We start from the raw sequence: 55,913 nt of genomic DNA, 5'->3' as shown, positions 1-55,913 counted from the left end.
TGATGTCGGCACCGGCCTTGGCAAAGGCGGCAGCCAGTGCATCTACCGGCTTGACCATCAGGTGCACATCGATCGGTGCGCTGCTGTGCTTGCGAATCGCTTCACAGAACATCGGGCCCATGGTCAGGTTGGGCACGTAGTGGTTGTCCATCACGTCAAAGTGGATGATGTCGGCACCGGCGGTAATCACATCGCGCACTTCCTCGCCCAGACGGGCAAAGTCGGCAGACAGAATGGACGGAGCAATACGGAACTGGGTCATGGCGGGCAATCCGGCTGGCGAAAAATGGCCGCATTGTACTGCTAATGTGTTGTTGCCGACACGGTGAAAGGCACAAAAGCTACAATGTCTGCATGAGGCAATGTGCCTGACATAAGAGTTGAGCAATGAGCGGCAAATACCAGATTGAAGTCAGTGTCGAGAGTTTCTTCCAGGAACAGCATTCCGACCCCGAAAGACAGCAGTATGTCTACGCCTATCGCATCACCATCAGCAATGCCGGCAGCGAGCCGGCCAAACTGCTGAGCCGGCACTGGTATATCACCGATGCCAATAACGAGGTGCAGGAAGTGCGCGGTGCCGGCGTGGTCGGCGAGAACCCGCATCTGGCCCCGGGCGAATCCTTCACCTATACCAGTGGTGCCCAGCTGACCACGCCTTACGGCAGCATGCGCGGCACTTACCAGATGCAGGCCGACGACGGCACCTTGTTTGATGCCGAGATTGCCGAGTTTCACCTGCTGGCCCCACGCACCCTGCACTGAGCCAGTCTTGCGGCCAAACTTGCCTTGTGACATTCGATGCACGCGTTTGTCGGCACAAGCTTGGCCGCACCCGTCCTGAACCCGACAAGGAGAAGTCTTGCGACCTTCTGCCCATATGCAAGGGCCGGCGCCGGCCGGCCGTGACGATATCAAGACCCTGAAAACTCTGCTGCCTTATCTGTGGCGCTTCAAATGGCGCGTGATTTTTGCGCTGTCCTGTCTGGTGCTGGCCAAGGTGGCTGGCGTGATTACCCCGCTGTTCCTCAAGGACATCGTTGACCAGCTGTCGATTCCGGCCACCTTGCTGGCTGTGCCGGTGCTGGCGCTGGTCGGTTACGGCTTTGCACGCTTGTTATCGAGCGTACTCGGCGAGTTGCGCGATGCGATTTTTGCACGGGTGATCCAGGGCGCGGTGCGCACGGTGGCACGCAGCGTGTTCTCGCATCTGTTCCGGCTGTCGCTGCGTTTCCATCTGGAACGCCAGACTGGCGGCATGAATCGTGATATCGAACGCGGCACCAAGGGCATCGGCTTTTTGTTGAACTTCACCGTCTTCAACATCCTGCCGACGCTGGTCGAAATCACGCTGGTGCTGGGCATCCTGATCTATCGCTACGATATCTGGTTTGCCGTGGTGACTTTTGCCACCATCGCCGTGTATATCGCTTTCACGCTGATTGTCACCGAATGGCGTACAGTTTTTCGCCGCACCATGAACGATCTGGATTCCAAGGCCAATGGCAAGGCGGTGGATGCGCTGATCAATTACGAGACGGTGAAATACTTCGGCAACGAGCAATACGAAACCGCGCGTTACGACCAGAACCTCGCCTCGTGGGAACAGTCGGCGATCAAGAACCAGGTGTCGCTGTCCGGTCTGAATGCCGGCCAGGGCTTCATCATCGCTATCGGCGTCACCATCATCATGTGGCTGGCGGCGCGCGGTGTGGTCAACAAGACCATGACGGTCGGCGATGTGGTGCTGGTGGCGACCTTCATTACCCAGCTGTGGGCACCGCTGCATTTCCTCGGTTTTGTCTATCGCGAGATCAAGCACTCGCTGGCCGATATGGAACGCATGTTTACCTTGCTGGGCGTATCGCAAGAGGTGGCTGATCGCACCGAGGCGCAAAGGTTGGCCGCAGACAGCATTGCCGTGCGCTTTGACACGGTCGGTTTTGCCTACGATGCCAAGCGCCAGATCCTGCATGATCTGAGCTTTGAGATTCCGGCCGGCCACACTGTGGCGGTAGTGGGCAGCAGCGGTGCCGGCAAGTCGACGCTGGCACGGCTGTTGTTCCGCTTTTACGATGTCAGCGCCGGCAGCATCCGTTTTAACGGCGTGGACATCCGTGACTGGCAGCAAGACAGCCTGCGCCGTCATATCGGCATCGTGCCGCAGGACACGGTGCTGTTTAACGACAGTATCTATTACAACATCGCCTACGGCCGGCCCGAGGCGACGCGCGAAGAGGTAATCGAGGCGGCGAAGTCGGCGCATATCCACGACTTCGTGATGGGTCTGCCTGATGGCTACGACACCACGGTGGGCGAGCGTGGCCTGAAGCTGTCCGGCGGCGAGAAACAGCGGGTAGCGATTGCGCGCACCATCCTGAAAAATCCGCCGGTGCTGGTGTTTGACGAGGCGACCAGCGCGCTGGATTCGCGCACCGAAAAGGCCATCCAGAAAGAGCTGTTTGAGATTGCGGCCAACCGTACCACGCTGATCATCGCGCACCGTTTGTCGACGATTGCCGATGCCGACCAGATTCTGGTGATGGATGGTGGGCGTATCATCGAGCGCGGCGCGCACCGCGAGCTGCTGGCACAGGATGGCCGCTATGCCGAGATGTGGCGCTTGCAGCAGGAAGGCGAGGGCGATGTCAGCAGCAAGGCCCTGAGCGATGCCTGAGCCCTTATGTCAGTACGGATGGAAATGAGTGATGAAAATGGCCCGCGATGCGGGCCATTTTCATGAGTGGAAAGCTCAGGCTCTCTGTACTTTTTCCAGCTGTTTGCTGCGCCAACTCAGCAGATGCATGGCCGAGAAGTAGAACCACAGGATCAACGCACCGATGCCGCTCCAGAACGACATCGGGATGGCGAACAGCAGTACGGAGATACCGTTCGAGAACAATGCCAGCGCGGCGATGATATTGAGGGCGACAAAGCGTTGTCGCATCGATTGATCGGCTGGCAGCGGCTTGCCGCGGAAGGTGCGGATCAGATCATTGCGGCCCTTGCGGCCAACCAGAAAGGCCAGGCGCAGAAAATGGCCGGCCATGAAAAAGATCAGCAGGTATAGCACCCAGTTCAGAATCAGGAAAAACCACTCCATTGAATGTCTCCTTGCAGCTTGTTCTTTTAAAAGGTGGTGCGCTGGCGATGGCGGGCACTGTCAAACAGCGCCATCGGTGAGTCCAGCCCGCGCTCCGCGCCGCGTTGCAGTGCAATCTGCAAAAGCTGGGCGGTTGCCAGACAATCTGAGACCGCGTTGTGGCGCAGATAGTTGCGTATGCCGAACAAATCCAGCCATTTATCGAGATTGACCGCGCCGGCATAGTGCTGCGAGTACAGTGCCGGCATCAGCCAGGCCAGGTCCAGCCAGCGTGGCGCGTAGTCTATGCCCAGGTATTGCTTCATCGCGGCGGCAATCATCGCCTGGTCGAAGAAGGCGTGGTAGGCGACCAGCGGGGTATTGCCGCTGTACTCGAGAAACTGCAGCAGCGCCTCGGCCGGGTCTATGCCTTCGCGCTGTTGCGAGCCGCTGATGCCGTGAATCAGGATGTTCTCGCTGGTGGAGATGGTGTCCTGACGCAGGACGACTTCAAAGGCATCGACCGGGTCGATCACGCCATGATCAAGCGCAACCGCGCCGATGGAGATCAGCCTGTCCTTGCGGATGTCCAGGCCGCTGGCCTCGACATCGACAATCAGGTAGCGGCACTGGCGGCTGTCTTGCGTCCACGGATTGGCCGCCAGTGATTGCCAGCGATCCAGCCTGGCGAGTTGTTCGCTGCTCAGTTCGACACCCCGGGTGGGCTGCAGCTTGTCGAAAATGCGGCTGAACCAGTTCATAGCTGATAGGCCACCTTGAGCTTTTGTTGCAGATTACGCGCCTGGCGGAAGGACTCCTTCAGGATGCGGCGGTCAAGCTGGTTGAGTTTGTCCGGCTGAATCAGATTATCCCCGGCGCGGCCGTGTTCGTTTTCGAGATGCTGGTGGCGCAGACGCAGCATCTGGATAAAGTTGAAGGCATCAATGATGGCGTCGATTTCCTCGCCGGACTTGTCCATCAGGCGGGCGGCGCGCTCCAGCCGCTTGATGGTATTGCTGGCGGCAATGCCGCGGCTCAGGGCCCAGACGCGGGCGACATCGACAAACAGCCGTGCGCCGGCTTTCTTGAGGTCGATACAGGCCTTGCCCTCATGATCTTCGGTGACAAAGTCGCGCAGCATGCCCAGCGGCGGTGATACCGACAGCGCGTTGGCCGCCAGCATGCGCTGGAAGATGCTGTTGTTTTGCGTCTGGCGGAACAGGAATTTGTGCAGCTGGCCAACCAGATGCTGCTTGCCATACAGGCAGCGGAAGTCAAAGAAAATACTCGCGTTGAGCAGGGCGACCGGGTCCGGGTTGCGCACCCAGCGCGAGAAACGTTCCTGCCATTCTTCCAGTGTCAGACACCATTCCGGGTTACCGGCCATGATATTGCCCTTGCACAGCGGGAAACCGCAGCGGTCGAGATCCTCGTTCACGTCACGGGCAAAGTCCAGCAGGCGCAGATTGAGCTGGTCCTTGTCGACCGCTTCGGGGCACAGATAGATGATGCCGTTATCCTGATCGGTACTGAAGGTCTGCTCTTCGCGGCCCTCGGAGCCGAAGGACAGCCAGGCCCAGTCTATGCCGTACAGGTCGTGTGCCTTGAGGTTCAGCTCGATGATGCGGCGGGTGATGCCGTCGTTCAGTGCCGAGATGAACTGGGTCAGCTGTTCCGAGCCGACGCCTTGCCCCAGCATATTCATGGTGAACTGGCGCAGGTCGCGGCCAACCTGTTGCAGGGTGCTGATGTCGGGGGCTTTTTCTACGGCGTAGCGCAGCTGGCGCAGGCCGACGCGCTGCATGGCAAACAGGTCGCGCTCCGAAATCACGCCCTGTACGCGGTTGTCTTCGTCTACCGCCAGCACGTGGCGGATGCCATGCATGGCCATCGCCAGGGCGGCATCGTAGGCGGTGGCTTCCAGCGACAAGGTGTGCGGCTTGCGCGACATCACTTCGCCGATGCCGACATCCAGCGACTGTTTGGGCAGTACCACACGCTTGAGTACGTCGGACTGGGTGAAGATGCCCAGCGGGTGCTGTTCTTCGTCAACGATGACGATGGAGCCGACGCCGGTGCTGCCCATCAGTTGCAGCACATCTTCGAGCTTGTCGCTCTCGCGGGCGGTAATCGGCGTGCGCTTGCACAACTCGTGCAGCTGGGTGGCCATCGACTGCTGTTCCAGCGCCCTTTGTGAAAACTGCACCTGGATCTGCTTGCGTGATTGCGACAGCAGGGTGGAGATATAGCTGGCACAGAAGCGGTTGAAGATCGGGCTGATTTCCAGCAGATGCTGAAAGTCCTGGCTGGCGAGCTGATAGCAGAATACGTCCTCCAGCGCCTCGTAGATATTGATGGTGGCACGTTGGCCGCTGGATGCGCCGATCGGGAAACACTCGCCACTACCGAGCGTCAGCGGACTGTTGCTGGCATCCCCCTGTTCGCGGGCAATGACCTTGCCGCGTTGCACGATGAAAAAATACGGTGGCGGGCCCATGTCGGGCGTCAGCAGATCGCTGTCTTTCGGGTAGTAGGCCAGCTTGGCATGGCTGCCGAGAAAGCGCATGGCTTCGTCTTCCATGCGGTCAAACGGGCTGTGCTTGCGCAAAAATTCGATGGTGGCATCGACAAGGGTGTTGTTGGCCTGACTACTCATGTGTCCCCCATTGATTGAAAAAGAACGCCCCGAACGGTGCCGGGGCGTTCTTGAGCCCTGCCTGGGCAGGGCACGGCTTTACGACTTAGTGAGCCTGGGCCGCACCCGCGCCACGTGGGGTGCGGATATCTTCTACCAGGTGCTGGATGTGATCCGGGCAAGGTGCGGTGAACTTGGAAACAATCACGGCAACCGCGATGTTTACGAGTGCACCAACCGAACCGATACCTTCCGGCGAAATACCGAACAACCAGTTGGCAGGAATGTTTTCAGCCATCGGCGTGATGAAAATCCCCTTGAAGTACAGGATGTAGCCGAAGGTGAAAGCCAGACCGGACAACATGCCGGCAATCGCGCCTTCCTTGTTCATCGTCTTGGAGAAAATGCCCAGAAGGATGGTCGGGAACAGCGAAGAGCAAGCCAGGCCGAAGGCAAAGGCCACGACTTCAGCGACAAAGCCCGGCGGGTTGTAGCCCAGATAACCGGCCACCAGCACGGCAACAGCAGAAGCGGCGCGACCGGCAGCCAGCTCGGATTTCTCCGACAGGTCAGGCATGAAGACGCTCTTGAGCAAGTCATGCGAAACCGCGGCAGAGATCACCAGCAACAGACCGGCAGCGGTAGACAGTGCCGCGGCAATGCCGCCGGCTGCCACCAGGGCAATTACCCAGTTAGGCAGATTGGCGACTTCCGGGTTGGCCAAGACCATGATGTCACGGTCAACATGCAGCTCGTTGCCTTTCCAGCCGGCAGCTTCCGCCTTGGCGAGGAATTCCGGATCCTTGGACTTGTCGTTGTAGTACTGGATGCGGCCATCACCGTTCTTGTCCTCATACTTCAGCAGGCCGGTTTTTTCCCAGCGCTGCATCCATTCCGGACGCTCGTCATGCTTGATGGCGGCTTCCGGTGCCATCAGATCGCCACCACTGGTAACCGCGGTGTTGACGGTAGCGTGGACGTTGTAACGGGCCATGGCACCAACAGCCGGTGCAGTGGTGTACAGAATGGCGATGAACACCAGCGCCCAGCCAGCGGAGGAGCGGGCATCACGTACTTTTGGAACGGTGAAGAAGCGGACAATCACGTGCGGCAGACCGGCAGTACCTGCCATCAGGGCAAAGGTAATCGCGGTGATGTCGATCATGGATTTGCTGCCGGTGGTGTACTGCGCGAAGCCCAGTTGCTGTACCACAGAATCCAGCTTGTGCAGGAACGGCTCGCCACTTTCAACGTTGCCACCCAGGCCGATTTGCGGCAGAGGATTGCCGGCAATCTGCAGAGAAATGAATACGGCAGGGATGGTGTAGGCGAAGATCAGTACAACATACTGGGCCACCTGGGTGTAAGTCACGCCCTTCATGCCACCCAGCACCGCGTAGAAGAACACCAAGCCCATGCCTGCGATCAGTCCGGTGGTGATTTCAACTTCGAGGAAGCGGGAGAACACGATACCTACGCCGCGCATCTGGCCGGCCACATAGGTGAAGGAGATGAAGATCAGGCAGATCACCGCCACAATGCGGGCAGTCTGGGAGTAATAGCGGTCACCGATAAACTGCGGCACGGTAAATTTGCCGAATTTGCGCAGGTACGGAGCCAGCAATACAGCCAGCAGGACATAACCACCTGTCCAGCCCATCAGATACACGGAGCCGTCATATCCGAGGAAGGCAATCAGGCCCGCCATGGAGATGAAGGACGCAGCAGACATCCAGTCAGCCGCGGTTGCCATGCCGTTCACCACAGGGTGAACGCCACCGCCGGCAACATAAAAGTCCTTGGTACTACCAGCACGTGCCCAGATCGCGACGCCGATATAGAGCGCAAATGACAGGCCTACAACGATATAAGTCAGAAGTTTCAGATCCATGGTCTTGTCTCCTGGCTCAATCTTCGTGAACGTCATGTTCCTGGTCGAGGCGGTTCATGCGAGCCGCGTACCAGAAAATGAGTGCCACAAATACGTAAATCGACCCCTGCTGGGCAAAGAAGAATCCCAGCTTGAAGCCGCCAATGGTGATGTTGTTGAGTGCGCCGGCAAAGAATATGCCTGCGAAGTAGGAAACGCCTGCCCAGATGGCCAGGACAGTCCAGAGTAGTTTTAGCGTATCAGACCAGTAGGCCTTCGCTTTTTCTTGCTGACTTGATGACATCCTCAAAGCTCCTCTCATTTATATGTGTATGGTTGCTTTTACTTCGAGAACTGATTCGGTCTTGCATGATTTTTTTATGGGTAAAGCCTCAGATGGGTCGGGGTGCTCCTTTCGGGTTTGATTGATTGGCTAATGCCATAAAAACAAACCACACTCCTGACAGAGTGTGGTTTGTCGTTGTTGGCGGATTACTGGGCTTCTTGCAGCTGACCCAGAATCTGCGGGTTTTCCAGGGTGGACACGTCCTGTGTGATTTCCTCGCCCTTGGCAATCGAGCGCAGCAGGCGGCGCATGATCTTACCGGAGCGGGTCTTCGGCAGGTTTTCACCGAAGCGGATATCGTCAGGCTGGGCAATCTTGCCGATCTCGTGCGCAACCCAGGCTTTCAGCTCGGCGGCCACTTTCTTGGCATCTTCACCTACCGGACGGGCACCTTTCAGTACCACGAAGGCCACGACGGCTTCACCCTTCACTTCATGCGGCTTGCCGACTACGGCAGCTTCGGCAACCAGCGGGTTGGCCACCAGTGCGGATTCGATTTCCATGGTGCCCAGACGGTGGCCGGATACGTTCAGTACATCGTCCACACGACCCATGATCCAGAAGTAGCCATCCTGATCACGGTTGGCGGAGTCGCCGGCCAGGTAGTACTCGCCCTTGAACTCTTCCGGGAAGTAGGTCTTCTTGAAGCGATCTGCATCGTTCCAGATGGTACGAACCAGCGACGGGAACGGCTTCTTGATCACCAAGAAACCACCTTTGCCGGCATCAACCGGACCACCGGCTTCGTCAACGATGTCGGCGATGATGCCTGGCAGTGGCAGGGTGCAAGAACCCGGCTTGGTTGCAACCGCACCCGGCATCGGGGCGATCATGTGGCTGCCGGTTTCGGTCTGCCACCAGGTGTCAACGATAGGGCAACGTGCGCCGCCGACGACTTCGTGATACCAGATCCATGCTTCAGGGTTGATCGGCTCACCAACGGTGCCCAGAAGACGCAGGCTGGACAGGTCGAACTGCTTCGGCAGGTCGGCACCCAGTTTGATAAGCGAACGGATGGCGGTTGGTGCCGTGTAGAAAATGCTGACCTTGTGGGATTCGATCATGCGCCAGAAGCGGGAGGCATCCGGGTAGGTCGGTACGCCTTCGAAAATCACCTGGGTCGCGCCAAAAGCCAGCGGGCCGTAGGCAACATAGCTGTGGCCGGTAATCCAGCCCACATCAGCGGTGCACCAGAAAACATCGTCTTCCTTGGCATCAAAGGTCCAGCGGTAGCTGTTCAGTGCGCCCAGAAGATAGCCGGCGCTGCTGTGCTGGATGCCTTTCGGTTTGCCGGTAGAGCCGGAAGTGTAGAGGATGAACAGCGGGTCTTCGGCGTTCATGACGGTTGGTTCGCAGTCTGCGCTCTGACCTTCGGTCAGTTCATGCCACCAGATGTCACGGGCGTGCCAGGTAACCTGGGTAGTCGTGCGTTGCAGGACCACAACTTTTTCAACGGATTCGCAGCCGCCCAGTGCCAAGGCTTCGTCAACCGTTGCTTTCAGCGGTACCTGTTTGCCGCCGCGCACGCTTTCGTTGGCGGTAATCACCAGCTTGGCACCGGCATCCTGGATACGGTCACGTACCGCACCGGCGGAGAAACCACCGAATACGACAGAGTGAATCGCGCCGATACGGGCGCAAGCCTGCATGGCAACGACAGCATCGGCCACCATAGGCAGGTAGATCACCACGCGATCGCCTTTGGTCACGCCCAGCGACTTCAGGCCGTTGGCAAAGCGGCAAACACGCTCGTACAGTTGGCGATAGCTGATCTGGTCAACCTTGCCATCGTCGGATTCGAAGATGATGGCAGTCTTGTCGCCGCGAGTGGCGAGGTGACGGTCGATGCAGTTGTAGGAAACATTCAGTTCGCCATCGGCAAACCATTTGAAGAACGGGGCATTGCTGCCATCGAAAGTCTGGGTGAACGGCTTGTGCCAGCTCAGCAGCTCCTTGGCCAGATCGCCCCAGAAGCCCACGTAGTCGGCATCAGCCTTGTCGGCTTGAGCCTGATAGGCAGCGATGCCGGACAAGGTAGCCTTGGCCTGGAATTCTTGAGACGGAGCAAAGCTGCGGTTTTCCTTGAGTACGGATTCGATAGCAGACATCTTGGACTTCCTTTGGCAAAGAGTAAGTTCGAGCGGGTAAGGTCCGGACTTTCCGGAAAGACCCTGCATTAAATGCGGGCTTGTTATCTGATGCTGACTCTACGGAATTCCCGCTTGTCCATACCAATCGCAAATTTTGATTGTCGGAATCAGTAGGGGCGATGTTGCACTGCAAAAAACAAGTAAAAACAGTGAATTGCATGCATATACCGCCTGAATTTTTGCTTGAAAATTGCATGTTTTTCTTGCATTGCGGCTAGTGCAGAAAAACAAAAACGCCACACATGTGTGGCGTTTTTTGCAGACCTTGCGGCTATCGTGCCGTGGCGACGGGAGTGCTCAGTCCTGATTGGCGTCTGATTCGGCCGCCAGCATTTCGGCGCGCAGACCGGCAAAGAACTGGTAGATGCGGCCAACGTTGGGGCCTATTTCGGCCAGCAGGCTGTCGCGCTCGTCCTGCGTGATATCGGCAAGGTAGGCGTGCATCTCGCTGTCCGGCTCATGTTCGAAAGCCAGTGCCATGATGGGTGTCAGCGCATCAGCGTTGGCCTCGTCATCGAACAGCAGATTCCAGTCGTCGTGGAAGATTTCCATGCCTTCGCGAAAACCAATCGCCCAGTCATTGCCACTCACCACGCCTTGCTCGTCGGCTTCCAGCCAGGGGTGGAATTCTTCGCCGGCAGACAGGGTGTGGCCGATATCGCGCCAGTGGCCGGTAATCAGCTGCATGAAACGGTCGAGCTGTTTCGGGGTGAAGGCTTCGTCATCATCGAAGGCTGCGCCAAGAATGGTCGGCAGGCAGTCGCTCGGGCCCAGGGCTTCGGGGCCGGCGTGCAGCGCGGCCAGAAAGCCGTCCAGCTGCTCCAGCGACATCGCGCCTTGCGGCATCAGCTTGGCCAGCAGGCTGCCCAGCTTTTCGTAATCCTGCTCGGTCATGGTAGTCGGTTTCATCAGTGTTCTCGGCTTAAGGTGGCAGCGGACGGCCGGGTTTGGTCGACAGATTGTAGTGGGTCATCAGTACCTGATGACAGCTGGCGGCCAGTGACTGCAGCGCTTCGGTGCGCGGGTGGCCGGCAAACTGCAGGCTGTCATCGATGGCGCGCAGCGCGCGGCGCGCGGCGGTGCACAGGTCAACGGCGATCTGGTAATCCTCGTGGCTGATCACCTTGCCATTTCGGATCTTGCGGTAGTGGATATTGCACATGCGCACATATTGTTCGGCCAGCGGCGTGGCGGCCAGGGCGTCGTCAACCAGCAGCTTGCCCAGCAGCTGCATGGTGGCGCCGACAGCCTGTTCGGCCTCGGCAAAACGGCGCAGCAAACGGGCCTTGTCATCCTTGTTGGCTGGCGCTGTCGTGGTGGATTTGGCCATGCGGCAATATTCCGTAACGGGGTAAAACGCTATTTTAGCCGCTTGCAGCGTTTACAATACTGCCATGTCACAAAAACTTTCCCCGCTGGCGGCCCGTAACGGGGTGGCAGCCAGCTTTCTGCAGCTGGGCAACGAAGCCTGGCCTGATCTGCTGAGTTTTCTGGATGCGCGCTTTCCGCACGTTGGCCGCCATATCTGGCAGCAGCGCCTGCAACGTGGTGAGGTCTACGACCACCTGGGCCAGCCGCTGGCGCTGGATAGCCCGTTTCCGGCCAATCGCCGCATCTGGTACTACCGTGAGGTCGAACAGGAGGTGCCGGTGCCGTTTGCGGCCAAGGTGCTCTACCGTGACGAGCGCCTGCTGGTGGTCGACAAGCCGCATTTTCTTGCCTGCGTACCGGGTGGCCGCCATGTGCGCGAAACTTTGCTGACGCGGCTGCGCGAGGAGCTGGCTTTGCCTGATCTGACGCCGGCACACCGGCTGGACCGCGAGACGGCCGGCGTGATGCTGTACTGCCTTGACCCGTCCTGCCGCGCCGCCTATCAGGGCCTGTTCCAGCAGCGCGACGTGCTGAAAGTCTACGAGGCCGTCGCGCCGTGGCGCGAGGATCTGGCTTTGCCTCTGTGTTATCGCAGCCGGCTGGAAGAGCGGCCGGACAGCTTCCAGATGCATGAGGTGGCCGGCGAACCGAACAGCGAGACGCAGATCGAGCTGATCCGCCGTTTTGGCGAGCTGGCCCATTACCGGCTGCAGCCAAGCTCGGGGCGCAAGCATCAGCTGCGCGCGCATCTGGCGGCGCTGGGTATCCCTATCGTCAATGATCCGTGGTATCCGCAGCTGTTGCCGGACAAGCCGGCCGATGACTTCAGCCAGCCCTTGCAACTGCTGGCACGCCATATTTCCTTTACCGACCCGGTAACAGGCGAGGCGAGGGCGTTCAGCAGTGAGCGGGTATTGCAGTGTCTGCCCGAGTCAGTGCCTGACTAAACGGCAAAATGAAGCCCGGCTTGCGACCAGGGTTGGCCGCAAGCCGGGCTTGTCTGTTTACCGTATCAGCAACAGTGTCAGCTCTTGTTTTCCTGATACTCGAGGCTGTGCCAGGCACCTTTGTCGGTGGCCAGTACTTCGGTCAGCCACGGCAGGGTGTCTTTCAGCGTGGCTTCAAGTGTCCATGGCGGGTTGACGATGAACATGCCGCTGCCGTGCATGCCGAAGCCGTCTTTCGATGGCGTGCGCACGGTGATGCTGGCATCCAGCCAGCTGTGGCAAGGCAGCTTGCGCAGGCTGGCCAGCATTTCTTTCACTTCCTGGCGTTGCAATAGCGGATACCAGATCGCGTAAGTGCCGGTGGCAAAGCGTTTCAGCGATTCTTTCATCGCCGTTACCACGCGCGCGTAATCGGCTTTCTCTTCATATGGCGGGTCGATCAGCACCAGCGCGCGGCGCGGCGGTGGCGGCAGGATGGACTTCAGCGCTTCGAATCCATTGGTCTTTTCGACTTTCACGCGGCGGCCGGCGTCGGCAAAGCATTCGGCCAGCAGCTGGTGATCGCTAGGATGCAGCTCGAACAGACGCAGCTTTTCCTGCGGATTCATCACCTCGGCTGCAAACCATGGCGAGCCCGGATAGTGGCGGAGCTGGCCATCGGCATTCATGCTGCGCACCACCTCGAGATAGCGGCTGACCGCCTCGGGCGCATCGTCGCGCTGCCACAGGCGCGCCACGCCATCGACGTATTCGGCCGTCTTGGTGGCATAGCCTTCTTCCAGACTGTAGGCGCCGGCACCGGAGTGGGTGTCGATATACCAGAAGGCTTTGTCCTTCTGGCCAAGGTAATCGAGGATCTGTACCTCGATCAGGTGTTTGAGCACATCGGCGTGGTTGCCGGCATGAAAGGCGTGGCGATAACTAAGCATGATGTTGGCCGCAATTGTCAGCCGGCGATTTTACCGCATGCACGTTGTTGGCGGCTAATCGGATGTGGAAAGTGAAAACAGCCTGCCATTGGCTTGATAGCGACGGCTTACGTTTTGTTCGGCGGCAAAAATGCCGGTGTAGTCGATGCGGATAGTCAGCCAGTCCGGTTGGCCTGCCAGGCGCAGATACTGGCGTTGTTCTATATCGCTAAGTCCTATCTCCAGGATGGGCCCCAGCCGCTTTTCAGCAGTGCGAATCAGCATGCCCACGTGCAGGCCACTCGCCGTATAGTCTTGCGGGCGGAAGGTTTCAATATACTCAATGCGCGCTTGCCAGTTAATAGGCTTGTCGCGGTCGTCTTCATCGGCAAACAGGGTAATGGCCTGGTAAGGTTTGCCCATGCAAACCAGCAAGAGGCCATCGCCATCCTCGCAGCGTTTGAAGCGAACTTTGGGGAAGACCTTTTTCAGCTCGGCCAATGTCATGCCAAGCCGGATTGGCCCGAGTCCTTCGCGAGTCAGCAGCATGCCCTTGCCTTCGGTGGCTATTGCACCGTTGCTGGCACCCAGCAGTAACAGCACCACCAGAATCGGCCGTATCCCTGTCAATACGCACTTCATTCGTCGGACTCCCTTATCACGCCTCACAACCGTTCGTCGCAGCCGGCGGCCACTCATCGCATGTGGGCGCAAGCTGTTATGGATGATTTTAATCTAGTCCTGATATCCAATAGCAGGAGAATGATATGAGCATGCTCATCGAGGCGGTAGCCGTCGACAAACATTACCGGCTGGGCGAGGTCAGCGTGCCGGCGCTGCACGACATCCATCTTGGCCTGCCGGCAGGGCGTTTTATAGTGCTGTCCGGGCCGTCCGGCAGCGGCAAGACCACCTTGCTGAATCTGCTGGGCGCGCTGGATGTGCCTGATTGCGGCGAAATCCGCATCGCCGGCCAGTCGCTGACGGCGCTGGATGATGATGCACGAAGCGATTTTCGCGCGCGGCAGATCGGCTTTGTCTTCCAGAATTTCAATCTGCTGCCGGTATTGAGCGCGGCCGAGAATATCGAGTATCCGCTGGTGCTGGCCGGTGTCGACAAGCCGGCGCGCAAGGCGCGGGTGGCCGAGCTGTTGGCCGCTGTCGGCCTGTCGGCACGTGCGGCCAACCTGCCGGGCCAGCTGTCGGGTGGGCAACGCCAGCGGGTGGCCATCGCCCGGGCGCTGGCCTTGTCACCGCCGCTGGTATTGGCGGACGAGCCGACGGCGAACCTGGACAGCCAGACCGGCGCGGAAATCATCGCGCTGATGCGCGATTTGCAGCGCGAGAGCCAGGTGAGTTTCGTGTTTTCCTCGCACGACCCGCAATTGCTGGCCGAGGCCGAAATGGTGGTGAAGCTGCGCGATGGCCGGCTGGTGGACGGTGACGTCCTTGCCGGCGCGGCGCAGCCGCAGGTGGCCAGGCTTGCGCAGGAGGTGACAGCATGAATATCTGGCAATTGGCCTGGCGCAATCTGGCGCGCAATCGCCGTCGTTCGCTGGCGACACTGGCCGCGATGGTACTGGGCATCGTCACGGTGCTGCTGTTTGGCGGTTATGTGAATGTGATCCGGCTGGGGCTGGAGACCGGCTTTGTGCAGGCGGGCGGACACCTGCAGGTGCAGCATCGCGATTACTTCCTGTACGGCAATGGCAATCCGGCGGCTTATGGCATTCGCGATTACCAGCGTGTGGCCGGCAAGCTGCACGAGGATGCCGAGCTGGGGCCGCTCTTGGCCGAGATCGCTCCGCGGCTTGATATGGGCGGCATTGCCGGCAATTTTGCCGCCGGCGTGTCGCGGACCGTCATCGGTGTCGGTCTCGACAGCAAGGCGCAGGCGCGTATGCAGCACTGGAACGGCTACGGCATGGATCGCATGGAAGGCAAACCGCCGGCGCTGGATGGCACCGCCGCCGATGCAGCGGTGATCGGCACCGGTGTGGCGCGGGTATTGCAACTGTGTGCGCCCTTGCAGGTGGCCGATTGCCCGCAGCCACTGGCCGATGGCCAAAGCCAGGGCGCGGCAATGCCGGCGGATCTGGCCGGACTCGATGCGGCCAACCAGCGCCGCAAGCCGCAGGCAGACAGTCATATCGAACTGTTGGCCGCCACGGCCAGTGGTGCGCCGAATATTGCCAGCCTTAACGTGGTGAAGGCCGAGAATTTTGGCGTGAAGGCGCTGGACGACATGATGATCCAGCTGCATTTGCCCAAGGCACAGCAGCTGTTGTTTGGCAGTGGCGCACCACAGGTCAGCAGCCTGATTCTGCAGCTGAAAGACAGCCGTGATCTGGAGCGGGCGCGCAGCCGTGTGCAGCAGCTGCTGATGACAGAATCCCAGCCGCTGAGCGTGCTGGACTTTGCCAAGCTGAACCCGCAATACGGCCAGATCACCGGCATGTTTGCCGCCATTCTCGGCTTTGTCGGCGTGCTGATCGGCACCATCGTGCTGTTTACCGTCGGCAATACCATGGCGATGGTGGTGGTCGAGCGCACCAGCGAAATCGGCACCTTGCGCGCGCTGGGGCTGCGCCAGCAGGGCATTCGCCGGCTGTTTGTCTGCGAGGGTCTGCTGCTGGGCTTGCTGGCGGCCATCGCCGGTACGGCACTGGCGCTGCTGCTGGCCAGCCTGATCAATCACGCCGGTCTCAGCTGGCTGCCGCCCGGCAATAGCGAGCCGGTGCCGCTGGCGGTGCTGCTGTGGGGGCAGAGCGGCCTGCTGCTGGGCATGGCCTTGCTGCTGACCTTGCTGGCGGTGCTGTCGGCGTGGTGGCCGGCGCGTCGCGCTTCAAAACTCAATATCGTGGAGGCTCTGCGTCATGCCTGATCAACGTTCCTGCCCCGTACTGCTGGCCATGCTGTTGGCCTTGCTGCCGCTGACAACGTTGGCCGCACCTGACGCACAACAGTTGCTGGCCGCCAGCGACGAGATTCGCAACCCCGGCAAATCCTTTGCGTTGAATAACACGCTGATCGAGTACCGCAACGGCCGCGAGCAGGGCCAGTCGCAGTTGCAGATTTATGCACGCGCCGACAGTGCCAGTGGCCAGTTTCGCAATCTGATCCGCTTTGTTGCGCCGGCGCGTGACAGCGGCAAGCTGATGCTGAAAAACGGCAACGAGCTGTGGTTCTTTGACCCGGCGAGCAAGGCCAGCGTGCGCATCTCGCCGCAGCAGCGCCTGCTGGGGCAGGCCTCGAACGGCGATGTAATGACAGTGAATCTGGCGCGCGATTACCAGGCCAGCCTTGCCGGCAGCGAGGCGGTGCAGGATGGCGAGCGCAAGAGCCGTGACAGTTACAAGCTGCAATTGCAGGCCAAACACGAGGACGTCGCCTATCCGAAAATCACCCTGTGGCTGGATAGCGCCGACAGTCGGCCGATCAAGGGCGAGTTTTTCAGCGACAGCGGCCGCCTGCTGAAAACCGCCTACTACCGGCATTATCAGCTGCAGCTGGGCAAGCAGCGGCCGAGCGAGACGGTCATCATTGATGGCCTCGACAAGAGCTGGGTGACGGTGATGCGCACCAGCGATCTGGCCTATCGCGAGGTGCCGGAGGCGTGGCTACAGCGCGACTTCCTGCCGCGTTTCCGGGCGGAGTAGGCGATGAAAAGCGGCAAGAGCATCCTCGCTGTCTTCTCGCTGTTGCCACTGTTGGCCAGTGCCGATGATCTTGATGCGCTGGCACTGGCGGATCAGGCACCGCCCAGCGTCAGCAGCAGCAAGCCCTGGCAGCTGGCGTGGGAGCTGGCTCAGGGCGAAGACGGTTTGCGGCAGAGCCAGCTGCAGCTGCGCGGGCAATGGCAGCTGGCACCCGGCCTGCAGTGGCAGCTGGCCAACCGGCTGGAAGGCGAATGGCAGCATGGCCGCGAGCGCTGGTTCAATAGCCTGCAAGAGGCGTGGCTGGGCTGGCAGCCGGGGCCGGACTGGGTGCTGGATATTGGCCGCATCAATCAGCGCAATGGTGTGGCATTGGGTTTTAATCCGCTCGATGTCTTTCGCGATAGCGGCATTCGCGGCGCGCTGGATGGCCGGCCGGGCAGTGCGCGCGACAGCCGGCTGGGCGTGGTGATGTTGCGCGGCCAACGTTTCTGGCCGGGGCAAAGCCTGACTGCGCTGTACGCGCCCAAATTGTCCGGCCAGCCGGCAAGCGCCAGCGCGGCGCTGGATTGGGGGCGCAGCAATGGCCGTGAGCGCTGGCAGCTCTTGTGGTCGCAACAGGGCAGTGACGGCCTGAGCCTGCAGTGGCTGCTGGCTGGTGCGGCCGGCGAGCCGGCGCAGTATGGCGTGTCGCTGAGCAGCCAGCTCGGGCAGGCCGCCACCGTGTATGGCGAGCTCAATAGTGGTCGTCGTGCCTTGCAGGATGGCAGCGGCGAGCGGCGCTGGCGCAATCAGACCGTGTTGGGTGGCAGTTACAGCACGCCGTGGCGGCAGACCGTGCATCTGGAGTATCACTACAACGGGTTGGCGTTGGCTGATGCCGACTGGCAGACGCTGCAAGGTGCGGCTTATGGCCGCTATCGCCAGCAGTCGGGAAGCTTGCAGCTGTCGCCGACGCGGCGCGAATGGTTTGTGCATGCCGCGCAGGATGATTTTTTCTGGCCGGGGCTGGAGCTGTCTGTGAGCTTGCGGCATGATGCCGTCGATGACAGTGGCTTGCACCGGCTGGCGCTGCGCTACCGGCAGGATGCCAGTCTGTGGGAGCTGTCGCACGAGCAAGGTCGCGGACGGACGGGCAGTCATTATGGCGCGGCTGGTAGTGGCTGGCGTTTCAGCTGGCAGCAGTTTTTCTGAAATATAAAGGGACGTTTATGGCTGAGGCAGCAAAGCGACATCTGCAAGGTTGGCCGCGGGAAATGCTGTTCGTGCTGGGCATCAATTTTTGCATTGCCCTGCTGATTACGGCCATTTCCGGCGTCGAGCATTTTGGCCTGAATCTGCTGGTGTCCAATTGCATCGGGTTTCTGATGACTATTGGCTGCCATGTGCTGTTGAAACTATTGGGCGACCCGCCCTTGCAAGCCTGGCATTTGCTGTTGCTGATGCCTTTCGGTATTGCCGGCGGCATGCAGCTGGCGCGTGGCTTGCTGTTGCTGTCGCCGTGGCAGGATCTGGTGATGACGCCGGATTTTCAGGTTGATCTGCGCAGCCTGCTGGTGGTGGTGCTGGTGACCGTGGCCGCCTGCGTGCTGTTTTATTACCGCTATCAGGCGCTGGCCAGTCGCGCCAGTTTCGAAGCGGAACAACGCCGTGCCGCCGAGTTGCAGCAAGCCGAAACCGGCGCGCGGCTGGCGATGCTGCAGGCGCAGATCGAGCCGCATTTTCTGTTCAACACCCTGGCGACGCTGCGCAGCCTGATCCGGCATGATGCGCCACTGGCCGAGCATGTGCTTGATCAGCTGAATGATTATCTGCGCGCCAGCCTTGGCCGCACGCGCCGCAGCGAGGTCACCCTGGCAGACGAGCTGGCTCTGGTGCGGCCCTTGCTGGAAATCGCCCGCATCCGCATGGGGGCGCGGTTGCAATACCGCATCGAGGTGCCGGACGATTTGCTCGACCTGCCTTTGCCGCCCTTGCTGCTGCAGCCCTTGATTGAAAACGCGCTGCAGCATGGCCTTGAGCCATCGCTGGCCGGCGGCGAATTGCTGGTAACGGCACAGCGACAGGATGGGCAGCTGGCGCTGTGTGTCGAGGATGGTGGCGTCGGTTTGCAGGCGGGCACGAGCAGTAGCGGGGTGGGGCTTGCCAATATCCGCCAGCGGCTGGTGATGCTGTATGGCGAGGCTGGCCGGCTGGCGATTTATCCGCGCGCGCCCAGTGGCGTGCGTGCCGAGTTGCACATCCCGCTAACGCCACGCGCTGAATCTTGAGGAGTCAATATGCCGACGGTGATGATTGCCGATGATGAAGTCTTGCTGGCGGAGTCGCTGTGCCAGCGCCTGCAGGCGGCCTGGCCCGGCCTGACACTGCTGCCGCTGGTGCATAACGGTATCGACGCGGTGACCATGCTGGCGCGTGAACAGCCCGACATCGCCTTTCTGGATATCCGCATGCCGGGGCTGAGCGGCATGCAGGTGGCGGCGGCGGCCAGGCAAACGCGGGTGGTGTTCGTGACGGCTTACGACGAATACGCGCTGGCGGCTTTTGATGCCAATGCCGTCGATTATCTGCTCAAGCCGGTCAGCGACGAGCGGCTGGCACGTTGTGTGCAACGTCTGCAACAGCAGACGGCCGCGCCGGCAATCGCCATTGATGGCTTGCTGCAGCAACTGGCGCAGGCGCGACAGCCGGCTGCGGCCAACGTATATCTGCACTGGCTGCATGCCGGGCTGGGTGATACCACGCGGCTGATTGCAGTGGACGAAGTGCATTATTTCCAGGCCAGCGACAAATACACCGAGATTGTTACCGCACACGAGCGCCATCTGATTCGCCTGTCACTGAAAGAGCTGCTGGCCCAGCTCGACCCGCAGCGCTTCAGCCAGATTCACCGAGGCTACATCGTCAGCCTGCCGCAGGTTGGCCGCATCGAGCGCGATATGCTCGGCCGCCAGCAGGTAGTCCTCAAGGACGGTCGCAGCTTGCCGCTGTCGCGCAGCCACGCCGGGCAGTTTCGCCAGATGTAAGCTGCTTGCCAAAGCCCTGTTGCCAGCGGCGTTTTTATTTTGCGGTGGCGGGCGCATAGTGAGGGGCAGGAGGGCGCATCATGCAGATTCTGGAACTCACCGTCATCGAAAGTCGCAGCACCTCGCCGCGCATGCATATCCTCAAACTCGAAAAACCGGAAGGCTTCAGCTACCAGTGCGGGCACTACGCGCGGCTGTCGCTGCCGGACTTGCCCGATGTCTGGCGTGCCTATTCGCTGGTGTCGGCCCCGCACGAGCCCTGGCTTGAGCTGGTGTTGACGCGAGTGCAGGGCGGGCAGCTGAGTCCCGGGCTGTGTGCATTACAGGCTGGCGATCGGCTGCTGATGAAGGCGCAGGCTTTCGGTTTCTTTTTGCCGGATCAACTGTCGGCCGGTCAGCGCCTGTGGCTGACCGCCACCGGCAGCGGCGTCGGGCCGTTTATTGCCATGTTGCGTGCCCCGGCTTGCCTGGCGGCATTCGGCGAATGGCATTTGTTGTGGAGCGTGCGCGAGGCGGCGGATCTGGCTTATCTGGATGAATGCCGCGCGCTTGCGGCCAACTTGCCGGCCCTGCATTTCTGGCCGGTGGTGACGCGCGAGACGGGTTTTGCCGGCCTGCACGAGCGCATTCCGGCCTTGCTGGCGGATGAGGTTTTGCCGGTGAGGCTTGGCCAGCCGCCACTGGATGCCGCCAAGGATCGCGTGATGGTGTGCGGTAATCCGGATTTCACCGCCGAGATGCGCCAGCTCTTGAGTGGCAAGGGTTTTGCCAGCGGCCGGCGCGGCGCACAAGGCAGCATGGTGTTCGAGAATTACTGGCTGCCACCACGTGGCACAGCGGACTCAGGCCCACAGCCGGCGTAGCGCAACCTCCATCTGGCGGCAGTCTTCAAAATCGACCCGGCCCTGAATGGTGTAATCGGGCAGGGCGGTGTTGCGGATTTCGGGGGGTGTCATCGGCATGCCGTGGCGGTTGTACAGGCAGTAGCACAGCGGAGTGTTCTTGGTTGTGCGCTGCTTGACCACTGCTATCTCGCCGTTCTTGAGCTTGACCAGCGTGCCCGGCGGAATCAGCCCCATCGCCTTGATCAGTTTCTGGATCAGCTGATTGTCCAGCTGGCGGCTCTGGCCGACATAAAGATCGCGCATCGCGGCCATCGGAAAGTAGGCCTTGGGCCGATAGGGCCGTGGCCGCGTCATCGCGCAATAGACATCGGCCACCGCCAGCAGCTTGCCGGCGAGGCTGATCTGGCTGGCTTGCAGCGCATGCGGATAGCCCGAGCCATCCAGCCTTTCATGATGCTGCAGCACGGCCTGCAGCCACAATTTGTCGCTGATGCCGATTTTTTGCAGGGCCATTGCGCTGCTCAGCGGGTGCTGATTGACCAGTTTTTTCTTGTCGGCTGGCAGCTCGGCCTCGTTATTGGCAAGGCCAAGAATGCCGATATCGTGAGTGATCGCGGCGCAGACCAGCGACAGGATTTCGGCCTTGTTCAGGGTGCCATCGGCCTCGGCCAGCAAGGCGCTGACCACGCCGACCGAAAGATGATGGCGAATCGAGTATTCGCCTTCGTGAAACAGGTGAATCGCGGCAATCGCCGCCTCGGCATCCTGGCTGGCGGCCTGCAATAGCCGGCTGGCGATAGACTGGATGCGTGCGGGGAATTGTTCCTGATGCAGATTGCTCTGGAAGTCGCGCAGGGTCAGCGCCAGCGTGGTCGCCGCATGCTGTACCACGGCAAATACCCCATCCTTGCCGGCGGCGGCCTGGGACTGGCCGCGCTTTTGTGCCTGCATGGCCAGCAGAACTTCCTTGTGACCTTGCTCCAGCAGTTTTTCTTTCAGCTGCTTGTCATCCAGCACCGCGCCCTTATTGAGCAGGAGTTGGCCGCTGGCATTGTAAATGGCTTGCTCCAGCGGTTTGCCAATCAGCACATCGGTTGAGGAAATCTGTTTGAGAGCCATGATGTGGAGTCATTTTGCAGCAAAGGGTTAATAGTATTGATAATGCAAAATGATTATTTGATTTTCATCAAAGATATATTTTTAAGCCAGCTTTTGCATGATGTGCGATGCCGGTTTGCTCATGGTAAAGTAGTGCGTTTTTTTGCCGGATTGTGGCATTTGCGATCAGTTGGCAGTGTTTGCAGCCATATTGATTTCGCGTTTTCAGATTTTCAGGAGCATGTTTGTGGTGAATATTGCCGAGCTTGAACCCAAGGTGGTCTGGGAGCATTTTCAGACCTTGTGTGACATTCCGCGTCCGTCCAAGCATGAGGAAGTGCTGCGCGATTATCTGAAGGGCTGGGCGGAGCTGCGCGGTCTGGAAACGGTTGTGGATGCGGTCGGCAACCTGATCGTCCGCAAGCCGGCAACGCCGGGCATGGAAAACCGCGTACCGGTGGTGATCCAGAATCACCTGGACATGGTTTGCCAGGCCAATACCGGCACCGTGCATGACTTCTTCAAGGATCCGATTCGTCCGGTGCTGAAGGATGGCTGGCTGATTGCCGAAAATACTACCCTCGGTGCCGATAACGGTATCGGTGTAGCGCTGGGTCTGGCTGTGCTGGAAAGCAGCGATGTCGCGCATGGCCCGCTGGAAGTGCTGATGACGCTGGATGAAGAAGCCGGCATGGGCGGTGCGCTGGGTCTGGAGCCGGGTCTGTTGCAGGCTCGCATGATGATCAATATCGATACCGAAGAGTGGGGCGAGTTCTATATGGGCTGCGCCGGCGGTATCGACGTGAATGTGCGTCGCGACTATGCCGAAGAGGCCGTGCCGGCTGGCTACAAGGTTGGCCGCATCGCTGTTGCTGGCCTGATGGGCGGCCACTCCGGTGCTGACATCCATCTGGGTCGCGGTAATGCCAACAAGCTCTTGGTGCGCCTGTTGCGCGAGCTGACGATGCTGGAAGGCGTGCGTCTGGTGTCGCTGCAGGGCGGTACCGCGCGCAATGCGCTGCCGCGCGAAGCGTTTGCCGTGATTGCCTATCCGGATGCACAAGCCGGCAGCATTGCTGCTGCCATCGATGCGGCGCAGTCGCTGTGGCGTTTCGAGCTGGCTGGCATAGACGAAGGCGTGACGCTGGCGCTGTCCGCTGCCGAAGCCGGCAAGATGATGGCTGCTGCCGATCAGCAGGCGGTACTGGCGGCTTTTCATGCCGCACCGCATGGCGTGAAGCGCATGAGCCAGCGTGTGACCGGCGTGGTGGAAACCTCGAACAACCTGGGTGTAATCAGCCTGGCCGATGGCAAGATTTTTGCCAACCTGATGGTGCGCTCCCTGCTGGATAGCGGCTTCCGCAATCTGGCCGACGAGATCTCGGGCCTGTTTGATCTGGCCGGTTTTGCCGTGCAGACCGAAGGTGGTTATCCAGGCTGGGCGCCGAACCCGTCGTCGAAACTGCTGGCAGTCTGCCAGGGTGCCTACAAGCAGGCTTTTGGTGCGGATTCGTCGGTGCAGGTGATTCACGCCGGCCTCGAGTGCGGCATCATCGGCTCCAAGTACCCGCAGCTGGACATGGTGTCCTTCGGCCCGAATATCCGTGGTGCGCATGCGCCGGGCGAGCGGGTTGAAGTCGCCTCGGTAGGCCATGCCTGGGTACTGTTGCAGGAAATCCTGAAAGCCATCCCCGAGGCTTAAGGCCTGCCAGCAATACCGCGACCCTTGGTGGCGTCGACTGTACTGTCCTGGTCGGCGCGCCTTGGCTCGGCGGTTTTGCCGATTTTGATCAGCGGTAAGCGGTAATGCCTTGTCGGCTATTGCTTGGCAGGGTTGGCCGCAAGCTGTTTGCCGGCGCAGCATTCACGCACATAGTGTGCGAATGCCTCGGCCGGCAAGGGCTGGCAATACAGATAGCCCTGATAGGCCAGACAGCCGCAACTGGCCAGTGCCGCGCGCTGGGCTTCGTTCTCCACCCCTTCGGCGACAATTTCCAGCCCGAGACTCTCGGCCAGCGCGACAATCATGCGGATGATCGCCATTTCCCCCTGGCTGTGCTGAATATCCCTGACAAAACTGCGATCAATTTTCAGCTGATCCAGCGGCAGTCGCCGCAGATAGGACAGCGAAGAGTAGCCGGTGCCGAAGTCATCAAGCGCAAAGCTGATGCCCAGTTGGCGCAGCTGCTGCATCTTGTGGCAGATATCGTCAAGGTCCTGCAATAGCAGGCTTTCGGTCAATTCCAGTTTCAACAGGTGCGGCTTGGCGCCGGTATTCGCCAGGATTTGGGTCAGCAGGCTGACAAAGCCGGCTTGCTGAAACTGCCTCGCACTCACATTGACCGACAGCGGCAGCGTCGCCAGCGCGTCATCGCCTTGCCAGTCGGCCAACTGCTGACAGGCGGCACGCAAGATCCAGTCGCCCAGGGGCAAGATCTGGCCGTTTTCTTCTGCCTGCGCAATGAATTCGATCGGGTTGATCTGGCCCATTTGCGGATGCAGCCAGCGCACCATGGCCTCGCTGCCAAGCAATTGTCCATGCTGGTTGTGCTGTGGCTGGAAGAATAGGCAAAACTCGCCGGCCTGCAGGGCACGATACATATCGAGTTCCAGCAGGGCACGCTGAGCCATGCTGGCCTGCAGGGCCGGGTTGAAAAAGCACAGATTATTGCGGCCGGCAGCCTTGGCCTGATACATGGCCAGATCCGCCTGTTTCAGCAACTCGTCGCGTGCTTCGTGGCCCGGCTGGAATAAGGCAATGCCGATGCTGGCGGTGTTGTGCAGCGCCTCGCCTGCCAGCCGGAAGGGTTGGCGCAGTGCGGCCAACATCTGCTGGCCAAAGCGGCCGGCCTGTTCACGCGCTTCGTCCTGGTTATTGCTGAGGTTTTCACTCAGTACCACGAATTCATCACCGCCAAGCCGGGCAATCACGCAGCTGGGCGGCAGTGCATGCCTGAGGCGCGCGGCAACCTGCTGCAGCAACTGGTCGCCCTGATCGTGGCCGCGGGTGTCGTTGATGGTCTTGAAATTGTCGAGGTCAATAAAGAACAGCGCGCCAAAGCCCTGATCATGGCCGGCGGTTTCCAGCACCAGTTCCAGTTTTTCCAGCAGGTATTGCCGATTGGGCAGGCCGGTCAGCGAGTCGAAGTAGGCGAGGTGGCGGATGCGCTCTTCGGCCAGCTTGCGGGCATTGATATCGGCAATCACGCCGACGAGGCCGCTCACCCGGCCGTCAGCTTCCTGAAACGGCTTGCCGGTCAACTGCCCCCAGAACACGCTACCGTCACTGCGCAGGTAGCGCCGCTCGATATCGATTTCCATGCGTGCGCCATTCAGCAGATCGCTGAGGTTGCGATGGGCGCTGGCCTCATCGCCTTTGGCAATCAACTCGGTGTAGTGCTTGCCAACCAGGCTGTCGCCCGCAATGCCGAACATCTCGGCCATGCGGCGATTAGCATTGATGATGAAACCCTGATGGTCCACGCGGAAAATGCTGACACTGGAAGTATCGAGAATCTGCGCGAGCAAAGCTTCGCGCGCGACCAGCGCCTCGGTGCGGGCGCTGACAATCAGCTCCAGCTGCTGGTTAAGCTTGGCCAGCTCCTGCGTGGATTCCTGCTGGCGCAGCCGGTCAAGCCCGTTGTCGCCCAGCATGGTGGCGAGCTGAGCGTACAGCTCGGTCAGTTTTCTGGCGTGTTCGGGCGGGACAACCGGCAGCTTGTTGATGGCTGCCAGATAGCTGTCGGTATCGAAGCCCATCTTGTGTGCCTGCTGGCGAAAGAAAGCCAGGTCCGGGGGCGCACTGAGAAACTGGCCGGTAAATACATTAGCCAGATGCTGGCCGTCAATCACGATGGGTGCGGCGGTGTCGATCAGGCCGTTGTGGCAGCTGTAGATCGCAAAATGCTTGCCTTCGGTCATGCTGCAGGCCAGCGAGGTATCGCTCTCGATGCAGCGGCGGCAGCTGTCGGGATGCTGGCGGTGAAAGCGGGTACAGGCTTCTTGCCAGCCGGCATGCGCCAGCACATGGCCATCCAGGTCAATCACGGCATTGGCAATGCCCAGCACAGCATGCCAGCTATCCAGCAGCGTCTGCAGTTTGGGAATATCGACCAGATCGGTGTACTTGAGGGCGGGGGGCATGCTTATCGCGACATGACAGTTTATTGCCAAGTATCACTAATAAGACTGAGAAGTGCAATTTACTGAATAATCAGGGCGGCAAGGTGTGGTAAAGCCGGGCAGCAAGCTGCCCGGCCGTGATGCTTAGGCGGTATGGAAGCGGCTGAAGCTGCGACGGATTTCGTCGGTCAGCTCGCTCATGCGGTTGGCCGCACGCACGGCTTCGTCGGCGGCCTCGTTATTGCGCTGGGCAATGCTGGTGATGCGCTCGACTTCCTTGGATACCTGTTCGCCGGCGCGTGCCTGGTCAGACAGGGCCGAGGCGATAGACTGCACGCTCTGGCCGACCGATTCGGTGCCGCTGCGAATCGATACGATGGATTTGCCGGCCAGCTGACCCTGGCTTGCGCTGGTGTGGGCGCGCTCGACCGACTGGTTCATCGCCTCGACGGCTTCTTGCGAGCTGACGCGAATCGCGCTGATCATGCTGGCGATTTCGCCGGTGGCCTTGGTGGTACGTTCGGCCAGCTTGCGCACTTCATCAGCTACCACGGCAAAGCCACGGCCTTGCTCGCCGGCGCGGGCCGCTTCGATGGCGGCATTCAGTGCCAGCAGATTGGTCTGGTCGGCGACGTCACGAATCACCGATACGATGCTGTCGATGGTCTGCGACTGGCGGCCCAGCTCGTTGATGCTGCCAGAGGTACTGCGAATCAGGCCGCTGATGGCGTCCATTTCGTGTACTGCGCTCTGGATGATGGCCACGCCATGGCTGGCGTCGTCATTGGCGGTGCGGGCGGCCTGTTCGGCGCTGCCGGCATTGATGTGCAGCTCTTGCACGCCGACAGCCATTTGCTGGATCACGCTGGCCATCTCGTCAGCGGCGCGGCTCTGCTCTTGCGAGCGATTGACCAGGCGTTGCATGGTGTGGCGCAGCTCGTCGGAGGCCGAGCTGCTTTCCTGCACGCTGCGCTCGACGGTGCGCAGCGCTTCGTTGAGTTCTTGCACCATGCGCGACAGGTTGTACAACAGCGAGCTGTTGTCCCCTTTGCTGATCTGCACCTGCACGCCCAGATTGCCGTGGGCGATTTCCTTCATCACCTGTGCGGCATAGTCAGGCTCGCCACCCAGCTGGCGGGTCAGCGAACGGGCAATCAGGAGGGCAACCGCCACGCTGGCAGCCACGCTGACCAGAATCGCGATGATGGCGGCCAACATGGTTTCCTGCAGGGTGGAGGTGGTTTCGGCTTTCTGCTGCTGCATCACTTCGGTGTGATAGGCAATCAGCTTGTCCAGCTGCATGTTCAGCAGACGCTCTTGCGGCTCCAGCTTTTCCGACACAATGATGGAGGCGTCCCATTTCTGGCGCACGATCATCGGCAACAGCTGTTCGACCAGTGCGCTGAATTCCTTCATCGACTTTTCGATCTTGCCGACCATTTCCAGCTCTTGCTGGTCTTTGGCCAGCGTTTTCATCTCGGCAAACTGCTTTTGCGCGCTGGTGGCGGATTTCTTCAGGATGCCCAGTTTCTCTTCGACCAGCTTGTCATCGCTTTCCAGCAAGATGGTACGTGCGGCATTGGTGACAGCCAGCAGATCGCCATTCAGCGCGCGCGAGTTCTGGATGACCGGAATGCGGTATTCAACCAGCTCTGACACGCGGGTCTGGATATTGCTGAGGCGGAACAGCGTGAAGGCGGAGCCCAGAACGAGCAAGGTGATGACTGCAGCAAAGCCCAGGCTTAGCCTGTGGGCCAGTTTGAGTTTCCCCATTACTTACTTCCTTGTATGTGTGTATGCAGCGAAGTTTTATTTTTGCGGTGCACAATTTTAATTGGCCACGCCTTTATTAGATTTTTGTTACGAATAAACGCTTTTATACAAAATGTCTAGGGGTTTACCCATATTTTGCATGCAAAAATTGCTTTGGTATGTTGTGCAAAGCCATGTATGAAAAATGCGAATGATCGCTATGAATAATTTTTCTTGATGTGGGTGATCAGCCAGTGCGCAATCGAGTGTCCGGCCGGGATGGCTGGCAGGGCATCCAGATCAAACCAGGCGGCATCTTCGATTTCGCCGGCTTGCGGGGTGATCTCGCCCGACAGGTATTCGGCATGAAAAGCCAGCATCAGCGAATGCGGAAACGGCCAGGATTGCGAGGCCAGATATTGCAGCTTGTGCACGCGGATGCCGACCTCCTCGAAAGCCTCGCGCTCGACGCAGGATTCCACCGTCTCGCCCGGCTCGACAAAGCCGGCCAGCGCGCTATACATGCCGGGCGCAAAATGCGGGCTGCGCGCCAGCAGAATCTGCCGGCCACGGGTAATCGCCAGCATCATGGCCGGTGACAGGCGCGGGTAGTACAGCTCGCCACAGCTCGGACAGGCCTTGCCCTTGTCGTGCAGGTTGGCCGCAAGCGGGCTGGCACACGCACCGCAGTAACGATGATTGCGCTCGAAGCGGCGCAGCTGGATGGCACGGCTGAGCAGCGGCACCTGGCTGGCGGGCAGGCAGGCCATGCACTGGCGCTGGCTCATCAGCTGCCAGTCGGCCGGTGCGGCACCGATCAGCTCGCACGACCAGTAATTGAATTGCCCGTCCTGACCGACAAACTGCCGGCTACCGCTATTGGCCGGTGCCGTGGTGGGCAGTTGCTGCGCCTGCATCAGGCATTGCTGGCCATCAAAGACAAACCATTGTGCGGGCAGGGCAGGATCGGGCTGATCGGGCAGGAATTGGGTCATGATGTCACCGGCGAAGTAGGGGGCCGGGCGATTTTACGCCGCCCCCGAGCCTGCGCCTAGCCGGCCTGCAGTTGCGTCTCGCCCATGGCGTCTATCTGCCAGCCGGCGTGTGAAGGTTCGCGCCGGGCGCGGATCTGCCAGTCAAAAGCCTGGCTCAGCTGCTCGCTGTGCATGATGTGCTCCGGCGTGCCCTGGGCAACGACCTTGCCCTCGGCCAAGAGGATCAGCCAGTGCGCATAGTTGGCCGCCATGCCCAGGTCGTGCAGCACGGTAATCACCGTGCGGCCGGTCAGCGCCACGCGATTGAGCCAGCGCAGCAGGATGTGCTGGTGGCGTATGTCGAGGTGATTGGTCGGCTCGTCGAGTATCACCACCGGCGTGCTTTGTGCCATGGCGCGCGCAATCGCGGCGCGCTGGCGCTCGCCACCCGACAGGCTGGCAAGACGGCGTTTGGCCAGATCCTGCAGTTCCATCGTTTGCATCGCCAGCGACACCACTTCGCGGTCGAGATCTGATGGGCGTGAGAACCAGCCGCGATGCGGATGACGGCCCAGCATCACATAGTCTTCGACCGCCAGCGGGCTATCGGCGGCCTCGTGCTGCGACACCCAGGCAATGCGCTTGCCGTCAGCCAGAATTCGCGCCATCGGCTGGCCGAACAGGCAGCCCTGGCACTGGCCATCATGGCCGGCCAGCGCGCGCAGCAGCGTGGTCTTGCCGGCACCGTTAGGGCCGATGACAGCAGTAACGCGATTGGCCGGAATGCATAGTTGGCCGCAGCTGAGCAGGGTGCGTTCGCCGCGGCAGACTTGCAGGCGGCTGATTTCAAAAGCGTGATCAAGCATGATGTCCCCTTTGCTGGCGCCAGAGCAGCCACAGGAAAAACGGCGGGCCGGCAAAGGCGGCAATCACGCCGGCCGGCAACTCCACCGGATAGGCCGCCTCGCGGCCAACGGTATCGATAAGCAGCAAAAACAGCGCGCCAACCCAGGCCGAATGCAGGATCAGCGCCCGCCGTGTGCCGCCGCGCAGCAGCATCAGCGCATTGGGTACCATCATGCCGACAAAGCCGATGATGCCCGACAGGGTGACCGCGCCGCCGGTCAGCAGGGCGGCGGCAATGGCAGTCAGCAGGCGCGTGCGGCCAAGCTTGACACCCAGTGCTCGGGCGCTGTCTTCGCCCAGCAGCAGGCAATCGAGCTGGCGGGCAATCGCCAGTAGCAAGCCGCCGCCGACCGCCATCAGCGGCAGCACATAAGGCTGCTCGGCAAAACGGTTTTCGGCCAAGCTGCCGGACAGCCAGCTCATCGCGCCGCGCAGCGTCAGATCATCCGACAAGAACAGCAACAGGCTGACCATGGCACCGCAACAGGCACCCACGACCACGCCGATAATCAGCAGGCTGGCCTGGCTGTTGCCGCATAGTCGGTCGAGTAGCAGGATCAGCCCGGTAGCGGCCAGGCCGCCAGCAAAGGCGGCCAGTGGCAGCGGCAGGCTGCTGATGCCCAGTGCCATCACGCTGACCACCGCCAGCGCCGCCCCGCTGGAAGTGCCGATCAGGCCGGGGTCGGCCAGCGGGTTGCGAAACAGCGCCTGCAAGGCCGCGCCACTGGCGGCCAGCGCCGCGCCGACAATCAGCGCATTGGCAATGCGTGGCAGGCGCAGCTGCAGCAGTAGCGGGTCTTGCCAGTCGGGACGCTGCCAGACGCCACCGCCAAGGCCGCAAATCAGCCAGATCAGCAGCAAGGCTGCCGGCAGCCATAGCCAGCCGCTGGCCGGCAGGCGCAGGGCAGGCAGGGGGAGAGCGAGCACCTTGCTCATGGCAGCTGCTGCAGGCGCTGGATCACGGCAGGGCTGTGCATGCCCAGGCGCAGAAAGTCGGCCGCGGGCCAGGCCAGCACCTTGCCTTCACGCGCTGCCGGGCTGCTGGTCAGTTCCGGCCTTGCGGCCAACTTGGCGACGCTGCCGTACACCGGTGCATTGTGGCTGGCGACAATCACGATATCGGGCGCGGCCTTCAGCCAGGCTTCGGGATTCATCGGCAGAAAACCCTTGATGTTGGCCGCAGCATTGATACCGCCGGCGGCGCGAATCAGCGCATCACCGGCGGTGCCGCTGCCGGCCACCAGCCGGCCGTCGTAGCTGAACAGCATCCGCTTGCCGCTGCTTTTGCCGGCTGGCTTGGCGGTAAAGGCTTGCAGCCAGCTGGCGGCCAACTTGCGGCCCTGTTCCGGCTTGCCCACTGCCTCGGCCAGCTGGTTTAGCCCTTGGGCAAAGCCGGCCGGGCTTTCGCTGTGGCGTATGGTCTGCACCTTGAGGCCCAGCTGCTGAAGCTGACGATAAATGCCGGCTGGCTGGGCTTGATCGCTGCCGATCACCAGATCCGGTCTGGCGGCCAGAATCGGCGGCGCCGCCAGTGCACGCGAGCTGCCGATAACCGGTATCTGTTGCAGCGCTTCGTGCCGCGCCAGCTGGTCGCGGCCAACCAGCAGCGCCTGGCTGTCGAGCGCCAGCATCATCTCGGCGACATCGGGCGTCAGCGCCACCACGCGCTGTGGCGTGGCGTGGGCAAGCGTGCCGGTAGCCAGAAGCAAGGCAAACAGGCTGCGCTTAAGCATGATCTAGCTCCTGTTGCGGCAGGCTGTCGGCCAGTTGTCGCCAGCCGCCATGCTCGGCCTCGCCTTCGATGCGGCGGCCGAAGAAGGTCACGATGGTCTGGCCATCGGCATCCAGCGCTTCGATGGCTGTGATGATGCCGTCGCGGGTAGGGCGACGGATGCGCCACAGCTCGGCAATGCCACCATCCTGCAAATGCAGATTGAATTGCGGGTCGAGCACATTTAGCCAATCGCCGACGCGACGGATGGTCTTGACCGGCCCGCTGTGAATCTGCACCGCGCCGCGATTGCCGACAAACACCATGATGGGCAGCTGCGCGGCCGCGGCTTGCTGCAGCAGGGTTTCGACGCCAGTGCGGGCCAAGGCTTCGGCGTGACCGGCCGGCGCATGGCGGAAGGCCTGGCGGCGACTGAGTGCGTGCTTGCCCAGCAAGCTGTGAAAGTGATGCACATCCTGCAGCGCCAGCCAGCCGGCGCGAAAATCAGCCAGATCAGCTGTCGGTGGCAGCTCGCTGGGTTGTGTGCTGGCCGGCTCGAAGACGGGCAGCTGCGTCAGCGGCAGCTGGTGATGCGCAATCAGCGCTTCCAGCGCTGGCAATTTGTCGGCGTCTTGCAGATAAAGCTTGATCACCGCCGTGCCGTGGCGGTCAAAAAACTGCAGGCTGTGCAAGGTGCCGCGCGGGCCGTCCTGTCGGCAGGCCAGTACGCAGTGCCAGTGCTTGAGGAACAGGCGCAGATCGAGGCCGTCCGGGTCCAGCTGCAGGGCGATTTCCTGGCCGCTGAGCTGATTGAAGCTGCCGATGGTTTCGTGCACGGCCAGCTCGTTGCGGGTGATGGCCTTGACCTGGCCAAGGCTGGCCAGCTCGTCCAGCAAGGGGCGTTGCCAGGCCAGCAGCCGGCTGCCTGCCAGGTTGGCCGCAAGTTCGGCTTCGCTGACGCCTAGCTGGCGGGCGGCATCGCGCTGGCGCAGTTGTGGCTGGCTGGCCAAGAGTGCCTGGTGGCGTTCGGTCAGAGTGAGAGTGATATGCATGTGGCGGTCTTTCAGAAGCGGGTTTCCAGGCTCAGTTGCAGGTGGCGGCGTGGCTGGCTCAGACTGTCGGCCGGCTTGGTGCCGAGATTGCGCAGGTCAGCCCATTGCCAGTATTTCTTGTCGGTGACATTGCCGAGCTTGGCGCGTAGCAGGCTTTGCTTGCCGAGGCGGTAATGGCCGCCCAGATCCAGCGCGCCATAGCCAGGGCTGGTCAGCGTCTGTTTGCTGTCGCGCTTGGCTGCGGCCAACTGCCAGTCGGCGTAGAGGCCCCAGTCGGCCTGGCTGTAGGCGAGGCCGAGCTTGCCGCGCAGCGGGTCAACACTCTCCAGTGGGCCATCGCTGCTCTTGCCCTTGGTCCAGGTGAGGCTGGCATCCAGCTGCCAGTTGGCCGCCACTTGCCAGCGGGCCGCAGCCTCGGCACCGTGGATGCGTACCTTGTCGCGGTTCTGGTACTGGTAGCTGCCGGCTGGCCAGCGCGGGTCGTTGTCGTTGAGGCGAACCTGATCGATGAAGTCCTGATAGTGGTTGTGGAAGAGATTCAGCTGAGCCTGCCAGCGCGCCTGTTGCCATTTGCCGCCCAGCTCGATGCCGCGCGCTTTTTCCGAGCGCAGATCGGCATTGGGCAAGACACGATAGCCGCTACGCGCATTATTAAAGCTCATGAAGGCCGAATCGAACGGCGGGGCGCGGAAGCCGCTGTTGAGGCTGGCAAACAGGGTGCTGCCGGCAGTAAGCGGCAGCGCGAGCTCCAGTCGTGGTGACAGCGCCTGATCGCTGAACTGGCGCACGACATTGGCGCCACCGTTGGCCGCGTCGTAAATCGCATCGCGCTGCGGTGTCATGCGGTAGCGGTCGAAGCGGATGGCTGGCGTCAGGCGCAGGCCGCTGGCGTGCTGCCATTCCTGCTGCAGGAAAAAGGCCAGTCTTTCGCTGCGATTGTCGGGGAAGGTCTTGCTCTGGCTGCTGCTGCGGCTATTGCTGCTGGCAGTCAGGCGCTCGGTATCGCTGCGGGTGGCTTCGAAGCCGGCCAGCAGGCGATGTGCGCCAAGTTGCCATTGCAGCTGGCCTTCCAGGCCGAGTATTGCTTGTTCGAAGCGGTTGTCTTCGCGCTGGCTGCCGCTGTCACGCAGCTCCAGCGCGCGATCGCGATTGATGAGGTGCTGGCGATAGGCCAGCAGGCTGCCCTGGCGCAGTTCGCCATTGCCGCGATAGCGGTATTCGACCGCGTGGCGCTGGCGTCGGGTTTCATCGTCGCTGTTTTTGTCCAGCAGGGTGTAGGCGGGGCCATAGCCGCTGACGCGTCCCAGTTGTGACAGCAGCTGGCTGGTTTGCTGGCGTTTGAAGTTCTCGTGGGTGAGGTGCAGTTGATGCGGGCCTTCGCTGCCGATGGCCAGCTTGGCCAGCAGGTTCTGGCTGTCAGACAGTTGCGGGTCCGGCGCGGTGCGGCCCTTGCTGTTGCGACGATCATTGCCGAAGTTGTCGAGCTCGTGGCTACGGCGATGGCTGAGCATCAGCATGCCGGCAACTTGCTGGCCTGCGGCGGCGAGGCTGAGGGTGCTGGCATGGCTGGCGTTGCTGCCGTCGTAGCTTTGCTTGAAGCCGGCATGCAGCGGGTGGTCGATATCGACGAAGTCTGCCGGCGCATAGCTTTGCATGGCGACACGGCCGCCGATGGCGTCACTGCCAAACAGCGCCGAGCTTGGCCCTTTGTTGATGGTGATGTCACGCAGGGTGTCCGGCTCGACCAGATCGCGGCCGGAAATCGCGCCGGCGCCGGACAGATAGGCTTCGGGCAAGCGCTGGCCATCAAGCTGCATCAGCACGCGATTGTTCTCGATGCCGCGGATATTGACGCCGGCGGCGCCGCGGCGGCCCTGGTCGCTGCTGACGCTGATGCCGGGCTGCTGACTCAGCAGCTCGGACAGATTGCCAGCCTGGCGTTTGGCCAGTTCTTGCTTGTCGATCAGTTCGACATTCGGGGCGGTTGCGGCCAACTGTTGCTCAAGACGGTTGGCGGTAACGGTGATGTTCTCCAGCAGGGCGGATGGCGTTTGCGCCAGCGCTGGCAGGGTGGTGCCAAGGCAGAGTCCGGCTGCGGTGAACAGGATAGGCTTGGACATGGCCTGTTGTTCTCCGGTGTGGCGGTGCACCCTGGCTGGCTTGTGGCTGGCTAACGGTGTGAGGTGGGTGTGTAATGCTTACTTGATCAGGATGAGCTTGTTGCTGCGCGTCAGTTGCAGGCGATATTGCTGGCCGTCGTGCTGGATCAGGATTTCTTTCAGGCCGGCAAACAGGGTATGGCTGTGCAATACCGTGGTTTCGGCGCGTTGATCGGCTGGGCTTTGTCGGTCTGTTACGGGTTTGACGTGGTTCATGCTCACCTCCATTTGATAAGAATAATTCTTATTTAGATTTGTGGCAAGCAATAGTCAATCTGGTGCGTGGCTGGAGAGAGAGTGGGCAAAGAAAAGGCTGGCGAGGACTTGTGCCTCGCCAGCCTGTCTCAAGGTGAGGTATGTATCAAAGCTGGTTCAGGGTTTGCCGGCAGTCACGCGCTTCCTGTTCTATGCGTTCGAACAGCTCGGCAACGGTGGGGATATCGTCCAGCAGGCCCTGCACCTGACCGATCAGCTGCACGCCTTGCTGGTGATCACCATCCTGGATGGCAAGGCGGATCGATTCGGTTGCTGCGCCGAACTGGGCGAGCTGGCGCAGTTGTTGTGGTTGCTGCAGCATGCCGCCAATGGCGACTTTCATCACGGGCATCTTCAGCTTGCGGGCGGTGCTGATCGAACGCCAGGCGGCCAGCAACAGATTCAGCGGTTTGCGCGTCAGGCGGCGGGCGGTTGGTGTGTCCATGACGCGGCACCACAATCCGTCGAAGTTTTTCGAGTAGATCGTGTCGCTGACATGGCGCTGGCGGATCATTTCCTTGGTGGTCTGATGGACCGGGCTTTCGCGTGTCATGGCAAGGCGGCTACCCATGGCGACGCCATCGGCACCCAGCGCCAAGGCGGCAATCAGACCTTGCCCCGTGCCAAAACCGCCGGCAGCGATGATAGGCAGGGTGCACGCTTTGCGAATGGCTGGGATCAGCACCAGCGAGGTTACGGCGCCACCATGCGCGGCGGCTTCATGACCGGTCACCAGCAGGGCGTCGGCACCGTCGCGTTCGGCAGCTAGGGCATGTTTCTCGGTAACCACGGTGGCAATCACCTTGCCGCCATAGGCATGTGCGCGCTTGACGATCCAGTCGCCTTTGCCCAGCGAGAAATTGATCACCGGAACTTGCTCGACCAGCGCGACTTCAGCGTTTTCACGAGCACCGGGCATCATCAGCGTACAGCCGATGCCGAACGGTTTGTAGGTCAGTTCGCGGATGCGGCGAATGGCGGCGCGGGTTTCATCGGCGGACAGCGGGCCGCTGGCCAGAATGCCAAGACCACCGGCGTTGCAGGTGGCAGCTACCAGCTCTGGCGTGGCGATATAGCTCATGCCGGGGCAGATCAATGGACGTTCAATGCCGAGCAGGCGCGTGAGTCGGGTTTGCATTTTGCTGCCTCGTCATGGGTAATGCGTTATTCTTGCCATAACTTTTCAATAATTTCAAACGGTCGTTTGATCATGTATCTCGTAGTGATTGGCTGGTTGTACGTGGTGCTGATGCTGGCAGTGGTGCAGGATAGTGTTGTTCGTGCTGGCATCATCATGTTTTTCCTGGGTTTTTTGCCGACATTGATTGCCTTGCGCTTGCGTCGTCGGCGTATTCGCCGCAAGCGTGACCCGGATGGTGAATTCTAGGCATCTTGAAGCCCGCGATTTTTTGATGTTAGAATTGCGAGTTCCCCCGATTTGCGGGGGATATCACGCACATCCGTACCAAAGGGTGCCCGGCCAGTTGGCCAGGTTTTCTGTACGGATGGAGGCATAACCCTTTAGGAGAATTCCATGTCCAACGTGACCATGCGTCAAATGCTTGAGGCCGGCGTACACTTCGGCCACCAGACCCGTTTCTGGAACCCGAAAATGGCTCAGTACATTTTTGGCAGCCGCAACAAGATTCACATCATCAACCTGGAAAAAACCCTGCCGCTGTTCGTGCAGGCACAGGACTATGTGCGTCGTCTGAGCGCCAATAAGGGTACCGTTCTGTTTGTAGGCACCAAGCGTCAAGCGCGTGAAATCGTTCGCGAAGAAGCTGCTCGCGCAGGCGTTCCGTTCGTTGATCATCGCTGGTTGGGCGGCATGCTGACCAACTACAAGACCGTCAAGCAATCCATCAAGCGTCTGGAAGACAAGCGCGCTGCTCTGGAACTGGCTGGCGACTCCGGTTACAACAAGAAAGAGCTGCTGGATATGCAGCGCGAAGTTGAGAAGCTGGAGCGCTCCCTGGGCGGTATCAAGGATATGAAAGGTCTGCCGGACGCGATCTTCGTTATCGATACCGGTTACCAGAAAGGTGCCGTTGTTGAAGCCAAGAAGCTGGGTATCCCGGTAATCGGCGTTGTTGATACCAACAACTCCCCGGATGGCATCGACTACGTTATCCCAGGTAACGACGACTCCAGCCGCGCTATCCGTCTGTACGCTCGCGGTATCGCTGACGCCGTACTGGAAGGCCGTGCTCAGTCGCTGCAGGAAATCGTTGCAGCAGCCGAAGCCGCAGCCGAGTAAGTTGGCAGGCAGAAAGGGGCGAAAGCCCCTTTTTTTGAACCCTGCGTCTTAAAGTATCAAATCAATTCAAGGAGTACATCATGGCGGAAATCACCGCAAAGATGGTATCTGACCTGCGCGTTGCGACTGGTCTGGGCATGATGGAGTGCAAGAAGGCACTGGTTGAGTCCGAGGGCGATTTCGCCAAGGCTGAAGAAATCCTGCGCATCAAGTCCGGTGCCAAGGCTTCCAAGATGGCTGGCCGCGTGGCTGCCGAAGGTATCATCGGTTCTTTCGTAGCTGGTGGCGTTGGCGCCCTGGTTGAAGTGAACTGCGAGACTGACTTCGTTGCCAAGGATCCTACCTTCATCGCTCTGGCTACCGCTGCAGCCCAGGCTGTTGTTGCGGCCAACCCGGCTGATGTTGAAGCACTGGCTTCTGTTGAAGTTGACGGCGTTGCTGTTGAAGAAATCCGCAAGGCAGCCATTGCCAAGCTGGGCGAGAACATGACCATCCGTCGTTTCGTTCGTTACGAAACTGATGGTTCCATCGCTACCTACCTGCACGGTGCCAAAATCGGCGTTATCGTTGATTTCAAAGGTGAAGAGCAGATCGGTAAAGACGTTGCCATGCACGTTGCCGCTTCCAAGCCTATCTGTGTATCCAAGGATCAGGTTTCTGCCGATACCCTGGAGCAGGAGCGCAAGATCTACACCGCTCAGGCTGCTGAATCCGGCAAGCCGGCTGACATCGTTGCCAAGATGGTTGAAGGCCGCGTGAACAAGTTCCTGGCCGAAGTGACCCTGCTGGGTCAGCCGTTCGTGAAGAATCCGGACGTTACCGTAGAAAAACTGCTGGCCGAAAAAGGCGCTTCCGTCAAAGCATTCACCATGTTTGTGGTGGGTGAAGGCATCGAGAAGAAAGTGGTTGACTACGCGGCTGAAGTGGCTGCTGCTGCCAAGCTGTAATATTCGTTAGCAATAACGAACAAACGGCACCCTGCCTTGCAGGGTGCCGTTTTGCAAATATAATTCCTAGAACTGTCCCTGCCTGAGGTAATCATGAGCCAAGCGCCTGCTTATAAAAGAATCCTGCTGAAGTTGTCCGGTGAGGCCCTGATGGGCGATGACAGCTACGGCATCAATCGTGCCACCATCGAGCAGATTGTCGGTCAGATCAAGGAAGTGGTCGGTTTGGGCGTGCAGGTAGGTATTGTCATTGGTGGCGGCAATATCTTCCGTGGCGTGGCGCCTGCCGCAGCCGGCATGGACCGTGCAACTGCCGATTATATGGGTATGATGGCAACTGTCATGAATGCGCTGGCGCTGAAGGATGCGATGACCAAGGCGGGTCTGATTGCCCGTGTGCAGTCGGCACTGACCATGCAGCAGATTGCCGAGCCGTATGTTCGCGGCAAGGCCATGCAGTATCTGGAAGAGGGCAAGGTTGTCATTTTTGCCGCCGGTACCGGTAACCCGTTCTTTACTACCGACACGGCTGCAGCGCTACGCGGTATGGAAATGAATGTTGACATCATGCTGAAGGCCACCAAGGTTGATGGCGTGTATACCGATGATCCGAAGAAAAACCCGGAGGCGGTGCGCTATCAGACCCTGACCTTTGATGAGGCGATCGGCCGCAATCTGAAGGTAATGGATGCGACAGCCTTTGCGCTGTGCCGTGACCAGCATCTGAATATCAAGGTATTCAGCATCTTCAAGGACGGCGCGCTCAAGCGCGTGGTGCTTGGCGAAGATGAAGGCACGCTGGTACACTGCTGATCTTGTAAAAGATAGCGACAGAGCGGAAACGGCGCGGGCTGTTTTCCGCTTTGTTTTTTGGATAATTGACAGGAGTAGTCATGATTAATGATGTGAAAAAGTCGGCTGAGCACAAGATGCAAAAGACCATCGAAACCTACAAGGCTGATCTGGCCAAGGTTCGTACCGGTCGTGCCCATACCGGTTTGCTCGATCATGTCATGGTTGAGTACTACGGCAGCGACGTGCCGGTAAATCAGGTGGCCAACGTGACCCTGATCGATGCCCGCACCATCGGCGTGCAGCCTTGGGAAAAGAGCATGGCTGCCAAGATCGAAAAGGCTATCCGTGATTGCGATCTGGGTCTGAACCCATCGTCCATGGGTGAACTGATCCGCGTGCCGATGCCGATGCTGACAGAAGAGCGTCGTCGTGACCTGACCAAGGTTGTCCGTGGTGAAGCGGAAGGTGCCCGCGTTGCGGTGCGTAATGTTCGTCGTGACGCCAATAACGACTTCAAGAATCTTCTGAAAGACAAGGCAATCACTGAAGACGAAGAGCGTCGTGGTCAGGATGAAATCCAGAAACTGACTGACAAGTTCACTGCCGAGATCGACAAGCTGCTGGCAGCCAAAGAAGCAGAATTGATGGCTGTCTGAGGGTACTGACTTGTTCGCAAGCTCGACACAGAATGTGCCTGAAGCCAGCGTGGTTCCGCGGCATATTGCCATCATCATGGATGGCAATGGCCGCTGGGCCAAAAAACGCTTTATGCCGCGAGTGGCGGGGCACAAGCAAGGGCTGGATGCAGTCCGCAATACCGTCAAAACCTGCGCCAGCCTCGGTGTTTCCTACCTGACGCTTTTTGCCTTCTCTACCGAGAATTGGCGTCGCCCGCAGGAGGAAGTCAGCTTCCTGATGGGTTTGTTTCTGGGTGCGCTGGAACGCGAGGTGGAAAAGCTGCATGGCAGCAATATCCGCCTTCGCGTCATTGGCAGTCGCGAAAGATTCTCCAGCGAAATCAACAAGCGCATCGATGAGGCTGAGGCGCGAACTGCGGCCAACAGTGGCCTCGTGCTGACGATTGCAGCTGATTATGGCGGTCGCTGGGATATCATGCAGGCAGCCAATCGTGCCTTGGCTGACGGGGTAAAGGAGCTGGATGAGGAGGCAATCAATGATCGCCTTTCCATGGCTTACGCACCCGAGCCAGATCTGTTTATTCGAACCGGTGGCGAGCAGCGCATCAGTAACTTCCTGATGTGGCAACTTGCTTATACCGAGCTTTTCTTCACCGAGACGTTGTGGCCGGACTTTGACGACAAAGCCCTGAATGCTGCCATTGCGTCTTTCCATTCCCGAGAGCGCCGTTTCGGACGAACCAGCGAACAGCTGCCCGAAAACCAGCGCCGAGGCTGATCAATGCTCAAAACGCGTATCCTGACAGCGCTGGTTCTGCTTCCCCTGATGTTGGCTGCCCTGTTTCTGTTTGGCGGCGCGGCGTGGGCGGCATTTTCCTGGCTGATCATCGTACTGGCGATGTGGGAGTTTGCCCGCATGGCCGGTTTCACGTCGACACAGCGCCGGCTGTATCTTGGCGTATCGAGTCTGGCAGCTCTGCTGGCCTGGTTGTTCGCCTATCAGCCGGGGCCGGCTGTCATGTCCGTATCTCTGCTCGTGTGGCTGGGTGTCACGCCGATGTGGTTATACAAACGCTGGTCCTTGCCCAAAGGGGCAAAAGCCGTGGCGCTGGGCTGGGCTTTGCTGTTCCCGGCGTGGTTTGCCATGCTGGCCTGGCGGCCGGAGCCGGTGCTGGCTGACAGCCTGCAGCTGCTGGCGGTAATGGGCCTTGTCTGGGTGGCGGATGTCTCGGCCTATTTTGCCGGCAAGACCTTTGGTCGTCACAAGCTCGCACCGGCCATCAGTCCGGGGAAAACCTGGGAAGGTGTGGCTGGTGCGGTAGTTGGCGTAACGGCTTATGTCTGGTTCGTTGCCGAGCAGCACTGGATGCAGCTGGATATCCCTTTGCTATGGCTGTTACCGATTGCCATGGCGCTGACTGCTGTCAGCGTGATTGGTGATCTGCTTGAATCGTGGTTCAAGCGCAGTGCCGGCATCAAGGACAGCAGCAGCCTGCTGCCGGGGCACGGTGGTGTGTTTGACCGTATCGACAGCCTGATTGCGGTGCTGGCCGTTTCGCATGCTCTGCGACTAATCCTGATTTGAATCCATGATGAAGCAGCAAGGAATTACCGTACTGGGTGCCACTGGCAGCATAGGCAGCAATACCCTTGATGTGGTGGCCGCCCATCCCGAGCGCTACCGCGTGGTCGCGCTGACGGCCCATAGCCAGGTCGACAAGCTGTTCGAGCAATGCTGCCGCTTCCGCCCGCAGCTGGCGGTGGTCGGCAATGCCGAGTATGCCTCGCGTCTGCGTGCCATGTTGGTCGCAGCCGATTGCGCGACCGAAGTGCTGCATGGCGAGGATGCCGTGGTGGCTGCCGCGACGCATGATGATGCCGATATGGTGATGGCGGCGATAGTCGGTGCTGCCGGCTTGCGGCCAACCCTGGCTGCCGCCGCGCTGGGCAAGCGTATCCTGCTGGCGAACAAGGAGTCGCTGGTGGTGGCGGGTGAGCTGTTCATGCAGACGATTCGTGCCAGTGGTGCCGAGTTGTTGCCGGTGGATAGCGAACACAATGCGCTGTTCCAGTCGCTGCCGGCAGACTACTGTGGCGATCTGGATGCGCATGGTATTGAAGAGTTGATCCTGACTGCATCTGGCGGACCGTTCCGTACTCGTCAAGGAAGTCTTGATGCGGTGACGCCGGCAGATGCCTGCAATCATCCGAACTGGGTGATGGGGCGAAAGATTTCAGTAGATTCAGCCAGCCTGATGAACAAGGGGCTGGAGGTGATCGAAGCGCGCTGGTTGTTCAATGCGCCGCCCGAGCGCATCAAGGTGATTGTTCACCCGCAAAGCGTGATCCATTCTATGGTGCGCTACAGCGATGGTTCGGTGCTGGCGCAGCTGGGTACACCCGACATGCGCACGCCGATTGCCTATGCCATGTCCTGGCCGCAACGCATCAGTGCGCCGGTCAAGCCGCTGGATTTTGCCCAGCTGTCCGGCCTGACGTTCGAGGCACCTGACTTGCAGCGCTTCCCTTGCCTGCAAATGGCCTTTGATGTGCTGCATGCGGGTGGTGCGGCACCTGCAGTGCTCAATGCGGCCAACGAGGTCGCCGTCGAAGCCTTCCTGCAAGAGCGCATCCGCTTTACTGATATTCCGCGTCTGGTAGCCAAGGCGCTGGACGAGCTGGATCTGTCTGCCGCCGATAGTCTGGATGCCTTGCTGGCACGAGATGCGGCAGTGCGCTCCCGCGTCTGGCAGTGGGTAGCGGCATGACCACCATCCTGGCTTTCTTGCTGGTCATCGGCGTACTGGTCACCGTTCACGAGTACGGCCACTATCTGATGGCACGTCGTTGCGGCGTGAAAGTCACCGAATTTGCTATCGGTTTTGGCAAGCCGATTTTCAGCTGGCAGCGCGGTGAGACGCGCTGGATGTTGTGCTGGCTGCCGCTGGGTGGCTATGTACGCATGCTGGATTCGCGGGAGGCCGAGGTTGATCCGGCAGATGTCGCGCGCGCGTTTGATCGTGTTCATCCAGCAAAACGTATCCTGATTGCGCTGGCGGGTCCTGCGGCCAACCTGCTGCTGGCGATTGTGCTGTTTTTTGCGGTGATGCAGGGCGAGCAGACCCGTCTGGCGGCCAAGGTCGGCACCGTGGCGCCTGAGTCGGCGATGGCTGCTGCTGGCGTGCATGAGGGTGATGTCATCGAGGCGGTCAATGCCCGCCAGGTGTCGGATTGGCATCAGCTGCGCCTGGCGCTGTCAGATGCAGTGGCGCTGGATGATGGCATGACGCTGCATGTGCGTCGCGAGGGCGAGGAGCTGACCTTGCCCGTGCCTTTGACGGCATTCGGTTTGGCGAAGCTGGATGAGCATACCCTGTCAAAACTGGGTGTGATGCCGGTGCGTTATCGTCTGGAGTTGGCGCGGGTGGTGCCTGACGGCGCTGCCGATAAGGCCGGCCTGCGAGTTGGCGATAAATTGTTGCGTGCCGATGGCCGGCAAATTGCCTCTTGGGCAGCCTGGGTCAGCTATGTACAGGCAAGACCGGGGCAGAGCATCAAGCTGGAGATCGAGCGTCAACAGCAGGTGCAAAGCATTGTACTGACTGTGGCTGCTGACGAGGTCGCGGGGCAGAAGGTTGGCCGCATTGGTGCAGCACCGGCTATTGACGAGGTCTGGATGCAGGGTCTGCAGCAGACTGTCGTGGTCGGCTCGCTGGATGCGCTGGTCGCGGCGGCGGAGCGCACCTGGCAACTGGCCAGCTCCAGTCTGCGCATGATGGGCGCGATGATCATGGGCAGTGTGTCGATGCAGGCACTCAGCGGCCCCTTGACCATTGCTGACTACGCCGGCAAGAGTGCTGATCTGGGCCTTGTGCCAATGCTGGAATTCATGGCGCTGATCAGCGTCAGCTTGGGGGTTTTCAATCTGCTGCCCGTACCCGTGTTGGATGGCGGGCAGTTGCTGTATCATGTCGCGGAATGGATTCGTGGGCGACCGCTTCCGGAACGGGTATTCGAAATTGGCCAGCGACTGGGGATGGCGATCATCTTGATGGTCATGTTGCTGGCACTGTTCAATGACTTCGGCCGCATCTTAGCCGGATAGGATTACAAGAAACATGCACAAACACATGCTTGCTGCCGCGGTTGCCGCGGTTTTCATGGCACCCGCGTGGGCAGCTGACGGTTTTGTCATCAAAGATATCCGCATCGAAGGTCTGCAGCGTACCGAGCCCGGTACCGTATTCAGCTATCTGCCGGTCAAGGTAGGCGATACCTTCGGCAAGGATCAGGCCTCGGAAAGCATCAAGGCATTGTTTGCCACCGGCTTCTTCAATGATGTCCGTGTAGAAAATCAGGGCGAAGTGCTGATCGTATCGGTCAGCGAGCGCCCGGTCATCGCGCAGCTCAATATCAGCGGCTCCAAGGAGTTCAGCAAAGAGCAACTGACCAAGGCACTCAAGGAAAACGGCTTTGCCGAGTCACGCATTTTCGATCAGGCGTTGCTTGATCAGGCGGTGCAAGAACTCAAGCGCCAGTATTTCAGCAAGGGCAAGTATTCGGTCGAGATCACCCCGCAGGTCACACGCCTTGAGCGTAACCGCGTGGCCGTGTCGCTGGATGTGGTTGAGGGTGTGACCGCACGTATCCGTGATATCCGTATCGTGGGTGCCCGTGATTTTGACGAGAGCGACCTGCTGGAAGAGCTGGAGCTGACTTCCAGCGGCTGGATGACCTGGCTGTCTGGCTTGGATAAATACTCCAAGCAGCTGTTGTCTTCCGATCTCGAAAAACTGCGTGCGCATTACCAGAACCAGGGCTATGCCGACTTCAATATCGAGTCGACCCAGGTGGCCATCAGCGCTGACAAGCAGGACATGTTTGTCACCATCAATATCAAGGAAGGTCGTCAGTATCGTTTGAGCGACATTCGTGTTGCCGGCGATCTGAAAGTGCCCGAGGCAGAGTTGTTGCCACTGCTGAAAGTCAAGCAAGGCGACCTGTTTAACCGTGAGTTGATCAACGAAAGCGTACTGGCACTGACTGATCGCCTCGGCGAGGAAGGTTATGCTTTTGCCAATGTTAACGTTGCCCCGCAGCTTGACGAGAAGGAAGCCAAACTCGGTCTGACCTTCTATGTGGACCCGGGTCGTCTGACTTCGGTGCGTCGCATCAGCGTTGCCGGCAATACCCGTACCCGTGATGAAGTCGTGCGTCGCGAACTGCGTCAGCTGGAAAGCGCGCAGTACGATGGTCAGGCGATCAAGCGCAGCAAGGAGCGTCTGGAGCTGCTGGGCTACTTCGAGAGCGTGGACGTGGCTACCCAGCCGGTGGTGGATACGCCTGACCAGGTTGACATGAATGTCACCGTGAAAGAGCGTCCGACTGGTTCTATCCAGGCCGGTGTCGGTTTCGCTCAGGGCGAAGGCTTGCAGTTGAATGCATCGATCTCGCAAACCAACGTACTGGGTTCGGGCAAATCGCTGTCGGTCAGCTTTGCCAACGGCAAGACCAGCAAGAATGCCTCGATTTCGTTTACTGATCCGTACTTTACGGTTGATGGCGTCAGCCTCGGTTACGACTTGTACAGCCGTACCTACAACCCTGAAAAGATCGACCGCAGCCAGTACAGCACCAAGACTATCGGTGCAGCGATGCGTTTTGGCGTGCCGATCACCGAGTACGATCGTATCAGCCTGAGTATCGGTGCCGAGAACACCAAACTGACGCTGTACGATGACAGCCCGCAGCGCTACAAAGACTTTGTTGGCCAGTACGGTCCGAGCAACTCGACCCTGCTGGCGACTGCCGGCTGGTCGCGTGATACCCGCGACAGCTCCTTGTGGCCAACCCGTGGTGCCAATATCAGCGTGTACGCCGATGCCGGTCTGCCAGGTGGCGATATGCAGTATTACCGCATCACGCACAACCAGACCTGGTTCTGGCCGCTGTCCAAAAACTACACCTTTGCGCTGAGTGGCGAAGTCGGTTTTGCCAATGGCTATGGCCGTACCAGCCGTCTGCCGTTCTTCCAGAACTTCTATCTGGGTGGTATCGGTTCGGTGCGTGGCTACGAGAATGGCTCGCTGGGCCCGCATGACGCCAATGGCGACTCTTTGGGCGGTACCCGCAAGGCAGCCTTCTCGGCTGAAGTGCTGTTCCCCTTCCCGGGCATGAAGAACAACCGCAGTCTGCGTACCAGCGTGTTCTTTGATGGTGGCAGTCTGTGGGATCCGAACGATACCTCGGTTACCGCTACCGGCGGCCTGCGTTACTCGACCGGCTTGGCCTTTGCCTGGTTGTCGCCTATCGGCCCGATGAAGTTCAGCTACGCGCTGCCTATTGGTGCCAAGGAAACCGATCAGAAGAAGCGCTTCCAGTTCACACTGGGTACCGTATTCTAAGGAGGCAATGTGAGATCACTCTGGAAGGCCGGCTTGCTGGCCCTGAGTCTGGCGCTGCCGACACATGCGGCTGACATCAAGCTGGGTTATGTTAATACCGAGCGTGTTTACCGCGAGGCACTGCCGGCGCTGAATGCGCAGAAAAAGCTGGAGAAGGAATTTGCTGTGCGTGAGGCCGAGCTGAAAAGGTTGGCCGCACGTGGCAAGGAACTGGAATCGGCTGTTGCCAAAAGCAAGGCGGGTGAAGATCGCAAGGCACTGGAGCGCGAGCTGTCTTCGGTCGAGCGTGAATACGCCGCCAAGCTGCGCGATTTTCGTGACGATCTGAACCAGCGTCGTAATGAGGAGTATGCGGCGGTGCAAGAACGTGCCAACCGCATCATCCGCGCAATTGCCGACCGCGAGCAATTCGATCTGATCCTGCAGGACGTGGTGTATATCAATCCGAAGTACGATATTACGACCAAGGTACTGAAGGAACTGGAAAAGTAAGCCGTATCGTCCTGTCCTTTTTACGCGAAGCCGGCCTGGGCCGGCTTCGTTGTTGATGAGTCAAATGAAACTGAGCGAAATTGTCGCTACCCTCGGTGGCGAATTGCATGGCGAAGATCGCGATATCGCGCGGCTGGCACCGCTGGATGAGGCGCAGCCTGACGAGCTGAGCTTTCTGGCCAACCCCAAATACCGCAGCCAGCTGGAAGCCAGTCAGGCGGCTGCCATCATCATCAAGCCGGCGCTGTTGCCCATTGCGGCCAACGTTGGCCGCAGTCTGATCGTGACGGCAGATCCGTATCTGTACTTTGCCCGCGTTGCCACGCTGCTTACGCCGCCGGCTGGCGCGCAAGGCGGCGTCCATCCGCAAGCCGTGGTGGGTGAGGGCAGCCGCATTGCCGCTAGTGCCGAAGTGCGCGAGCTGGTCAGCATTGGTCGTGATGTACGCATTGGCGAGCGCTGCATTCTGCATCCTGGCGTGGTGATCGGTGATGACGTGAAGCTGGCTGACGACGTGGTGCTTTACCCCAATGTCACGATTTATCACGGCTGCCGTATCGGTGCGCGGGTGATCATCCATTCCGGTGCGGTGATCGGTGCCGACGGTTTCGGTAATGCCTGGCAGGGTGATGGCTGGTTCAAGATTCCGCAGACCGGCGTGGTGGTGATTGGGGATGATGCCGAGATCGGTGCCAATACCACCATCGATCGTGGTGCGCTGCGCGATACCGTGATCGGTCGCGGCGTACGTCTCGATAACCAGATCCAGGTGGCCCACAATGTCCATATCGGCGAGCACACCGCGATTGCCGGTTGTACCGCGATTGCCGGCAGCACCCGCATCGGCGCGCGCTGCACGATAGGCGGCGCGGTGCGCATCATCGGCCACCTCGACATCGCCGATGGCACCCATATCGGTGCCGGTACCCTGATTTCCAAATCCATCAGCAAGCCGGATGCCTATACCGGGGTTTATCCGATGGCGACGCACAAGGAGTGGCTGGAAAACGCCGCCCATGTGCGCCAGCTGGGCAAGCTGGTGGCCCGTGTCAAACAACTCGAAAAAACGCTTGAAAGCGTGCTGCAAAACAAGGATTCAAACCATGACTGATGCCGTAAACCAGACTGAAAGCGCTGCCGTAAATATCGATGTACGCGAGATCATGCGCTATCTGCCGCATCGCTATCCCTTCCTGCTGGTAGATCGCGTAACCGAGTTCGTACCGAACAGTCGCATCAAGGCGCTGAAGAATGTGACCATCAACGAGCACTTCTTCGCCGGTCACTTCGAGCAGTATCCGGTGATGCCGGGCGTGCTGATCATCGAGGCGCTGGCGCAGGCTGCCGGCATTCTGTCCATCCGCAGCGCCGGCGACCGTCCGGAAAACGAGCTGTACTTCTTTGTCGGCATCGACAATGCGCGCTTCAAGCGCCAGGTAGTGCCGGGCGATCAGCTGGTATTCGAAGTCGAGCAGCTGTCGATGAAACGCGGTATCGCCAAGTACAACGCGCGTGCGCTGGTTGATGGCCAGGTGGCGTGCGAAGCCCAGATCATGTGTGCAAAACGCGAGGTGTAAACATGGCGATTCATCCGACAGCCATCGTGGCAGAGGGCGCGCAGATTGCCGCCGATGTCGAGATTGGCGCTTACAGCATCATCGGTGCCCATGTCAGCATTGACAGCGGCACCTGGGTTGGCCCGCACGTCGTCATAGAAGGCCATACCCGCATCGGCAAAAACAACCGGATTTTCCAGTTCTGCTCGCTGGGTGCGGTACCGCAGGACAAGAAATACGCCGGCGAACCGACTCGCCTCGAGATTGGTGACAACAACACCATCCGCGAATTCTGCACCTTCAATCTGGGTACGGCGCAGGACGGTGGTGTGACTCGTGTCGGCAACGACAACTGGATCATGGCCTATGTGCATCTGGCGCATGATTGTCAGGTCGGCAACAACACCATTTTTGCCAATAACGCCACGCTGGCCGGCCATGTGCACATCGGCGACTGGGTGATTCTGGGCGGCTTTACCAGCGTGCACCAGTTCTGCCATATCGGCGATCACGCCATGACGGCGTTCTCCAGCGCCGTGGCGCAGGATGTGCCGCCTTATGTGATGGCACACGGCAACCGCGCGGTGCCGGCCGGTATCAATGCCGAAGGTCTCAAGCGTCGTGGCTTCACCGCCGAGCAGATCCGCAATATCCGCAACGCCTATAAGTCGCTGTATCGCAAGGGCCTGTCTTTTGATGAGGCGCGTGCCGAGATCGTCGCGGCTGCCGCCAGCGGCCACAGCGAGCTGGATCTGTTTGTCCGCTTCTTTGACCAAGCTGGCCGGGGCATCATCCGTTAAATCATGAGTGACAGGCTGTTTACCCGTCAGGGTGCGCTGAAAGTGGCCATGGTGGCCGGCGAGGCATCGGGCGATATGCTCGGTGCCCATCTGATGGATGCCTTGCGCGCGGCGCATCCCGATATCGAATTTGCCGGTATTGGCGGCCCGCGCATGGTGTCGCGCGGGCTGAAAAGCCAGGTGCCGCAAGAGCGGCTGGCGGTGCGCGGCTATGTCGAAGTGCTGCGCCGCCTGCCGGAGCTGCTGAAAATCCGCAAGCGTCTGCGAGACACCTTGCTGGCCGAAAGGCCCGATGTCTTCATCGGCATCGATGCGCCGGATTTCAATCTGCAGCTCGAGCGCTGGCTGAAGCAGGGCGGTATTCCGGCGGTGCATTATGTCAGCCCGTCGGTGTGGGCATGGAGGCCGGAGCGGGTGCAGAAAATCGGTGATTGCGTCGATCAGGTCTTGTGCCTGTTTCCGATGGAAAAACCGCTGTATGACGCCGCCGGCGTACCGGCGACTTTTGTCGGTCACCCGTTGGCCGGCGAGATTGCCCTGCAGCCGGACAAACTGGCCATGCGCCGCACGCTGGGCCTGCCGGAAACAGCACCGGTGTTTGCGCTGCTGCCAGGCAGCCGTACCAGCGAGCTCGACTACATGGGCGGCCTGTATCTGGATGTCGCGCGCAAGCTGCATCAGGAATTTCCGGACGCGCAATTTCTGGTGCCCTTGGCGACGCGGCCAACCATGGACCAGTTCGATCGCCTGCTGACCGAACACAAGGCCTGGGATTTGCCGGTGCGCAAGCTGATTGGCCATGCGCAGATGGCGATGATCGCCGCCGACGTGGTGCTGGTTACCAGCGGCACCGCCACGCTGGAAGTGGCGCTGTGCAAGCGGCCGATGGTGATCAGCTATCGCCTGTCGGCGCTGACTTACCGCATGGTCAAGCGCAAGCTCAAGCTGCCTTATGTCGGCCTGCCCAATATTCTGACCAAGCGTTTTGTGGTGCCGGAGTTGCTGCAGAAGGACGCGACGGTGGACAAGTTGGCCGCAGCGGTGTCCGGTTTGTATCGCGACGAGGCTGGGCGGCAGGAGATTGTCGATACCTTTACCGAGCTGCATCAGAGCCTGCAAGCCGATACGGCACGGCTGGCGGCCGAGGCCGTACTTAAAGTGGCGAAAGTGCTCAAATGCTGATTGCCGGTGTGGATGAGGCGGGCCGTGGCCCGCTGGTCGGCTCGGTGTTTACCGCGGCGGTGATTCTGGATCCGGCACGGCCGATCGCCGGCCTGGCCGACTCGAAAAAGCTCAGCGAGGCGCGGCGCGAAGCGCTGGCGCTGGAGATTCGCGAGAAGGCGCTGGCCTGGTTTATCGCCCGTGCCGATGCACGCGAAATCGACAAGCTCAATATCTTTCAGGCCACCATGCTGGCGATGGTGCGGGCGGTAGATGGCCTCGCCATCACCCCGGACAAGGTGCTTATTGATGGCAACAAGATCCCCAAGACCCTGGGCATCGCCGCCGAGGCCATCGTCAAGGGCGATGCCAAGGTAGCCGAGATCTCGGCAGCCTCGATTCTGGCCAAGACGGCACGCGATGCCGAGATGATCGCGCTGGATGCCATCCACCCGCAGTATGGCTTTGCCCGCCACAAGGGTTATCCCACCGAGGCGCATCTGGCGGCTTTGGCCGAGTTTGGTGCATTGCCCGAGCATCGCGCCAGCTTCGCTCCGGTGCGTCTGCAGCTGGCTCAGCAGCAGGGCAGCCTGTTCTGATGTCGACGGGCGGCGAGGCGTTCAAGCGCAGCTTTGCGCCGGTGGTCACGGCCGAGACGCGACTGCTGATTCTCGGCTCCTTGCCCGGTGATGCCTCGTTGTTGGCCGGCGAATATTATGCCCACCCGCAAAACCAGTTCTGGCGCTTGCTGGCCGAGGTATCCGGCCAGACCTTGGCCGAGCTTGGCTATGAGCAAAGGTTGGCCGCAGTGACTGCATTGGGTGTCGGCTTGTGGGATGTGGTGGCCGAGGCGAAGCGTCAGGGCAGCCTCGATACCGCGATCCGCGAGGCGCGGCCGAATGCCTTGCTGCAGCTGATAGCGACCTTGCCGGCGCTGCAGGCCGTTGCCTTTAATGGCAAGACGGCGGCGCGTGCCTTGCCCGCGCTGCAACATCTGCCGCTGGATTTTCATGTGCTGCCGTCCTCCAGCCCCGCGCATACGCTGGCTTTCAGCAAAAAACTTGCAGAATGGCAGTTGCTTGACCGATATATGCAGAAGCAGGCCTGAATAATCTTGCCCGGGAGGCATGTATGCACCGCTACTGCATCTGGTTTGTCACGCCGGACGATCCGGCAACCCGTCGTATCGAAGTGAGCCTCGCTTCACCCATCTGCAATCATCAGGTGCTGGACAGGCTGGAAACCACCATCGCTGCTGATTGTCGGCTCTCCAGCATTCTGATTACCCACTGGCAACGTTTCGAGGATGAGCCGGCCGATCTGCGCGCCGCCTGACTACCTCGAATTGATGGCTGCCCCAAGGCTGCATCTGTGAGAAGATGCAGCTTTTCTAGTTTGTATCCTGTCTGATTATGCAAACCGTTGAACAAGCCCGAGAGTGGCTGCTGGCACGTGCTCGCAGCGTAGAAGAGCGTGAGTTGCTGGACTTGCTGGATGTGGCCGGCCGTGTATTGGCGCAGGACGTGGTGTCCGGCGTGGATGTGCCGCCGCAAGACAATAGTGCGATGGATGGCTATGCCGTGCGCAGTGCCGAGGCAGTACAAGCGTTGCCGGTGAGCCAGCGTATTCCGGCCGGTGCCGTGCCCGAGCCGCTGCAGCCGCAATCGGCAGCGCGCATCTTCACCGGGGCCTTCATTCCGGATGGTGCAGACGTGGTGGTGATGCAGGAACAGACCGAGTTGGCCGCAGATGGCAGCGTGGGCTTTACCGCTGCGGTGAAGGCTGGGCAGAACATTCGCCGTCGTGGCGAAGATGTGGCCAAGGGGCAGACCATTCTGGCTTGCGGCCAACGTCTGAATGCCGCCGATATCGGCCTTGCCGCCTCGGTGGGCGTGCCCAGACTGGCGGTTTATCGCAAGCTCAAGGTGGCGGTGTTTTTCACCGGTGACGAGCTGGTCGAGCCGGGCCAGTTGGCCGCAGCCGGCAAGATCTACAACTCCAACCGCTACTGGCTGGTGCCGGCCTTGCGTCAGCTGGGCTGCGAGGTGGTGGATCTGGGCATCATCCCTGACGAGTTGCAGGCTACGCGCAATGCCTTGCGTTATGCGGCCAGCAAGGCCGACGTGGTGATGACTTGTGGTGGTGTGTCAGTTGGCGAGGAAGATCACGTCAAGGCGGCGGTCGAGGCCGAAGGCGAGCTGCAACTGTGGAAGATCGCGATCAAACCGGGCAAGCCGCTGGCCAGTGGCCGTATCGGAGAGGCGGATTTCATTGGCTTGCCGGGCAATCCGGTGTCGGGCTTTGTCACCTTTGCCGTGCTGGTGCGTGACTTCCTGCTGGCGCGCATGGGTGAAATTGTAGCGAGCTGGCAGCCGCAGCAATACCTGCCGGCCGGCTTTGACTGGGTCAAGCCCGATCAGCGGCGCGAAGAGTTTCTGCGGGTGCGCATTGTCCAGCAGGATGGCAAGTTGCTGTTGCAGCGCTATCCGAATCAGGGTTCGGGCGTGCTGACCTCGTGTGCTTGGGCTGACGGTCTCGTGCGTCTGCAGCCAGGCCAGACGGTGGCGGAGGGAGATCTCTTGCCGGTTTATGCCCTGTGAGCCAGATCAGCTTCTGGCGTGGCGGGGTGCTGCTGGCCAGTGTCGAAGCGTGCGAAGGAGATCTGCTGATTGACGTCGCCCGCTTTCACGAAGTGCCCTTGCACTGGCGTTGCGGGCAAGGGACTTGCGGCACTTGCGTGGTGCATGTGAGCCACGCCGCGCAACCGGCGCATGCCCAACTCGGTAGCAAGGAGCGTAATGTGCTGCTGCGCGCCGGTTTTTGCACGGCAGCCGCAGCGCGCGAGCCGCAATGGGCGGATCTGCCCGATACCCCGCGCCTTGCCTGTCACCTCAAGGTGGCCGAGCAGGACTGGCAGGTTCATCTCGTCGGCTAGTCTCGTTCGGAAAACCGTATACTCTGTCTGTTCTTGTCCGGCAGCCCGACAGGTTGCAGCGGCAAGTCATTGAATTTCCAGTCTGTTCAACTTGGCATGAATAGTGCAAGGCAGCATCCCCCCAGTGATGGTGCCTGCACCCGATGTCCATTCTTCTAGAAAAGCTCATGCGTATCAGTTTGCGTAAGCCCTTGCTGATGACCAGTCTGCTCCTGGCGCTGGTCTTGCTTTGCAGCGCGCTGACCTACCAGTTTTCGGTCAGCAGCGGCATTGAGGCCTTGCGCGAACAGGGTAATCGCCAGCTGGAACTACACAGCCGCGGTATCGAAAGCGAGATCGAGCGCTTTGTTTGGCTGCCCGGCCTGTTGCAGTTGCATCCGGATACGCTGGCCTTGTTGCGCCAGCCGACGGGCGAGCTGCGCTCGACAGTCAATCATCATCTGGCGGCGATGAATGCGCGCAGCCACACGCTGGCGGTGTATGTGCTGGATACCAGCGGCCGGGTGTTGGCCGCCAGCAACTGGCGTCGCACCGACAGCTATGTCGGCGAGGATCTGTCCTTCCGTCCCTATTTTCAGGATGCGATGTCGGGCCGCCCCGGGCGCTTCTATGGTATAGGCAGTACGGTCGGCGAACCGGGCTATTATCTGTCGGCTCCGCTCTATGACAAGGGCCGTATTGTCGGCGTGGCGGTGGTCAAGGTGAAGCTTGGCCAGCTGGAGCTGGGCTGGCAGAAGGCGGGTTCCGATGCTTTCATCGTTGATGAAAATGGCGTGATTATTCTGGCGGCGCGGCCGGCGTGGCGACTTAATGTCGTCAAGCCGCTGACGCAGGAGCGACGCAACCAACTGGCACAAAGCCTGCAGTATCACTGGGCGCCACTGCCGGAACTGAACCTCAAGCAAAGGCTGGAGTTGCAGCCGGGGCTGGATCGTTGGGAGTTGTCGGACAAGGATGCGCCTCTGCTAAATCGTCTGTATCTGGTGCAGTCTCGTACGCTGAACGATACGCGCTGGCAGCTGACTCTGCTCAGCCCGCTGGGGCCGGTCAAGCAGGCGGCGTGGACGCATGCCATGCTGGCGGCAGCGGTAGTGGCTATTCTGACCCTGTTGCTGATTGCCTGGAACGAGCGGCGCAAGGTGATTGCCACCAGATTGGCCGCACGCGAGGCGCTCCAGCTGGCCAATAGCGAGCTTGAGGCCCGTATCACCAAGCGTACGGCCGATCTGAGTGCCAGCAACGACCGGCTGTTGGCTGAAATCCTCGAGCGCGAAGAGACCGAGCAGCATTTGCGCCGCACCCAGAACGAGCTGATCCAGGCAGGCAAGCTGGCGGTGATCGGCCAGATGTCGACCAGTATTGCCCACGAGCTCAACCAGCCGCTGGCGGCGCTGCGCACACTGTCGGGCAATACCGTGAAATTCCTGCAGCGCGGCAAGTACGATATTGCTGCGGCCAACCTTGCCACGATTGGCGAGCTGGTCGAGCGCATGGGCAAGATTACCGGCTCGCTGCGCTCGTTCGCGCGTCGCTCCGAACATGCCGGCGGCGAGGCGCAACTGACACAGGCGGTGGATGCGGCGCTGTTTCTGCTACAGCCGCGACTGGGGCGGCAGAAAGTGCTGATTCGTCGCGAGTTCGACGACAGGGTACTGGGCATAGACCAGACGCGACTGGAGCAGATTCTGGTTAATCTGATCGGCAATGCGCTGGACGCGGTGCAGGGCGTGCCAGAGGCCTGCATTCTGCTGGCAGGTGAGGCCGGCAGCGACAATGATTATGTATTGAGTGTGATCGACAATGGCCACGGGCTAGCGGATCAGGTAGTGCAACACCTGTTCGAGCCTTTTTACACCACCAAGCCGCAAGGCAGCGGCCTGGGTCTGGGCCTGACGCTGTCAGCCAGTCTGGCGGCGGCGGCCGGTGGTGATCTGCGCGCCAGGCCGCAGGCGCGGGGGGCGGCATTTGATCTGCGCCTGCCTTGTCATCAGCAAACGGAAAACGAGAAATGAATACAGATTTGCAAGTGCTGATTGTCGAGGATGATCCGCACGTCTTGCTCGGTTGTCAGCAGGCGCTGGCGCTGGAGGATATCGAGTCGCAAGGCGTCAGCAGTGCCGAGGCGGCTTTGCCGCTGCTGGAGGGGCAGTTTGCCGGCATCGTGATCAGCGATATCCGCTTGCCCGGCATGGATGGCCTGACGCTGTTGCAGCAGCTGAAACAGCGCGACCGCAGTCTGCCGGTGGTGCTGATTACCGGTCATGGCGACGTCAGCATGGCGGTGCAGGCGATGAAGGATGGCGCGTATGACTTCATGGAAAAGCCGTTTTCGGCTGACCGGCTGGTCGAGGTGGCCAAGCGCGCGCTTGAGCAGCGCCGGCTGAGTCTGGAGGTGCAAAGTCTGCGTCGCCAGCTGGATGGCAAGCAGGTGCTGGAGCAAAAACTGATTGGCCGTTCGCCGGCGATGAGCCGGCTGCGCGAGCTGATTCTCAATGTGGCGGATACCGCGGCCAACGTGCTGATTCATGGCGAGACCGGCACCGGCAAGGAGCTGGTAGCCAGCTGTCTGCATGATTTCAGCCGGCGCAGCAACCACCAGTATGTGGCGATCAACTGTGGCGGCCTGCCGGAAAGCCTGTTCGAGAGCGAGATTTTCGGCCACGAGGCCAATGCCTTTACCGGTGCCGGCAAGCGCCGCATCGGCAAGATCGAACATGCGCACAAGGGTACGCTGTTTCTCGACGAAGTCGAAACCATGCCGATCAATCTGCAGATCAAGCTGCTGCGCGTGCTGCAGGAGCACAAGCTGGAGCGGCTGGGCAGTAATCAGGCGGTAGACGTTGATTGCCGCTTGATTGCGGCGACCAAGGAAGATCTGGATCAGCTGTCGCAGCAGGGCAAGTTTCGCGCCGACTTCTACTACCGTCTGAATGTGGTGTCGCTGGAGATTCCGCCGCTGCGCGAGCGTCGCGAGGATATTCCGCTGCTGTTTGAATGCTTCCTGCAGCAGGCAGCGCTGCGTTTTGACCGCGAACCGCTGGATATCGATCGCAAGACGTT

Annotated in this window: 55 protein-coding genes (2 of these 55 cut by a window edge); 33 read left to right on the top strand and 22 right to left on the bottom strand. The window is 60.2% G+C overall.

Annotated elements, in window-relative coordinates; all coding sequences use genetic code 11:
- Window positions 1-262: the 5' portion of a ribulose-phosphate 3-epimerase gene (gene rpe / locus ACZ9W6_RS14155; RefSeq protein ID WP_465191811.1), read on the bottom strand. It extends 425 nt beyond the left edge of the window; the window shows 262 of its 687 coding nt (coding positions 1-262); it begins with the start codon at window positions 260-262; its stop codon lies off the left edge, out of view.
- A 125-nt stretch (window positions 263-387) separates the two neighbouring features.
- On the opposite strand from rpe, the gene apaG reads away from it, so the two are divergent.
- Both apaG and ACZ9W6_RS14145 read left to right on the top strand, forming a co-directional pair.
- A complete protein-coding gene (gene apaG, locus ACZ9W6_RS14150; protein WP_465191810.1) occupies window positions 388-765 on the top strand; it encodes a Co2+/Mg2+ efflux protein ApaG in 378 nt (125 codons plus the stop codon).
- Between the two features lie 97 nt (window positions 766-862).
- The gene (locus ACZ9W6_RS14145) at window positions 863-2,677 is read left to right on the top strand and encodes an ABCB family ABC transporter ATP-binding protein/permease (RefSeq protein ID WP_465191809.1); all 1,815 of its coding nucleotides are present in this window, start codon (window positions 863-865) and stop codon (window positions 2,675-2,677) included.
- 75 nt (window positions 2,678-2,752) lie between these two features.
- On the opposite strand, the gene ACZ9W6_RS14140 is transcribed toward ACZ9W6_RS14145, so the two are convergent.
- The 8 genes from ACZ9W6_RS14140 to ACZ9W6_RS14105 form a co-directional block, all read right to left on the bottom strand.
- Window positions 2,753-3,103: a hypothetical protein gene (locus ACZ9W6_RS14140; RefSeq protein WP_465191808.1), complete on the bottom strand. Its 351-nt coding sequence runs from the start codon at window positions 3,101-3,103 to the stop codon at window positions 2,753-2,755.
- Between the two features lie 26 nt (window positions 3,104-3,129).
- Window positions 3,130-3,843, bottom strand: coding sequence for a 3'-5' exonuclease (locus ACZ9W6_RS14135; RefSeq protein ID WP_465191807.1), 714 nt, complete (start codon window positions 3,841-3,843; stop codon window positions 3,130-3,132).
- Window positions 3,840-5,738: a DUF294 nucleotidyltransferase-like domain-containing protein gene (locus ACZ9W6_RS14130; RefSeq protein ID WP_465191806.1), complete on the bottom strand. Its 1,899-nt coding sequence runs from the start codon at window positions 5,736-5,738 to the stop codon at window positions 3,840-3,842. Before ACZ9W6_RS14130 ends, ACZ9W6_RS14135 begins: the two co-directional genes overlap by 4 nt.
- 85 nt (window positions 5,739-5,823) lie before the next feature.
- Entirely contained in the window at window positions 5,824-7,608 is a 1,785-nt protein-coding gene (locus ACZ9W6_RS14125; RefSeq protein ID WP_465191805.1) for a sodium:solute symporter family protein, read from the bottom strand.
- 16 nt (window positions 7,609-7,624) lie between these two features.
- A complete protein-coding gene (locus tag ACZ9W6_RS14120) occupies window positions 7,625-7,891 on the bottom strand; it encodes a DUF4212 domain-containing protein (RefSeq protein ID WP_465191804.1) in 267 nt (88 codons plus the stop codon).
- A 188-nt stretch (window positions 7,892-8,079) separates the two neighbouring features.
- Window positions 8,080-10,041, bottom strand: coding sequence for an acetate--CoA ligase (acs, locus tag ACZ9W6_RS14115; protein ID WP_465191803.1), 1,962 nt, complete (start codon window positions 10,039-10,041; stop codon window positions 8,080-8,082).
- Between the two features lie 339 nt (window positions 10,042-10,380).
- The gene (locus ACZ9W6_RS14110; RefSeq protein ID WP_465191802.1) at window positions 10,381-10,992 is read right to left on the bottom strand and encodes a UPF0149 family protein; all 612 of its coding nucleotides are present in this window, start codon (window positions 10,990-10,992) and stop codon (window positions 10,381-10,383) included.
- Window positions 10,993-11,005: 13 nt separating this feature from the next.
- Window positions 11,006-11,413 carry a hypothetical protein gene (locus ACZ9W6_RS14105; protein WP_465191801.1) on the bottom strand — a complete coding sequence of 136 codons (408 nt, stop codon included), beginning with the start codon at window positions 11,411-11,413 and terminating at the stop codon, window positions 11,006-11,008.
- 64 nt (window positions 11,414-11,477) lie between these two features.
- Between ACZ9W6_RS14105 and ACZ9W6_RS14100 the strand changes: the two genes are divergently transcribed.
- On the top strand, window positions 11,478-12,401 hold the full coding sequence (locus ACZ9W6_RS14100) for a pseudouridine synthase (RefSeq protein WP_465191800.1): 924 nt from the start codon (window positions 11,478-11,480) through the stop codon (window positions 12,399-12,401).
- 77 nt (window positions 12,402-12,478) lie between these two features.
- Here ACZ9W6_RS14100 and ACZ9W6_RS14095 read toward each other — a convergent pair whose 3' ends face one another.
- On the bottom strand, window positions 12,479-13,330 hold the full coding sequence (locus tag ACZ9W6_RS14095; RefSeq protein ID WP_465191799.1) for a 23S rRNA (adenine(2030)-N(6))-methyltransferase RlmJ: 852 nt from the start codon (window positions 13,328-13,330) through the stop codon (window positions 12,479-12,481).
- Between the two features lie 54 nt (window positions 13,331-13,384).
- A complete protein-coding gene (locus ACZ9W6_RS14090) occupies window positions 13,385-13,951 on the bottom strand; it encodes a hypothetical protein (protein WP_465191798.1) in 567 nt (188 codons plus the stop codon).
- A gap of 125 nt (window positions 13,952-14,076) precedes the next feature.
- On the opposite strand from ACZ9W6_RS14090, the gene ACZ9W6_RS14085 reads away from it, so the two are divergent.
- The 7 genes from ACZ9W6_RS14085 to ACZ9W6_RS14055 all read left to right on the top strand — a co-directional run bounded on the left by ACZ9W6_RS14085 (window position 14,077) and on the right by ACZ9W6_RS14055 (window position 20,854).
- Window positions 14,077-14,814, top strand: a complete 738-nt coding sequence (locus ACZ9W6_RS14085; RefSeq protein ID WP_465191797.1) for an ABC transporter ATP-binding protein — start codon at window positions 14,077-14,079, stop codon at window positions 14,812-14,814.
- Entirely contained in the window at window positions 14,811-16,193 is a 1,383-nt protein-coding gene (locus tag ACZ9W6_RS14080) for an ABC transporter permease (protein ID WP_465191796.1), read from the top strand. The genes ACZ9W6_RS14085 and ACZ9W6_RS14080 overlap by 4 nt, the downstream gene beginning before the upstream one ends.
- On the top strand, window positions 16,186-16,968 hold the full coding sequence (locus ACZ9W6_RS14075; protein ID WP_465191795.1) for an outer membrane lipoprotein-sorting protein: 783 nt from the start codon (window positions 16,186-16,188) through the stop codon (window positions 16,966-16,968). Before ACZ9W6_RS14080 ends, ACZ9W6_RS14075 begins: the two co-directional genes overlap by 8 nt.
- Before the next feature lie 3 nt (window positions 16,969-16,971).
- On the top strand, window positions 16,972-18,159 hold the full coding sequence (locus tag ACZ9W6_RS14070; RefSeq protein WP_465191794.1) for a hypothetical protein: 1,188 nt from the start codon (window positions 16,972-16,974) through the stop codon (window positions 18,157-18,159).
- A 17-nt stretch (window positions 18,160-18,176) separates the two neighbouring features.
- Entirely contained in the window at window positions 18,177-19,235 is a 1,059-nt protein-coding gene (locus tag ACZ9W6_RS14065; RefSeq protein ID WP_465191793.1) for a sensor histidine kinase, read from the top strand.
- Between the two features lie 9 nt (window positions 19,236-19,244).
- Window positions 19,245-19,991 carry a LytR/AlgR family response regulator transcription factor gene (locus ACZ9W6_RS14060; RefSeq protein ID WP_465191792.1) on the top strand — a complete coding sequence of 249 codons (747 nt, stop codon included), beginning with the start codon at window positions 19,245-19,247 and terminating at the stop codon, window positions 19,989-19,991.
- Window positions 19,992-20,071: 80 nt separating this feature from the next.
- Window positions 20,072-20,854: a ferredoxin--NADP reductase gene (locus ACZ9W6_RS14055; protein WP_465191791.1), complete on the top strand. Its 783-nt coding sequence runs from the start codon at window positions 20,072-20,074 to the stop codon at window positions 20,852-20,854.
- On the opposite strand, the gene ACZ9W6_RS14050 is transcribed toward ACZ9W6_RS14055, so the two are convergent.
- On the bottom strand, window positions 20,834-21,955 hold the full coding sequence (locus ACZ9W6_RS14050; protein ID WP_465191790.1) for an HD-GYP domain-containing protein: 1,122 nt from the start codon (window positions 21,953-21,955) through the stop codon (window positions 20,834-20,836). The genes ACZ9W6_RS14055 and ACZ9W6_RS14050 overlap by 21 nt on opposite strands.
- Window positions 21,956-22,175: 220 nt before the next feature.
- Between ACZ9W6_RS14050 and ACZ9W6_RS14045 the strand changes: the two genes are divergently transcribed.
- Window positions 22,176-23,636, top strand: a complete 1,461-nt coding sequence (locus tag ACZ9W6_RS14045) for an aminoacyl-histidine dipeptidase (protein ID WP_465191789.1) — start codon at window positions 22,176-22,178, stop codon at window positions 23,634-23,636.
- Window positions 23,637-23,752: 116 nt separating this feature from the next.
- Here ACZ9W6_RS14045 and ACZ9W6_RS14040 read toward each other — a convergent pair whose 3' ends face one another.
- The 10 genes from ACZ9W6_RS14040 to ACZ9W6_RS13995 all read right to left on the bottom strand — a co-directional run bounded on the left by ACZ9W6_RS14040 (window position 23,753) and on the right by ACZ9W6_RS13995 (window position 36,003).
- Complete coding sequence (locus ACZ9W6_RS14040) at window positions 23,753-26,077, bottom strand: putative bifunctional diguanylate cyclase/phosphodiesterase (RefSeq protein ID WP_465191788.1); 2,325 nt, start codon at window positions 26,075-26,077, stop codon at window positions 23,753-23,755.
- 123 nt (window positions 26,078-26,200) lie between these two features.
- The gene (locus ACZ9W6_RS14035) at window positions 26,201-27,829 is read right to left on the bottom strand and encodes a methyl-accepting chemotaxis protein (RefSeq protein ID WP_465191787.1); all 1,629 of its coding nucleotides are present in this window, start codon (window positions 27,827-27,829) and stop codon (window positions 26,201-26,203) included.
- Window positions 27,830-28,026: 197 nt separating this feature from the next.
- Entirely contained in the window at window positions 28,027-28,803 is a 777-nt protein-coding gene (gene nudC / locus ACZ9W6_RS14030; RefSeq protein WP_465191786.1) for an NAD(+) diphosphatase, read from the bottom strand.
- Between the two features lie 56 nt (window positions 28,804-28,859).
- Complete coding sequence (locus ACZ9W6_RS14025) at window positions 28,860-29,648, bottom strand: ABC transporter ATP-binding protein (RefSeq protein WP_465191785.1); 789 nt, start codon at window positions 29,646-29,648, stop codon at window positions 28,860-28,862.
- Complete coding sequence (locus ACZ9W6_RS14020; protein WP_465191784.1) at window positions 29,641-30,624, bottom strand: FecCD family ABC transporter permease; 984 nt, start codon at window positions 30,622-30,624, stop codon at window positions 29,641-29,643. The genes ACZ9W6_RS14025 and ACZ9W6_RS14020 overlap by 8 nt, the downstream gene beginning before the upstream one ends.
- On the bottom strand, window positions 30,621-31,421 hold the full coding sequence (locus ACZ9W6_RS14015) for a heme/hemin ABC transporter substrate-binding protein (RefSeq protein WP_465191783.1): 801 nt from the start codon (window positions 31,419-31,421) through the stop codon (window positions 30,621-30,623). The genes ACZ9W6_RS14020 and ACZ9W6_RS14015 overlap by 4 nt, the downstream gene beginning before the upstream one ends.
- Window positions 31,414-32,451, bottom strand: coding sequence for a hemin-degrading factor (locus ACZ9W6_RS14010; RefSeq protein WP_465191782.1), 1,038 nt, complete (start codon window positions 32,449-32,451; stop codon window positions 31,414-31,416). The genes ACZ9W6_RS14015 and ACZ9W6_RS14010 overlap by 8 nt, the downstream gene beginning before the upstream one ends.
- An 11-nt stretch (window positions 32,452-32,462) precedes the next feature.
- Complete coding sequence (locus ACZ9W6_RS14005) at window positions 32,463-34,571, bottom strand: TonB-dependent hemoglobin/transferrin/lactoferrin family receptor (RefSeq protein ID WP_465191781.1); 2,109 nt, start codon at window positions 34,569-34,571, stop codon at window positions 32,463-32,465.
- Between the two features lie 78 nt (window positions 34,572-34,649).
- Window positions 34,650-34,826 (bottom strand): hemin uptake protein HemP, encoded by a 177-nt coding sequence (gene hemP / locus ACZ9W6_RS14000; RefSeq protein ID WP_465191780.1) that lies wholly within the window; start codon window positions 34,824-34,826, stop codon window positions 34,650-34,652.
- 145 nt (window positions 34,827-34,971) lie between these two features.
- Window positions 34,972-36,003: an NAD(P)H-dependent flavin oxidoreductase gene (locus ACZ9W6_RS13995; protein ID WP_465191779.1), complete on the bottom strand. Its 1,032-nt coding sequence runs from the start codon at window positions 36,001-36,003 to the stop codon at window positions 34,972-34,974.
- 72 nt (window positions 36,004-36,075) lie between these two features.
- On the opposite strand from ACZ9W6_RS13995, the gene ACZ9W6_RS13990 reads away from it, so the two are divergent.
- The 22 genes from ACZ9W6_RS13990 to aauR all read left to right on the top strand — a co-directional run.
- Window positions 36,076-36,252 carry a hypothetical protein gene (locus ACZ9W6_RS13990; protein ID WP_465191778.1) on the top strand — a complete coding sequence of 59 codons (177 nt, stop codon included), beginning with the start codon at window positions 36,076-36,078 and terminating at the stop codon, window positions 36,250-36,252.
- Between the two features lie 147 nt (window positions 36,253-36,399).
- Entirely contained in the window at window positions 36,400-37,125 is a 726-nt protein-coding gene (gene rpsB / locus ACZ9W6_RS13985) for a 30S ribosomal protein S2 (RefSeq protein WP_465191777.1), read from the top strand.
- An 80-nt stretch (window positions 37,126-37,205) separates the two neighbouring features.
- Entirely contained in the window at window positions 37,206-38,072 is an 867-nt protein-coding gene (gene tsf, locus ACZ9W6_RS13980) for a translation elongation factor Ts (protein WP_465191776.1), read from the top strand.
- A gap of 93 nt (window positions 38,073-38,165) precedes the next feature.
- The gene (pyrH, locus tag ACZ9W6_RS13975; RefSeq protein ID WP_465191775.1) at window positions 38,166-38,885 is read left to right on the top strand and encodes a UMP kinase; all 720 of its coding nucleotides are present in this window, start codon (window positions 38,166-38,168) and stop codon (window positions 38,883-38,885) included.
- An 80-nt stretch (window positions 38,886-38,965) separates the two neighbouring features.
- Window positions 38,966-39,523, top strand: coding sequence for a ribosome recycling factor (gene frr / locus ACZ9W6_RS13970; RefSeq protein ID WP_465191774.1), 558 nt, complete (start codon window positions 38,966-38,968; stop codon window positions 39,521-39,523).
- A 10-nt stretch (window positions 39,524-39,533) separates the two neighbouring features.
- Complete coding sequence (locus ACZ9W6_RS13965; RefSeq protein WP_465191773.1) at window positions 39,534-40,283, top strand: isoprenyl transferase; 750 nt, start codon at window positions 39,534-39,536, stop codon at window positions 40,281-40,283.
- Window positions 40,284-40,286: 3 nt separating this feature from the next.
- A complete protein-coding gene (locus ACZ9W6_RS13960) occupies window positions 40,287-41,090 on the top strand; it encodes a phosphatidate cytidylyltransferase (RefSeq protein ID WP_465191772.1) in 804 nt (267 codons plus the stop codon).
- 7 nt (window positions 41,091-41,097) lie between these two features.
- Complete coding sequence (gene ispC, locus ACZ9W6_RS13955; RefSeq protein ID WP_465191862.1) at window positions 41,098-42,273, top strand: 1-deoxy-D-xylulose-5-phosphate reductoisomerase; 1,176 nt, start codon at window positions 41,098-41,100, stop codon at window positions 42,271-42,273.
- Window positions 42,270-43,610: an RIP metalloprotease RseP gene (gene rseP, locus ACZ9W6_RS13950; RefSeq protein WP_465191771.1), complete on the top strand. Its 1,341-nt coding sequence runs from the start codon at window positions 42,270-42,272 to the stop codon at window positions 43,608-43,610. The genes ispC and rseP overlap by 4 nt, the downstream gene beginning before the upstream one ends.
- A 13-nt stretch (window positions 43,611-43,623) precedes the next feature.
- Window positions 43,624-45,909 carry an outer membrane protein assembly factor BamA gene (gene bamA / locus ACZ9W6_RS13945; RefSeq protein WP_465191770.1) on the top strand — a complete coding sequence of 762 codons (2,286 nt, stop codon included), beginning with the start codon at window positions 43,624-43,626 and terminating at the stop codon, window positions 45,907-45,909.
- Window positions 45,910-45,918: 9 nt separating this feature from the next.
- Window positions 45,919-46,401, top strand: coding sequence for an OmpH/Skp family outer membrane protein (locus ACZ9W6_RS13940; RefSeq protein WP_465191769.1), 483 nt, complete (start codon window positions 45,919-45,921; stop codon window positions 46,399-46,401).
- Between the two features lie 64 nt (window positions 46,402-46,465).
- Entirely contained in the window at window positions 46,466-47,512 is a 1,047-nt protein-coding gene (gene lpxD / locus ACZ9W6_RS13935; RefSeq protein ID WP_465191768.1) for a UDP-3-O-(3-hydroxymyristoyl)glucosamine N-acyltransferase, read from the top strand.
- Window positions 47,513-47,564: 52 nt separating this feature from the next.
- A complete protein-coding gene (gene fabZ / locus ACZ9W6_RS13930) occupies window positions 47,565-47,978 on the top strand; it encodes a 3-hydroxyacyl-ACP dehydratase FabZ (protein ID WP_465191861.1) in 414 nt (137 codons plus the stop codon).
- A gap of 2 nt (window positions 47,979-47,980) precedes the next feature.
- Complete coding sequence (lpxA, locus tag ACZ9W6_RS13925; protein ID WP_465191767.1) at window positions 47,981-48,757, top strand: acyl-ACP--UDP-N-acetylglucosamine O-acyltransferase; 777 nt, start codon at window positions 47,981-47,983, stop codon at window positions 48,755-48,757.
- A gap of 3 nt (window positions 48,758-48,760) precedes the next feature.
- Window positions 48,761-49,939 carry a lipid-A-disaccharide synthase gene (gene lpxB, locus ACZ9W6_RS13920; RefSeq protein WP_465191766.1) on the top strand — a complete coding sequence of 393 codons (1,179 nt, stop codon included), beginning with the start codon at window positions 48,761-48,763 and terminating at the stop codon, window positions 49,937-49,939.
- Entirely contained in the window at window positions 49,933-50,517 is a 585-nt protein-coding gene (rnhB, locus tag ACZ9W6_RS13915; RefSeq protein ID WP_465191765.1) for a ribonuclease HII, read from the top strand. Before lpxB ends, rnhB begins: the two co-directional genes overlap by 7 nt.
- Complete coding sequence (locus ACZ9W6_RS13910) at window positions 50,517-51,026, top strand: DNA-deoxyinosine glycosylase (protein WP_465191764.1); 510 nt, start codon at window positions 50,517-50,519, stop codon at window positions 51,024-51,026. The genes rnhB and ACZ9W6_RS13910 overlap by 1 nt, the downstream gene beginning before the upstream one ends.
- A gap of 23 nt (window positions 51,027-51,049) precedes the next feature.
- A complete protein-coding gene (locus tag ACZ9W6_RS13905; RefSeq protein WP_465191763.1) occupies window positions 51,050-51,253 on the top strand; it encodes a hypothetical protein in 204 nt (67 codons plus the stop codon).
- A gap of 77 nt (window positions 51,254-51,330) precedes the next feature.
- Window positions 51,331-52,518 (top strand): molybdopterin molybdotransferase MoeA, encoded by a 1,188-nt coding sequence (locus tag ACZ9W6_RS13900; RefSeq protein WP_465191762.1) that lies wholly within the window; start codon window positions 51,331-51,333, stop codon window positions 52,516-52,518.
- A complete protein-coding gene (locus tag ACZ9W6_RS13895) occupies window positions 52,515-52,853 on the top strand; it encodes a 2Fe-2S iron-sulfur cluster-binding protein (protein ID WP_465191761.1) in 339 nt (112 codons plus the stop codon). Before ACZ9W6_RS13900 ends, ACZ9W6_RS13895 begins: the two co-directional genes overlap by 4 nt.
- Window positions 52,854-53,020: 167 nt before the next feature.
- Window positions 53,021-54,865: a sensor histidine kinase gene (locus ACZ9W6_RS13890; protein ID WP_465191760.1), complete on the top strand. Its 1,845-nt coding sequence runs from the start codon at window positions 53,021-53,023 to the stop codon at window positions 54,863-54,865.
- A protein-coding gene (gene aauR / locus ACZ9W6_RS13885; RefSeq protein ID WP_465191759.1) for a two-component response regulator AauR crosses the window boundary here: on the top strand, window positions 54,862-55,913 show its 5' portion. It continues 271 nt past the right edge of the window; only the first 1,052 of its 1,323 coding nucleotides appear in the window; its start codon is at window positions 54,862-54,864; the stop codon falls past the right edge of the window. The genes ACZ9W6_RS13890 and aauR overlap by 4 nt, the downstream gene beginning before the upstream one ends.

This window comes from Vogesella lacus (assembly GCF_979366295.1).
The sequence above is the reverse complement of the archived record's forward strand: the minus strand, read 5'-3'. Positions and strand labels throughout refer to the sequence as shown.

Excerpts from the sequence above, each read along its gene's own strand:
- fabZ (WP_465191861.1), top strand. The coding sequence starts at position 47,565 with ATGCGCTATCTGCCGCATCGCTATCCCTTCCTGCTGGTAGATCGCGTA.
- lpxD (WP_465191768.1), top strand. The coding sequence starts at position 46,466 with ATGAAACTGAGCGAAATTGTCGCTACCCTCGGTGGCGAATTGCATGGC.
- rseP (WP_465191771.1), top strand. The coding sequence starts at position 42,270 with ATGACCACCATCCTGGCTTTCTTGCTGGTCATCGGCGTACTGGTCACC.
- ACZ9W6_RS13890 (WP_465191760.1), top strand. The coding sequence starts at position 53,021 with ATGCGTATCAGTTTGCGTAAGCCCTTGCTGATGACCAGTCTGCTCCTG.
- bamA (WP_465191770.1), top strand. The coding sequence starts at position 43,624 with ATGCACAAACACATGCTTGCTGCCGCGGTTGCCGCGGTTTTCATGGCA.
- ACZ9W6_RS14040 (WP_465191788.1), bottom strand. The coding sequence starts at position 26,077 with ATGCCCCCCGCCCTCAAGTACACCGATCTGGTCGATATTCCCAAACTG.
- ACZ9W6_RS14035 (WP_465191787.1), bottom strand. The coding sequence starts at position 27,829 with ATGGGGAAACTCAAACTGGCCCACAGGCTAAGCCTGGGCTTTGCTGCA.
- ACZ9W6_RS14065 (WP_465191793.1), top strand. The coding sequence starts at position 18,177 with ATGGCTGAGGCAGCAAAGCGACATCTGCAAGGTTGGCCGCGGGAAATG.
- ACZ9W6_RS14050 (WP_465191790.1), bottom strand. The coding sequence starts at position 21,955 with ATGGCTCTCAAACAGATTTCCTCAACCGATGTGCTGATTGGCAAACCG.
- ACZ9W6_RS14020 (WP_465191784.1), bottom strand. The coding sequence starts at position 30,624 with ATGAGCAAGGTGCTCGCTCTCCCCCTGCCTGCCCTGCGCCTGCCGGCC.
- hemP (WP_465191780.1), bottom strand. The coding sequence starts at position 34,826 with ATGAACCACGTCAAACCCGTAACAGACCGACAAAGCCCAGCCGATCAA.
- ACZ9W6_RS14130 (WP_465191806.1), bottom strand. The coding sequence starts at position 5,738 with ATGAGTAGTCAGGCCAACAACACCCTTGTCGATGCCACCATCGAATTT.
- ACZ9W6_RS14025 (WP_465191785.1), bottom strand. The coding sequence starts at position 29,648 with ATGCTTGATCACGCTTTTGAAATCAGCCGCCTGCAAGTCTGCCGCGGC.
- ACZ9W6_RS14010 (WP_465191782.1), bottom strand. The coding sequence starts at position 32,451 with ATGCATATCACTCTCACTCTGACCGAACGCCACCAGGCACTCTTGGCC.
- ACZ9W6_RS14005 (WP_465191781.1), bottom strand. The coding sequence starts at position 34,571 with ATGTCCAAGCCTATCCTGTTCACCGCAGCCGGACTCTGCCTTGGCACC.
- ACZ9W6_RS14095 (WP_465191799.1), bottom strand. The coding sequence starts at position 13,330 with ATGCTTAGTTATCGCCACGCCTTTCATGCCGGCAACCACGCCGATGTG.
- ACZ9W6_RS13910 (WP_465191764.1), top strand. The coding sequence starts at position 50,517 with ATGTCGACGGGCGGCGAGGCGTTCAAGCGCAGCTTTGCGCCGGTGGTC.
- frr (WP_465191774.1), top strand. The coding sequence starts at position 38,966 with ATGATTAATGATGTGAAAAAGTCGGCTGAGCACAAGATGCAAAAGACC.
- ACZ9W6_RS13990 (WP_465191778.1), top strand. The coding sequence starts at position 36,076 with ATGTATCTCGTAGTGATTGGCTGGTTGTACGTGGTGCTGATGCTGGCA.
- ACZ9W6_RS14110 (WP_465191802.1), bottom strand. The coding sequence starts at position 10,992 with ATGAAACCGACTACCATGACCGAGCAGGATTACGAAAAGCTGGGCAGC.
- ACZ9W6_RS14070 (WP_465191794.1), top strand. The coding sequence starts at position 16,972 with ATGAAAAGCGGCAAGAGCATCCTCGCTGTCTTCTCGCTGTTGCCACTG.
- ispC (WP_465191862.1), top strand. The coding sequence starts at position 41,098 with ATGAAGCAGCAAGGAATTACCGTACTGGGTGCCACTGGCAGCATAGGC.
- ACZ9W6_RS14120 (WP_465191804.1), bottom strand. The coding sequence starts at position 7,891 with ATGTCATCAAGTCAGCAAGAAAAAGCGAAGGCCTACTGGTCTGATACG.
- ACZ9W6_RS14090 (WP_465191798.1), bottom strand. The coding sequence starts at position 13,951 with ATGAAGTGCGTATTGACAGGGATACGGCCGATTCTGGTGGTGCTGTTA.
- lpxA (WP_465191767.1), top strand. The coding sequence starts at position 47,981 with ATGGCGATTCATCCGACAGCCATCGTGGCAGAGGGCGCGCAGATTGCC.
- ACZ9W6_RS13995 (WP_465191779.1), bottom strand. The coding sequence starts at position 36,003 with ATGCAAACCCGACTCACGCGCCTGCTCGGCATTGAACGTCCATTGATC.
- ACZ9W6_RS13900 (WP_465191762.1), top strand. The coding sequence starts at position 51,331 with ATGCAAACCGTTGAACAAGCCCGAGAGTGGCTGCTGGCACGTGCTCGC.
- pyrH (WP_465191775.1), top strand. The coding sequence starts at position 38,166 with ATGAGCCAAGCGCCTGCTTATAAAAGAATCCTGCTGAAGTTGTCCGGT.
- ACZ9W6_RS14085 (WP_465191797.1), top strand. The coding sequence starts at position 14,077 with ATGAGCATGCTCATCGAGGCGGTAGCCGTCGACAAACATTACCGGCTG.
- ACZ9W6_RS14125 (WP_465191805.1), bottom strand. The coding sequence starts at position 7,608 with ATGGATCTGAAACTTCTGACTTATATCGTTGTAGGCCTGTCATTTGCG.
- tsf (WP_465191776.1), top strand. The coding sequence starts at position 37,206 with ATGGCGGAAATCACCGCAAAGATGGTATCTGACCTGCGCGTTGCGACT.
- ACZ9W6_RS13960 (WP_465191772.1), top strand. The coding sequence starts at position 40,287 with ATGCTCAAAACGCGTATCCTGACAGCGCTGGTTCTGCTTCCCCTGATG.
- ACZ9W6_RS14075 (WP_465191795.1), top strand. The coding sequence starts at position 16,186 with ATGCCTGATCAACGTTCCTGCCCCGTACTGCTGGCCATGCTGTTGGCC.
- rnhB (WP_465191765.1), top strand. The coding sequence starts at position 49,933 with ATGCTGATTGCCGGTGTGGATGAGGCGGGCCGTGGCCCGCTGGTCGGC.
- ACZ9W6_RS14105 (WP_465191801.1), bottom strand. The coding sequence starts at position 11,413 with ATGGCCAAATCCACCACGACAGCGCCAGCCAACAAGGATGACAAGGCC.
- ACZ9W6_RS14055 (WP_465191791.1), top strand. The coding sequence starts at position 20,072 with ATGCAGATTCTGGAACTCACCGTCATCGAAAGTCGCAGCACCTCGCCG.
- rpsB (WP_465191777.1), top strand. The coding sequence starts at position 36,400 with ATGTCCAACGTGACCATGCGTCAAATGCTTGAGGCCGGCGTACACTTC.
- nudC (WP_465191786.1), bottom strand. The coding sequence starts at position 28,803 with ATGACCCAATTCCTGCCCGATCAGCCCGATCCTGCCCTGCCCGCACAA.
- ACZ9W6_RS14080 (WP_465191796.1), top strand. The coding sequence starts at position 14,811 with ATGAATATCTGGCAATTGGCCTGGCGCAATCTGGCGCGCAATCGCCGT.
- acs (WP_465191803.1), bottom strand. The coding sequence starts at position 10,041 with ATGTCTGCTATCGAATCCGTACTCAAGGAAAACCGCAGCTTTGCTCCG.
- ACZ9W6_RS14045 (WP_465191789.1), top strand. The coding sequence starts at position 22,176 with ATGTTTGTGGTGAATATTGCCGAGCTTGAACCCAAGGTGGTCTGGGAG.
- ACZ9W6_RS14060 (WP_465191792.1), top strand. The coding sequence starts at position 19,245 with ATGCCGACGGTGATGATTGCCGATGATGAAGTCTTGCTGGCGGAGTCG.
- ACZ9W6_RS14015 (WP_465191783.1), bottom strand. The coding sequence starts at position 31,421 with ATGCTTAAGCGCAGCCTGTTTGCCTTGCTTCTGGCTACCGGCACGCTT.
- ACZ9W6_RS13905 (WP_465191763.1), top strand. The coding sequence starts at position 51,050 with ATGCACCGCTACTGCATCTGGTTTGTCACGCCGGACGATCCGGCAACC.
- apaG (WP_465191810.1), top strand. The coding sequence starts at position 388 with ATGAGCGGCAAATACCAGATTGAAGTCAGTGTCGAGAGTTTCTTCCAG.
- ACZ9W6_RS14140 (WP_465191808.1), bottom strand. The coding sequence starts at position 3,103 with ATGGAGTGGTTTTTCCTGATTCTGAACTGGGTGCTATACCTGCTGATC.
- lpxB (WP_465191766.1), top strand. The coding sequence starts at position 48,761 with ATGAGTGACAGGCTGTTTACCCGTCAGGGTGCGCTGAAAGTGGCCATG.
- ACZ9W6_RS14135 (WP_465191807.1), bottom strand. The coding sequence starts at position 3,843 with ATGAACTGGTTCAGCCGCATTTTCGACAAGCTGCAGCCCACCCGGGGT.
- ACZ9W6_RS14100 (WP_465191800.1), top strand. The coding sequence starts at position 11,478 with ATGTCACAAAAACTTTCCCCGCTGGCGGCCCGTAACGGGGTGGCAGCC.